At 63.4% G+C, this 57,671-nt stretch carries 42 protein-coding genes and 1 pseudogene (2 of these 43 cut by a window edge); 15 read left to right on the forward strand and 28 right to left on the reverse strand.

The window, feature by feature from the left end; genetic code table 11:
• The 4 genes from ACIOVD_RS05515 to ACIOVD_RS05530 all read right to left on the reverse strand — a co-directional run.
• A protein-coding gene (locus tag ACIOVD_RS05515; RefSeq protein WP_095170698.1) for an HlyD family type I secretion periplasmic adaptor subunit crosses the window boundary here: on the reverse strand, positions 1 to 1,011 show its 5' portion. 240 nt of this gene lie to the left of the window's left edge; the window shows 1,011 of its 1,251 coding nt (coding positions 1–1,011); its start codon is at positions 1,009 to 1,011; the stop codon falls past the left edge of the window.
• Between the two features lie 43 nt (positions 1,012 to 1,054).
• Positions 1,055 to 3,238 (reverse strand): type I secretion system permease/ATPase, encoded by a 2,184-nt coding sequence (locus ACIOVD_RS05520; RefSeq protein WP_320333388.1) that lies wholly within the window; start codon positions 3,236 to 3,238, stop codon positions 1,055 to 1,057.
• The gene (locus ACIOVD_RS05525; RefSeq protein ID WP_401126580.1) at positions 3,235 to 4,653 is read right to left on the reverse strand and encodes a TolC family outer membrane protein; all 1,419 of its coding nucleotides are present in this window, start codon (positions 4,651 to 4,653) and stop codon (positions 3,235 to 3,237) included. The genes ACIOVD_RS05520 and ACIOVD_RS05525 overlap by 4 nt, the downstream gene beginning before the upstream one ends.
• Positions 4,654 to 4,899: 246 nt before the next feature.
• Positions 4,900 to 12,486: a BapA/Bap/LapF family large adhesin gene (locus ACIOVD_RS05530; protein WP_401126531.1), complete on the reverse strand. Its 7,587-nt coding sequence runs from the start codon at positions 12,484 to 12,486 to the stop codon at positions 4,900 to 4,902.
• Between the two features lie 225 nt (positions 12,487 to 12,711).
• On the opposite strand from ACIOVD_RS05530, the gene ACIOVD_RS05535 reads away from it, so the two are divergent.
• The 12 genes and pseudogenes from ACIOVD_RS05535 to ACIOVD_RS05590 all read left to right on the forward strand — a co-directional run bounded on the left by ACIOVD_RS05535 (position 12,712) and on the right by ACIOVD_RS05590 (position 28,954).
• The gene (locus ACIOVD_RS05535) at positions 12,712 to 13,017 is read left to right on the forward strand and encodes a hypothetical protein (RefSeq protein WP_401126533.1); all 306 of its coding nucleotides are present in this window, start codon (positions 12,712 to 12,714) and stop codon (positions 13,015 to 13,017) included.
• A 400-nt stretch (positions 13,018 to 13,417) separates the two neighbouring features.
• A complete protein-coding gene (gene wecB, locus ACIOVD_RS05540; protein ID WP_401126535.1) occupies positions 13,418 to 14,581 on the forward strand; it encodes a non-hydrolyzing UDP-N-acetylglucosamine 2-epimerase in 1,164 nt (387 codons plus the stop codon).
• A gap of 354 nt (positions 14,582 to 14,935) precedes the next feature.
• The gene (locus tag ACIOVD_RS05545; RefSeq protein WP_401126537.1) at positions 14,936 to 17,143 is read left to right on the forward strand and encodes a hypothetical protein; all 2,208 of its coding nucleotides are present in this window, start codon (positions 14,936 to 14,938) and stop codon (positions 17,141 to 17,143) included.
• Positions 17,144 to 17,161: 18 nt separating this feature from the next.
• Positions 17,162 to 18,805 (forward strand): annotated as a pseudogene (locus ACIOVD_RS05550) (glycosyl transferase family protein); the annotation flags it as partial.
• Between the two features lie 53 nt (positions 18,806 to 18,858).
• Positions 18,859 to 21,666 (forward strand): hypothetical protein, encoded by a 2,808-nt coding sequence (locus ACIOVD_RS05555; RefSeq protein ID WP_401126539.1) that lies wholly within the window; start codon positions 18,859 to 18,861, stop codon positions 21,664 to 21,666.
• A gap of 26 nt (positions 21,667 to 21,692) precedes the next feature.
• Positions 21,693 to 22,688, forward strand: a complete 996-nt coding sequence (locus ACIOVD_RS05560) for a twin-arginine translocation pathway signal (RefSeq protein ID WP_401126541.1) — start codon at positions 21,693 to 21,695, stop codon at positions 22,686 to 22,688.
• Between the two features lie 3 nt (positions 22,689 to 22,691).
• A complete protein-coding gene (locus ACIOVD_RS05565; protein ID WP_401126543.1) occupies positions 22,692 to 23,807 on the forward strand; it encodes a hypothetical protein in 1,116 nt (371 codons plus the stop codon).
• A complete protein-coding gene (locus ACIOVD_RS05570; protein WP_401126545.1) occupies positions 23,797 to 25,377 on the forward strand; it encodes an MBOAT family O-acyltransferase in 1,581 nt (526 codons plus the stop codon). Before ACIOVD_RS05565 ends, ACIOVD_RS05570 begins: the two co-directional genes overlap by 11 nt.
• A 25-nt stretch (positions 25,378 to 25,402) precedes the next feature.
• Complete coding sequence (locus ACIOVD_RS05575; protein ID WP_095170881.1) at positions 25,403 to 25,648, forward strand: acyl carrier protein; 246 nt, start codon at positions 25,403 to 25,405, stop codon at positions 25,646 to 25,648.
• Positions 25,649 to 25,683: 35 nt separating this feature from the next.
• Positions 25,684 to 27,156, forward strand: a complete 1,473-nt coding sequence (locus tag ACIOVD_RS05580; RefSeq protein WP_401126547.1) for an AMP-binding protein — start codon at positions 25,684 to 25,686, stop codon at positions 27,154 to 27,156.
• Positions 27,153 to 27,818: an alginate O-acetyltransferase AlgF gene (locus tag ACIOVD_RS05585; protein ID WP_401126549.1), complete on the forward strand. Its 666-nt coding sequence runs from the start codon at positions 27,153 to 27,155 to the stop codon at positions 27,816 to 27,818. The genes ACIOVD_RS05580 and ACIOVD_RS05585 overlap by 4 nt, the downstream gene beginning before the upstream one ends.
• Before the next feature lie 8 nt (positions 27,819 to 27,826).
• A complete protein-coding gene (locus ACIOVD_RS05590) occupies positions 27,827 to 28,954 on the forward strand; it encodes an acyl-CoA dehydrogenase family protein (RefSeq protein ID WP_401126551.1) in 1,128 nt (375 codons plus the stop codon).
• 18 nt (positions 28,955 to 28,972) lie between these two features.
• Here the strand turns inward: ACIOVD_RS05590 and ACIOVD_RS05595 are convergent, their stop codons facing one another.
• The 3 genes from ACIOVD_RS05595 to ACIOVD_RS05605 all read right to left on the reverse strand — a co-directional run bounded on the left by ACIOVD_RS05595 (position 28,973) and on the right by ACIOVD_RS05605 (position 30,654).
• Positions 28,973 to 29,977, reverse strand: a complete 1,005-nt coding sequence (locus ACIOVD_RS05595) for a DUF4434 domain-containing protein (RefSeq protein ID WP_401126553.1) — start codon at positions 29,975 to 29,977, stop codon at positions 28,973 to 28,975.
• Positions 29,978 to 30,049: 72 nt separating this feature from the next.
• Positions 30,050 to 30,358, reverse strand: coding sequence for a type II toxin-antitoxin system RelE/ParE family toxin (locus tag ACIOVD_RS05600; RefSeq protein WP_401126555.1), 309 nt, complete (start codon positions 30,356 to 30,358; stop codon positions 30,050 to 30,052).
• The gene (locus ACIOVD_RS05605) at positions 30,355 to 30,654 is read right to left on the reverse strand and encodes a type II toxin-antitoxin system Phd/YefM family antitoxin (protein ID WP_095170869.1); all 300 of its coding nucleotides are present in this window, start codon (positions 30,652 to 30,654) and stop codon (positions 30,355 to 30,357) included. Before ACIOVD_RS05605 ends, ACIOVD_RS05600 begins: the two co-directional genes overlap by 4 nt.
• A gap of 217 nt (positions 30,655 to 30,871) precedes the next feature.
• Between ACIOVD_RS05605 and ACIOVD_RS05610 the strand changes: the two genes are divergently transcribed.
• A complete protein-coding gene (locus ACIOVD_RS05610; protein WP_095170867.1) occupies positions 30,872 to 31,444 on the forward strand; it encodes a hypothetical protein in 573 nt (190 codons plus the stop codon).
• Between the two features lie 3 nt (positions 31,445 to 31,447).
• Here ACIOVD_RS05610 and ACIOVD_RS05615 read toward each other — a convergent pair whose 3' ends face one another.
• The 14 genes from ACIOVD_RS05615 to ACIOVD_RS05680 form a co-directional block, all read right to left on the reverse strand.
• Entirely contained in the window at positions 31,448 to 31,627 is a 180-nt protein-coding gene (locus ACIOVD_RS05615; protein WP_095170865.1) for a hypothetical protein, read from the reverse strand.
• A gap of 89 nt (positions 31,628 to 31,716) precedes the next feature.
• Positions 31,717 to 32,160, reverse strand: coding sequence for a poly-beta-1,6-N-acetyl-D-glucosamine biosynthesis protein PgaD (gene pgaD, locus ACIOVD_RS05620; protein ID WP_095170863.1), 444 nt, complete (start codon positions 32,158 to 32,160; stop codon positions 31,717 to 31,719).
• Positions 32,157 to 33,515, reverse strand: coding sequence for a poly-beta-1,6-N-acetyl-D-glucosamine synthase (gene pgaC, locus ACIOVD_RS05625; protein WP_095170861.1), 1,359 nt, complete (start codon positions 33,513 to 33,515; stop codon positions 32,157 to 32,159). Before pgaC ends, pgaD begins: the two co-directional genes overlap by 4 nt.
• Position 33,516: 1 nt before the next feature.
• On the reverse strand, positions 33,517 to 35,517 hold the full coding sequence (pgaB, locus tag ACIOVD_RS05630) for a poly-beta-1,6-N-acetyl-D-glucosamine N-deacetylase PgaB (protein ID WP_401126558.1): 2,001 nt from the start codon (positions 35,515 to 35,517) through the stop codon (positions 33,517 to 33,519).
• 12 nt (positions 35,518 to 35,529) lie between these two features.
• Complete coding sequence (gene pgaA, locus ACIOVD_RS05635) at positions 35,530 to 37,998, reverse strand: poly-beta-1,6 N-acetyl-D-glucosamine export porin PgaA (RefSeq protein WP_401126560.1); 2,469 nt, start codon at positions 37,996 to 37,998, stop codon at positions 35,530 to 35,532.
• A gap of 235 nt (positions 37,999 to 38,233) precedes the next feature.
• A complete protein-coding gene (locus tag ACIOVD_RS05640; protein ID WP_401126562.1) occupies positions 38,234 to 39,745 on the reverse strand; it encodes a YdgA family protein in 1,512 nt (503 codons plus the stop codon).
• 198 nt (positions 39,746 to 39,943) lie between these two features.
• Positions 39,944 to 40,579, reverse strand: a complete 636-nt coding sequence (locus tag ACIOVD_RS05645) for an NADH:ubiquinone oxidoreductase subunit N (protein WP_159993054.1) — start codon at positions 40,577 to 40,579, stop codon at positions 39,944 to 39,946.
• A gap of 83 nt (positions 40,580 to 40,662) precedes the next feature.
• Complete coding sequence (locus ACIOVD_RS05650; RefSeq protein ID WP_401126564.1) at positions 40,663 to 42,111, reverse strand: efflux transporter outer membrane subunit; 1,449 nt, start codon at positions 42,109 to 42,111, stop codon at positions 40,663 to 40,665.
• Positions 42,108 to 42,998, reverse strand: coding sequence for an HlyD family secretion protein (locus ACIOVD_RS05655; RefSeq protein WP_095170849.1), 891 nt, complete (start codon positions 42,996 to 42,998; stop codon positions 42,108 to 42,110). Before ACIOVD_RS05655 ends, ACIOVD_RS05650 begins: the two co-directional genes overlap by 4 nt.
• Entirely contained in the window at positions 42,995 to 43,204 is a 210-nt protein-coding gene (locus ACIOVD_RS05660; protein ID WP_095170847.1) for a DUF1656 domain-containing protein, read from the reverse strand. Before ACIOVD_RS05660 ends, ACIOVD_RS05655 begins: the two co-directional genes overlap by 4 nt.
• Complete coding sequence (locus ACIOVD_RS05665; RefSeq protein ID WP_401126567.1) at positions 43,201 to 45,282, reverse strand: FUSC family protein; 2,082 nt, start codon at positions 45,280 to 45,282, stop codon at positions 43,201 to 43,203. Before ACIOVD_RS05665 ends, ACIOVD_RS05660 begins: the two co-directional genes overlap by 4 nt.
• Positions 45,279 to 45,707 (reverse strand): MarR family winged helix-turn-helix transcriptional regulator, encoded by a 429-nt coding sequence (locus tag ACIOVD_RS05670; protein WP_095170843.1) that lies wholly within the window; start codon positions 45,705 to 45,707, stop codon positions 45,279 to 45,281. The genes ACIOVD_RS05665 and ACIOVD_RS05670 overlap by 4 nt, the downstream gene beginning before the upstream one ends.
• A 302-nt stretch (positions 45,708 to 46,009) precedes the next feature.
• Entirely contained in the window at positions 46,010 to 46,255 is a 246-nt protein-coding gene (locus ACIOVD_RS05675) for a DUF2789 domain-containing protein (protein ID WP_095170842.1), read from the reverse strand.
• 23 nt (positions 46,256 to 46,278) lie between these two features.
• On the reverse strand, positions 46,279 to 46,740 hold the full coding sequence (locus ACIOVD_RS05680) for an aminoacyl-tRNA deacylase (protein WP_095170840.1): 462 nt from the start codon (positions 46,738 to 46,740) through the stop codon (positions 46,279 to 46,281).
• A 180-nt stretch (positions 46,741 to 46,920) separates the two neighbouring features.
• Here ACIOVD_RS05680 and ACIOVD_RS05685 point away from each other — a divergent pair, with 180 nt between their 5' ends.
• Together ACIOVD_RS05685 and ACIOVD_RS05690 are read left to right on the forward strand one after the other, a co-directional pair.
• Positions 46,921 to 47,493, forward strand: coding sequence for an NfeD family protein (locus tag ACIOVD_RS05685; protein WP_401126570.1), 573 nt, complete (start codon positions 46,921 to 46,923; stop codon positions 47,491 to 47,493).
• Between the two features lie 2 nt (positions 47,494 to 47,495).
• Positions 47,496 to 48,254 carry a slipin family protein gene (locus ACIOVD_RS05690; protein WP_159993048.1) on the forward strand — a complete coding sequence of 253 codons (759 nt, stop codon included), beginning with the start codon at positions 47,496 to 47,498 and terminating at the stop codon, positions 48,252 to 48,254.
• A 17-nt stretch (positions 48,255 to 48,271) separates the two neighbouring features.
• Here the strand turns inward: ACIOVD_RS05690 and ACIOVD_RS05695 are convergent, their stop codons facing one another.
• The 7 genes from ACIOVD_RS05695 to ACIOVD_RS05725 form a co-directional block, all read right to left on the reverse strand.
• On the reverse strand, positions 48,272 to 49,747 hold the full coding sequence (locus ACIOVD_RS05695; protein WP_401126572.1) for an efflux transporter outer membrane subunit: 1,476 nt from the start codon (positions 49,745 to 49,747) through the stop codon (positions 48,272 to 48,274).
• Positions 49,744 to 50,814, reverse strand: coding sequence for an HlyD family secretion protein (locus tag ACIOVD_RS05700; RefSeq protein WP_320333370.1), 1,071 nt, complete (start codon positions 50,812 to 50,814; stop codon positions 49,744 to 49,746). The genes ACIOVD_RS05695 and ACIOVD_RS05700 overlap by 4 nt, the downstream gene beginning before the upstream one ends.
• Before the next feature lie 25 nt (positions 50,815 to 50,839).
• On the reverse strand, positions 50,840 to 52,378 hold the full coding sequence (locus ACIOVD_RS05705; RefSeq protein ID WP_159993042.1) for an MFS transporter: 1,539 nt from the start codon (positions 52,376 to 52,378) through the stop codon (positions 50,840 to 50,842).
• A 129-nt stretch (positions 52,379 to 52,507) separates the two neighbouring features.
• Complete coding sequence (locus ACIOVD_RS05710; RefSeq protein WP_401126574.1) at positions 52,508 to 53,431, reverse strand: LysR family transcriptional regulator; 924 nt, start codon at positions 53,429 to 53,431, stop codon at positions 52,508 to 52,510.
• Positions 53,432 to 53,486: 55 nt separating this feature from the next.
• A complete protein-coding gene (locus ACIOVD_RS05715) occupies positions 53,487 to 54,137 on the reverse strand; it encodes a TonB family protein (protein ID WP_095170828.1) in 651 nt (216 codons plus the stop codon).
• Positions 54,138 to 54,386: 249 nt separating this feature from the next.
• Positions 54,387 to 55,754: an HlyD family type I secretion periplasmic adaptor subunit gene (locus ACIOVD_RS05720; protein ID WP_095170826.1), complete on the reverse strand. Its 1,368-nt coding sequence runs from the start codon at positions 55,752 to 55,754 to the stop codon at positions 54,387 to 54,389.
• Positions 55,744 to 57,671 carry the 3' portion of a type I secretion system permease/ATPase gene (locus ACIOVD_RS05725; protein ID WP_095170824.1) on the reverse strand. Its footprint extends 229 nt past the window's final position, so 1,928 of the gene's 2,157 nt are visible here — the last part of the coding sequence; its start codon lies off the right edge, out of view; the stop codon is at positions 55,744 to 55,746. Before ACIOVD_RS05725 ends, ACIOVD_RS05720 begins: the two co-directional genes overlap by 11 nt.

A 57,671-nucleotide genomic window follows, 5' to 3' on the forward strand; every position in this document is an offset into this window, starting at 1 on the left:
CATGCTGCCGTAGATGGAGTAGTCATAGGCCGTGATCTTGACCTTGGCGTCCTGGTCGGGATGGATGAAGGCAATGTCCCGCGGGGAAATGCGCGCCTCGATCAACAGCTGATCGTCCATCGGCACGATCTGCATCAAGCGGCCATTGGGTGGAATGATCCCGCCGATGGTGGTGACCTCGATGTCCTTGACGATCCCCCGTACCGGCGAGCGCAACGTCAGGCGCGTGACCGAGTCGGAACGGCCCTTGAGCACCGAGGACAGGGTCTGGACATCGGAGTTGGCCTTGGCCAGTTCTTCGCCGGCCCGTACCATGTATTCGGAGCGCGACTGGGTGAGTTTCAGCTCCAGCTCGGACTTCTGGCGCTTCAGGCGCAAGACCTCGACGTTACTCGCGGCGCCGACCCGGGCCAGGTTCTCGGTGATTTCCAGCTCGCTGCGCACCAGCCCCAGGGAGGCCCGCACCCCCGCCTGCGACTCTTCCAGCCCTTTGCGCCGGGTCTGGTACAGGTCGGTTTCAGCGCTCATCAGCGCCGGGTAGGCCTTGAGTTCCGCCGGGAAAGCCAGCGGGGTGCCGTTCACTTCCGCCTGCAACCGCGCAACGCTGGCCAGGGAGGCGCGGTACTTGGCGGCACTCTCGCCGAAGTTGGATTCGGTCTTGGTCGGGTCGAGCTTGGCGAGGATTTCCCCCTGCTTGACGATATCCCCCTCGGCCACATTCAGTTCGGCGACGATGCCGCCCTCCAGCGACTGGATCACCTGCTCGCGCGAGGTCGGGATCACCTTGCCAGTGCCGGTCGACACTTCATCGATTTCAAACAGGTAGGCCCACACCCCGAACGCCAGCAGCATCAGCGCCACACACCAGACGACGCGCGTCGAGCGCACGACCGTGACGTCATCCAGGCTGTCGTCGGCGCTTGAGTTGTCACCCTGGGTATTCGCCGAGCCTGCCCGTGGCACCCGCGCCAGGTCCGGGTTCGAGCCCGAGGAACGATTGTTGTTTTCCATCTGAGCTATCCTTTTGCGCAGTCAGTGGCTGGGAGCAGCCGGCTCACTGCGCCGGGTTCCGAGGTTTGGAAAGACGGGCAATGGCGTTGTCCTTGGTGTCATCGATGATCACCGCGCCGTTGTCGACGACGATGATCCGATCCACCAGGCTCAACACACTCATGCGGTGCGTGGCGATGATCAGCGTGCGCTGCGCGCCCCACTGGCCCAGGCTCTGGATCAGCTTGCGTTCACTGGCGTCGTCGAGGGCCGCAGTGGGTTCGTCCAGCAGCACAATCTGCGGCTGGCGAATGATCAACCGCGACAGCAGCAGCGCCTGGCGCTGGCCACCGGACAGGCCGAGGCCACCTTCCAGAATCATGTGGTCCATGCCCAGTGCGAACTTGCTGATGAACTCCAGTGCACCGGTCAGCGCCAGCGCTTCGAGCAGGTCCTGGTCGCTGGCGTGTGCCGCTCCCAGCATCAGGTTTTCCCGCAGGGTGCCGTGGAACAGCCGTGAGTTCTGGGTCAGCAGGCCAACATCGCGGCGCACATCGGCCGGGTCGATATGGCTCAGGCCGACGCCATCCAGGGTCAGCGAACCTGAACTGAGGTCGATCATCCCGGCCATGGCCTGCAGCAGCGTCGACTTGCCTGCGCCGTTGCGCCCGAGCACCGCGATGCGCTCACCCGGGGCAATCTTCAAGTGCTTGACCGTGAGGGCCGGCATCGGTGCATCTTCGGCGTACTTGAACTCGGCCTGCTTGAACTCATAGTCGCCGCGCACCAGCGGCAAGTGCACACGCTTGCTGCCTTCGGCCTGGTCGACCGGCATCTGCATGATCCGGTGCAAGCCCTGCAGGGCCACTTTGGCCTGTTGCCAGCGGGTCAGCACCAGGGTGATCTGCGACATCGGCGCCATCATGCGCGAGGCCAGGATCGACGCGGCCACCAGGCTACCGGTGGTCATGTCGCCCGCCATCACCATCGGCGCACCGAACACCACCACCACGGCAAACACGCCGCCCTGCACGCTCTGGGTCCAGGTCACCAGGCCACTGGTGAGCGTGCGCGAACGCAGGCTGGCCTCGGCGGCGGTCGCGTTGTAGTGGTTCCACTGCTGCTGGAAACGCTGTTCGGCCTGCAGCATCTTGATGTCGTCCAGGCCTTGCACGGTCTCCACCAGCATGGCGCTGCGCAGCGAACTCTCGCGCATCGACTGGTTGGCCAGCCTCGCCAGTTTGCGTTGCGACAACAGCCCCGGGATGATCAGGAACAGCACCGCGCCCAGTGGCACGGCCACCAGCGGCCCGGCAATAAACCAGTAGATCACCACGAACATCAGGAAAAACGGCAGGTCGGCCAAGGCGCTGGCAGTGCTGGAGGTGATCAGTTCACGCAGTTGCTCAAGCTCGCGTAACTGGGAAATGAACGAACCGGTGGATTTTGGCCGGGCGCTGTTACGCAGGCGAATCGCATGGCCGAAGACCAGGTCGGAGACGCGCATGTCGGCACGCTTGCCGAGCAAGTCGGTGATGCGCACACGCATTACCCGCAGGACAAAATCGAAAAACAGCGCCAGCATCACTCCGCCGAACAACACGTACAGGGTCGGCATCGACTCGGCGGGAATCACCCGGTCGTACACCTGCATGGAAAACAGCACCCCGGCCAGGCCGAGGATGTTCGCCGCCAGCGATGCCAACATGACATGGCCGTAGGGGCGCATGTCGCGCAGGACGATGTTCCTGAACCAGCTTTTCTCGTAGGGCTTGATGTAGTCGTCGACCCGCGAGTCCCGCGCCGCCTGCACCGGTCGCAGAATCAGCGCCTTGCGCGCCGACACCAGCAGCTCGGCACGGCTGATGCGGCTTTGCAGGCCTTGGTCACCGCTGTAGACAATACCCAGTTCATCGTCGTCGCTGAGGGTCTGCAGCACACCGATTTGCCCATCGTCGAACTGCAGCACCAGGGGCAGGCGCCGCTGGACCAACAGCGCCGGGCTGAAATCCACGACCTTCAGGCTCAGCCCGGCCTGGCGTGCCATCTGCCGCAGCACCTCGTCGACCCCGGTGCCCTTGCTCCACTGGGCGGCAATGCGCACATTCTGCGCCGAGCAATCCAGGCGATTGTGCCGGGCGACCGCGAGGATCGCTTCCAGCCAATCTTCGTAATCGAGCGCGCTGGCCGCCTCCAGGGTCTGCGGTTCGGTGGCGCCCTGGGTATCCAGGTTCACGGCGTCGTTCATGGTCGAATCTCCACACCTTGGATGGTGCCACTGTCCAGATTGAACGCCGTGCGCAAGGCGCTGCTGTTGTACAGGCAATCGATTTCCAGACGGTGCAGATCCGCGGCGGTGTTGGCCCGATCCATGGCAGCCTGGTGGATTTCCTGCTCGGCGTTCAACAGATCGAGCAATGGCCGCGTGCCCAACTCAAGGTATTGCTGGCGATACAAATCGCGGGTTTCAGAAATGCTGCGTTCACGGAAATCCAGGGTGGTCAGGCGCTGTTCGAGGCTGGAGGTCTGATCCCGCGCCTCAAGCAAACCCTGGCGTACCGCCAGGCGCGCAGCGTCGTTGGCCGCCTCGGCCGCCCGCAACGCTTGGGCCGCTGCCGATTTGCGGGCATTGATCGCGCCGCCCTGGTACAGCGGCATCTCGACGTTGAGGAAGATTCCGTAGCGCGTGCGGTCGCGCCCGCCCACGCTGCCATCTTCATCATTGCTGTCCAGGTACTGGGTGGCCGACGGGTCCAGCGACACCGTCGGCATCGCTTCGGCCCGGGCCTGGGCGATCTGCGCCTGGGCATCGACTTGCTGCGCCTGGGCGATCAACAACGAAGGCGTCAGCACCTCGTCGGCATTGATGCCTTGGCAGGACTGGCGCAGCGTGCTCGGTACCTCAGCGGCAACACTGACCGGCGTGCGCGCGCCGAGCAAACTGCCCAGGCTGCTGCGCCAGCGGTTGTACAGCGCGGTGTATTGCAACTGCGTGGCAACGGCAGCCTCGACCCGCGAGCGCGCCTGGATCAGGTCGGAGCGGGTGCTGGCGCCCATGTCGCTGCGCTTTTGCGCCAGGTCGGCAATGGCCGTCAGGCCCTTGACCTGCGCGCGGGAGATGTTGAGCAACGCCTGGTAGCGCTGCAGCTCGATCACCGAAAACGCGGTATCGCGTGCCACCTGGTCGATGGCCAGCAACACCGAAGCCTGCTTGCCATTCACCCGGGCCACGGCACTGTCCACTGCACTGTCTACCTTGCCGAAGTCATACAACATCTGCGAAGCCGACAAGGTGAAGGCCTGGCTTTGGCCGTTGCCGGTCAGGCCGCTGTCGTACCCGGAATTGAACCCGCCACGAATCTGCGGGTAATAACCGGCACGGGCCACGGTGACATTGTCGTGTTGCTGGTACAGCTGGCCGATCGACTCGGCGATCGCGGGATGCCAGGCGACGGCCAGTTGAATGGCGCGCGGCATTTCGAGGTTGTCGGGGACTGCATGACTGGGGGCAGCCGGCTGGCTGGCACCGAACGAATCACCCGGTAAATTCTTGCCCACATCTTTGGGGCTGATGGTGTTGATACTTTCGGGTTCGTAGTCGCGTGTCAGCGCTACGGCCCGCTCTATCGTCAATGGCTGTACGGCGACTGCCAACAACGCCACAAACAGGAACTCGAACCGATCCTTAGGTCTCAAGTAATGCTCCACATCAGCTTGTGATGAAAAAGATAGACGCTTATTTGCCCTGCTGCCGACTCAATTTCAGCGACCTGCACGGCTCACTCGAATTCGTGGTGTAACGCCAGGGCGGCGCAAGAACGCGCCGCCTGGATCGTTACTGTTGATTGATGGAGGATCAAAGGAGAACGCCAGGCCCTGCGGCCCGACGCTCCCCCGCCAGCAACGTGGTTAAACCACGTTGACCCCGCTTTGCACCCAGAGTTGATGGGTTTCATCTTCCTGGCTGGTGTACACCACGTACTCCTGCCCGTTCTCCAGTTGAGTGGATCCCACCGACCAGTTGCCCGTCAGGTGGACGCTGTCTTGCTCGTCGCCCTGGATAAACAATCTATCCGTCTCGGGCGCCGTCACTGCCAGCAGGTCTTCCAGGCTCACGGTCAGGTCGACCGCACTGAAGTCGTTCAGGTCGATGCTCTCGATATCGCTGACTTTACCGACCAGCAAGCTCAAGTTAATCGTCGCATCGCCACCGTCCCAGACCAGGGTGTCGAAGCCGTCCCCGCCATCCACCGCTGCAAACTCGGTGTCATGGATCGCGATATGGTCAGCACCGTCGGCACCTTCGGTGATCGTGGCCGATGACGGTTCCTGCTCGAACGCAGCTGCGGCGAAGCCTGGGGCTTCGGTTGCAGGATTGCCCGGGTTGGCATCGTCCCAGACCAGATCAAGATCCGGCGAGTCAAGGCGTACGTACAGCGTGGCGGTGTCCTCCTGGCCACCTGGAGTGGTGAGTTTGTAGGTGAAGCTGTCCACTTTGCCGACATCAGCCAGCGCCAGACCCGGGGTCGGCGTGTAGCTGTAGTCACCGTCTGCGTGCAACGTCAGCGTGCCGAATTGCCCTTGCACCACCGCTCCGGTTTGACCCGGAATGACGTAGACCCCGTTGATCAACACACTCAGTACCGTCAACGTCGACGGAATACTGTCTGGCACGGAGTGATCGCTGATCAGCAGGACATTGCCCGTTGCGGCGGTCGCAGCCCCCGTGACGAACTCCGTCAGGTGGGTGGTGAGCAGCGTCTGTGCAACCGTCACCGTTCCAAGCGAGACCAAAGCCCCGGTCGTTGACGTCACTCGATACTCACCTGCCTCACTCACAGTGAAGGTATGGGTCGCATCGACAGTGCTCTGTGCCGGCACCACCGGTTTCCACGTTGAACCGTCCCACTTCTGCAGGACAATCGTGGTCGTAGGCAGTACGCCAACTCCGACGAAGCTACGGCTGACTTGCAGTTGTACCGTCGTATCGGCTTCGACCGTGAAAGCCTCACCGGCGACAGTCCTGGAACCGACGGCCAGCGGAGGCGAGTAAATCAGGGCCGTCAACTCGGCGCTATCGACTGGATTGACCAGATCAATCTGCGCAGTACCGATGTCATCGGTGGCAACCAGCGCCACGACACCCGGTGCCGACGGATCGGCAGGACTCCAGGTAACCGTCGAGTCGGTGCTGTCGATGCGCACGTACAGGGTGGCCGAAGCCGTCCCGCCAGCCGCTGTCGCCAGTTGATAGACGAAGGCATCTACCTTGCCGATGTTCGCCGCATCGCCCGATGGCGTGTAGCTGTAATCACCATTGGCAAAGATCGTCAGATCACCGTACAGCCCGTGAACCACGGTACTGCCCACTGGATTGATAACCACACCGTTGACTTCGTCGACCGTCGCATCCGCTGCGGTACCTGGAGAGTCCGGCACGCCTGCAAAGCCGTCATCGATGATGACGTTCCCGCTGACTTCACCGCCCGTGACATCGAAGTCCACCAGGCTGACGTTATCGACACTCAGTGTTGCCGTAACGTTTGCACCTACTGCCACGACCGCAGGGTCCATGGTGAGCGTGAAGCGATACTCGCCTGCCGCCAGGCCTTCGACTTTCGCGCTGTTACTGGAACCGAACAGCCCCAGCAGATCGAGCAAGCCACCGCCTACGCTGCCCTGTTCCACCGTCGTCCAGCCGCCAGCACCATCACTGACCTCAAGCTTGGCCGTGAACCCGCTACCCAACACGGAGACCAGGTCACCCGCACCGAAGGACAGATTCAAGGTACCGGTGCTTTCGTCCGACACGGAGAACGTCTGCGACAGCGTCGGCACACCTAACTGAATACCCAGCACATCGAGCAACGTGAACACGTTCATGTTGTTGAGAGAAGTGTTGGTCGTAACCGGAGTTACGGTCAATTCAGCGGTTGCCAGGTCGTCGAAGGCTTCCAGGTCGGCGTCGGCATCAGCGTCGGCGTCCGCATCCGCATCCGCATCCGCGTCGGCATCGGCATCGGCATCGGCATCGGCATCCGCATCCGCATCCGCATCAGCATCAGCATCAGCATCGGCATCCGCATCAGCATCAGCATCAGCATCAGCATCAGCATCAGCATCAGCATCAGCATCGGCGTCGGCGTCGGCATCAGCGTCGGCATCGGCATCGGCATCGGCATCCGCATCCGCGTCAGCATCGGCATCGGCATCGGCGTCGGCGTCGGCGTCGGCGTCGGCGTCAGCATCGGCATCCGCATCGGCATCCGCATCCGCATCCGCATCCGCATCGGCGTCAGCATCCGCATCGGCATCGGCATCGGCATCGGCATCGGCATCGGCATCCGCGTCGGCATCGGCGTCAGCATCCGCATCGGCATCGGCATCGGCATCGGCATCGGCATCGGCATCGGCGTCGGCGTCGGCATCAGCATCCGCATCCGCATCCGCATCCGCATCCGCATCAGCATCAGCATCAGCATCAGCATCAGCATCAGCATCAGCATCCGCATCGGCGTCGGCATCAGCATCCGCATCCGCGTCAGCATCGGCATCGGCATCGGCATCGGCATCGGCATCGGCATCGGCGTCAGCATCAGCATCCGCATCGGCATCGGCATCCGCGTCGGCATCGGCATCGGCGTCGGCGTCGGCGTCGGCGTCGGCATCAGCATCCGCATCCGCATCCGCATCCGCGTCCGCGTCAGCATCGGCGTCAGCATCGGCATCGGCATCGGCATCCGCATCCGCATCCGCATCAGCGTCGGCATCGGCATCGGCGTCAGCATCCGCATCGGCGTCGGCGTCGGCGTCAGCATCCGCGTCGGCATCCGCATCCGCATCCGCATCCGCATCCGCATCCGCATCAGCATCAGCATCAGCATCAGCATCAGCATCGGCATCGGCATCAGCATCCGCATCCGCATCGGCGTCGGCATCGGCATCGGCATCAGCGTCGGCATCAGCATCGGCGTCGGCGTCCGCGTCGGCATCGGCATCGGCATCGGCATCGGCATCGGCATCGGCATCGGCATCGGCATCAGCGTCGGCGTCGGCGTCGGCATCCGCGTCGGCGTCGGCGTCGGCGTCGGCGTCAGCATCGGCATCCGCATCGGCATCGGCATCGGCATCGGCATCGGCATCGGCATCCGCGTCAGCATCCGCATCCGCATCGGCGTCCGCATCAGCATCAGCATCAGCATCAGCATCAGCATCAGCATCAGCATCGGCATCGGCATCGGCATCGGCATCGGCATCGGCGTCAGCATCGGCGTCGGCGTCGGCGTCGGCATCAGCATCAGCATCAGCATCAGCATCAGCATCAGCATCGGCGTCAGCATCGGCATCGGCATCGGCATCGGCGTCGGCATCAGCATCGGCATCGGCATCGGCATCGGCGTCGGCGTCGGCGTCGGCATCGGCATCGGCATCGGCGTCGGCGTCGGCGTCGGCGTCAGCATCGGCATCCGCATCCGCATCGGCATCGGCATCCGCATCCGCGTCAGCATCGGCATCGGCATCGGCATCGGCGTCAGCATCCGCGTCGGCATCGGCATCGGCATCGGCATCCGCGTCAGCATCGGCGTCGGCATCCGCATCCGCATCCGCATCGGCGTCGGCATCGGCGTCCGCATCAGCATCAGCATCAGCATCCGCATCCGCATCCGCATCCGCGTCGGCATCCGCGTCAGCATCGGCGTCGGCATCCGCATCCGCGTCGGCATCGGCATCGGCATCGGCATCGGCATCAGCATCAGCATCAGCATCAGCATCAGCATCGGCATCCGCGTCGGCATCAGCATCAGCATCAGCATCAGCATCAGCATCCGCGTCCGCGTCCGCGTCAGCATCGGCGTCGGCGTCCGCATCGGCGTCCGCATCGGCGTCGGCATCGGCATCGGCATCGGCATCGGCATCCGCGTCAGCATCGGCGTCGGCGTCGGCATCGGCATCGGCATCCGCATCCGCATCCGCATCCGCGTCAGCATCGGCGTCGGCGTCGGCGTCGGCATCGGCATCGGCATCCGCATCCGCATCGGCGTCGGCATCAGCATCCGCGTCAGCATCGGCATCGGCATCCGCGTCAGCATCGGCGTCGGCGTCGGCATCCGCATCGGCATCCGCGTCGGCATCGGCATCGGCATCCGCATCCGCATCGGCATCCGCATCCGCATCGGCATCGGCGTCAGCATCCGCATCCGCGTCGGCATCGGCATCGGCATCCGCGTCAGCATCGGCGTCGGCATCCGCATCCGCATCGGCGTCGGCGTCGGCGTCGGCATCGGCATCCGCGTCAGCATCCGCATCCGCATCCGCATCGGCATCGGCATCGGCATCGGCATCGGCATCAGCATCAGCGTCGGCATCGGCATCGGCATCGGCATCCGCATCGGCATCAGCATCCGCATCCGCATCCGCATCCGCATCCGCATCAGCGTCGGCATCCGCATCGGCATCGGCATCGGCATCAGCGTCGGCATCCGCATCCGCATCGGCATCGGCATCCGCGTCAGCATCCGCATCCGCATCCGCATCCGCATCGGCATCGGCATCGGCATCGGCATCCGCGTCAGCATCCGCATCCGCGTCGGCATCCGCATCAGCGTCGGCATCGGCATCGGCATCGGCATCCGCGTCAGCATCGGCGTCGGCGTCGGCGTCGGCGTCGGCATCAGCATCCGCATCCGCATCCGCATCGGCGTCGGCGTCGGCGTCGGCATCAGCATCGGCGTCGGCATCGGCGTCCGCATCAGCATCGGCATCGGCATCGGCATCGGCATCGGCATCGGCATCGGCATCAGCGTCAGCATCCGCATCCGCATCCGCGTCAGCATCCGCGTCCGCGTCGGCATCGGCATCGGCATCGGCATCGGCATCGGCATCGGCATCGGCGTCAGCATCAGCATCCGCATCCGCATCCGCATCCGCATCGGCATCGGCATCCGCGTCGGCATCGGCGTCAGCATCCGCGTCGGCGTCGGCGTCGGCGTCGGCGTCGGCGTCAGCATCCGCATCCGCATCCGCGTCAGCATCGGCGTCGGCATCCGCGTCGGCATCGGCATCGGCATCGGCATCCGCGTCAGCATCGGCATCGGCGTCCGCATCCGCATCCGCATCGGCATCGGCATCGGCATCGGCGTCGGCGTCCGCGTCCGCGTCGGCATCGGCATCCGCATCGGCATCGGCATCGGCATCGGCATCGGCATCGGCATCGGCATCGGCGTCAGCATCAGCATCCGCATCCGCATCCGCATCCGCATCCGCATCGGCATCGGCATCCGCGTCGGCATCGGCATCCGCATCCGCATCGGCATCGGCATCCGCATCGGCATCTGCGTCGGCATCGGCATCGGCATCGGCATCGGCATCGGCGTCGGCGTCGGCGTCCGCATCAGCATCAGCATCCGCATCAGCATCCGCATCCGCATCAGCATCCGCATCCGCATCGGCGTCAGCATCGGCATCGGCATCCGCGTCGGCATCGGCGTCCGCATCAGCATCAGCATCAGCATCAGCATCCGCATCCGCGTCCGCGTCAGCATCCGCGTCGGCGTCGGCGTCGGCGTCGGCATCAGCATCGGCGTCGGCATCGGCGTCGGCGTCAGCATCGGCATCGGCGTCCGCATCCGCGTCGGCATCCGCATCGGCATCGGCGTCGGCATCCGCATCCGCATCCGCATCCGCATCAGCGTCCGCATCGGCGTCAGCGTCGGCGTCGGCATCCGCATCCGTCTCATCGATGTCCGGAGCAGTTACTTGGGTCGGGCCTGATTCGTTTTCTGCAGCGTCGGTCAGCGTTACCGCGATGGTTTCGCCGTTGACTTGTGGGGTGGTGAGCACGACTTCGAAGGTGCCGTCGGTGCCAACGGAGCCGGTGCCGATGACGTTGCCATCGGCATCCTTGAGGGTGACCGTGGTTTCTGGCTCGCCTTTACCGGTGACGGTGGTGCCATCGGCGCTCACCACCAGGTCGGTCGGTGGTGCAGGGGCGGTGGAGTCGTCCGCGACGACAGTCGCCGGGGCCGAGACGTTGCCTGCGCCATCAGTGAGTGTTGCGGTCAGGGTTTCGCCGTTGGTTTGTGGCGTAGTCAGCACAACTTCGAAATTGCCATCGGTACCGACTGTTCCGGTACCAATGATGTTGCCATCGGCATCCTTGATGGTGACGCTGGTGTTGGGTTCACCTTTACCGGTGACGGTGGTGCCATCGGCCATGACAGCCAGGTCGGTCGGGGCATCGGGAGCTGTGATGTCCCGCTCTTCGACGACGACGGTGTGGGCGATGACGTCCGCTGGCGCGGACACGTTGCCGGCGGCATCGGTCAGCGTCGTGGTGAGGGTTTCACCGTGGTTTTTCGGGGTGTCGAGCGTAACCACGAAGGTGCCGTCGGCGCCGACTGTACCGGTGCCGATCACGTTGCCGTCGGCATCCTTGATGGTGACGATGGTGTTGGGTTCGCCTTTGCCGCTGACGGTGTTGCCGTCGGTGCTGACCGCAAGATCAGTCGCGGCCGCCGGAGCGCTGGTGTCGCTGGCGTCGACGCTGGCCGGTGGCGAGACGTTGCCCGCCGCATCGGTCAAGGTGGCCGTCAGGGTTTCGCCGTTGGTTTGCGCTGGGGTCAGGGTGACGACGAAGTTGCCATCGGCGCCGACGGTGCCGGTGCCAATCACATTGCCATTGGCATCCTTGATGGTGACCGTGGTGTTGGGTTCACCCTTGCCGCTGACGGTACTGCCATCAGCACTGACGGCCAGATCGCTCGGTGCGGCGGGGGCCGTGGTGTCGCCCGCGGTGATGGTGCCGGGAGCAGAGACGTTACCCGAAGCGTCAGTGAGGCTGACCTCGACTGTTTCACCATTGGTTTGCGGGGTGTCCAGGTTGACCTGGAAGTTGCCATCAGCGCCGACCGTGCCCGTGCCGATAACGCGGCCACTGGCGTCCTTGACTGTCACCGTCGAACCCGGTTCGCCGCGACCACTGAGTACCGCGCCGGTGGTGTCGAAGGCCAGGCCAGTAGGGGCGTCTGGAGGCGTCGAGTCGGCGTCACCGCCACCGCCACCGCTGCCCCCATGTCCACCAAAGAATATTGCTGCGGCACCGCCGACACCCAGCAGGCTCAACCCCCACGCCAGCCAGTCTGGCGTGGTGCTGCCCGCCGCCGTAGCGGCCATCAGGTCTTCAAGGGTGCCGATTTCGCCAAAGGTAAAACCGGAATACGGCGAGGAGTAGCTCCCCAGGAACAGGGTTCCGTCGTTGTCCTCCAGGACCAATTGGTTGGGTTCGCCATCGCTGCCGACCACAAAGAAGTTATGGACCGTGACCGTGCCACCGGACTTCAGGGTGATGACCAGATTCTTGCCCGACTGCTGCATCGACTGGACGCTGCTCGGGCTAATGGGCACTTTTACAATACTGGTTCCGTTCAGGGCGACATTACCGAACGTTTGTTCGGTCGCCGCCCCCGTCGCCTTGTCGACAATTACAATATTCTTCATCGCACACCTGTTTTTTATTTCAGCTAGTCGAATCCCATAACAAAATCGACTCGAACGCGTGCGCAGCTTCTTAAGCAGAGGCTGAGCATTCGTATAAGCGAAAGTTATGTAAAAGTTTTAATCCAGAAGTAGTACTCAACCCACACCGGAGCGCTCACTGGGTGCCAGGTGTTTAACCTGGCCAGCACGTGGGAAGTTGGACTTGCACAGGGGAGTTGCAGCGCCATGCTGCAAGGGCATCAAGCGGAGGAACCAGCGCTTGCGGAGGGGGTTGATCACCGTAGACGCTCCCTGTCTTTTGCCCGTCATCGGGAATCGCATCCTTTCGTAAAACGTATCCAGCACGCCTTTGAAAAGCTGCAAGAAGTAAGCAAAAACCGTCGTGATAGAACTTCCCAGCACACTGAAAACGGTTCGCTTACAAGGATACTAACCAGCAAAAAGTTGGCGTCAAAGAAAAAAGTTCACGCCGTCAATACCCACATTAAAACAACGGCAAAGAAGATTGGGCGCGGATGTTTCGAGAATTAAAAGGAAAAAATACTGGGTGATAATTTCATTATCATAAAATATTACTGAAGGAGATTTTCAATACCTTCGAAGAGCAAAATCATGCACAAAGCATTAAGCATTTAGACTTGTTACATTTGGAAATATATTTGTCGAGCGGTTCCAGGCCAGCACAGGACATACACTCGACCGCGCTGGCCGATCAGACCTCGAACCGACTCACCGTGCCCGCCCAAAAAAACCTTTCATGCTGCCTGCGGAACAAAAACCGTCCGGCGACCACCAACATAAGAAGGGCTGCGCAGCTCACGGAAGTAGCAGTCAAGCGCAGCAACAGGCGTCGTTTGCTTCGACCCTGACCATGGCGTACCCCAAGGGACGGCATGCCGGGGGTCATTCCCTGTATGGAGATAGAGAAAACATGAGAGTCCTGTCGTTGTTCGGCACCCGCCCCGAAGGCATCAAGATGGCCCCATTGGTCCATAGCCTGGCCGGTACCGAAGGCATCGAGAGCATTGTCTGCACCACCGGCCAACACCGGCACATGCTCGATCAGGTGCTGCAGTTATTTGATATCAAGACCCACCACGACCTGGACGTGATGCTCCCAGGACAAACCCTCAATGGCCTGTTCGCGCGCTTGATGACCCGGGTCGATGCCCTGCTCGAAGAGGTCAAGCCCGACTGTGTGCTGGTGCACGGCGATACCTCCACGGCAACCGCCTGCAGCCTGGCCGCGTTCCACCGGCGCATCCCGATCGGGCATGTCGAGGCTGGCTTGCGCACCGGCGACCTGACCCAGCCGTTTCCCGAGGAAATGAACCGGCGCGTGGTCGACGTCATGGGCAAATGGCTGTTCGCACCGACCGTGACCTCGCGCGACAACCTGCTCAAGGAAAACCTCGAAGGCCGTATCTATGTCACCGGCAACACGGTGATCGATGCCCTGGAGCTGACGCTGCGCAAACTCGACCACAACCCGGACATGGAGGCCAGCCTGGCCGCGCGTTATGCCTGGGTCGACCCGGCACAACGCCTGGTGTTGGTGACCGGTCACCGCCGCGAGAATTTCGGCGCTGGTTTCATCCAGATCTGCTCGGCCCTGGCGGAGCTGGCCAAGCGTGAGGATGTGCAGATCGTCTACCCGGTGCACTTGAACCCACAGGTGCGCGACGTCGTGATGTCGACCCTTTCCGGCCTGCCCAACATCCACCTTATCGAGCCGCTGGATTACCTGGATTTCGTCTGGTTCATGCGCCGTGCCTACCTGATCCTCACCGATTCGGGCGGTGTTCAGGAAGAGGCCCCGCACCTCGGCAAACCGGTGCTGGTGATGCGCGACACCACCGAGCGCCCGGAAGCGGTGAGTGCCGGAACGGTGACACTGGTCGGGACTCGCAAGGAGCGCATTGTCAGCGCCGTGCAGACCTTCCTCGACGACGCCGAGCACTATCAACGGGTGGCTCACAGCGTCAATCCCTACGGTGACGGACACGCCACAACACGGATCATTTCGGCACTCACCGGCCGCCAATTCAGTGAGTTTGATCCACCCATCCCGGCAATCCGCCCGACCATCGGCTAAACTGAATAGTCAAAATTACGGCGCGCCAAACCAAAGGCGCGCAAAATAATAAAAATTACACCAAAATATTGACACAATACGTTACGGCACGCCACAGTGTGGTTGCCAATGCGGGGATGGATCCAAAGCTGCCACAGGGACAACCAATGGCCATTTGCCCCTCCTGCACTGCCAGTTATTGTTCGAGCTCATGCCGGCCCGTTTGTCAGGTCTGTATTCCAGCTTGCGTCCAAGCTGAGCACCGTCACTGAGCCCGTGTAATTCGCTTGCCCGGCACTCACGCCACCTACCGAGGACGTGAATGCGCAGGGCAGTCGTGAACTTTCACCTTTCAGATGCGGCCGATAACCACGCATGAATACTCCTACGAATCGCCAGCTGTGCCTCACCCTCCTCAAGCAGGTCGTACTCGTCGCACCTTTCGCCGCGCCGCTGTTCGCCATGGCATCGCCCGGCAGCGATGCGTTGCGCACACTGGCCCAGGACGACTGGGTGCAGCGCAGCGTTTCGCTGGCCGACATGGGCATCACCAACCCGGTGGTGCTGCAGGAAAGCGACAACCACCAGTCGTTCTACCTGCCAGTGCCCAAAGGCGTTGCGCTGGATGCGGCCTCGATCAACATCCAGGGCAACTTCATCAAGGGCGAAGAAGCTCCCGCGGCCCTGCGCCTGTCGGTCGACGGTCGCCCGTTGCATACCCAGAGCGTGACCGAACGCGCAGGGGACCTGGCTAGGCTGCTGCCAGTCGAAGCCCGGCGTCATGAGTCCGGTTTTGTCGATTTCACCATCGACTGGAGCTCGCCCAGCGGCCAACGCCTGTGCGAGCCCACCCGCCAGAGCAGCAATGTGCTGACCCTGTCACCCGACACTGCGCTGACCTATCGCTATTCGATGCGTGGCCTGAATACCCTGGCCGATGCCTGGAGCACGCTGCCGGGCAAACCGGTGATCCTGATCGCCGCCGGCAAGCTGGAGCAAGCCAGTTTCGACAGCACCTGGCGCCTGGGCGTGGCCCTGGAACGCAACGCCAAGCGGGCCCAGGTCAAAGCCTTCCCGGCCGTGGGCGACGTGGTCGCTATCGACCAACTGAACATTCCCGGCGCCTTGAGCACGGTCGCGCCGTTCTCTGCGCTGACGGGCAAAGACCGCCACACCCTGGCCAACGCCGCCGAACTCGGCGCCTTGCTGGTGCTCGACGCACCCGCGACCCGGGCTGACCTGGCAATCGCCGACGCCGCGCTGGTCGGCCAGATCAACACCGCGCTGGATGCCCTGCGCGATCAATTGCAAAACGATGAAGACGCGGTCAAGGCCCTGGGAGAATGGCGTAGCCGGCATGCCAGCGCCGCCCAGAAAGTCCCCGGCAGCCAGCAGATTCAACTGACCAGCCTCGGCCATCAAGCCGTGATCAGCGTGGCCGCCGACGCCGGGGCCAAGGCCGCCGGAGTGTTCGACTCACATTGGCGCAACGTGCTCGTCTCCTCCGAGGCAACCATTCACCAAGCCGGTGAAACCGGGGACAACAGCGACCGTGAACTGCGTGTCGGCACACTCGGTGGCTCGACCACCGCGTTTGATGTGGTGACCCGTGGCGAGTGGAACGCCGTATTCCCGCTGAGCGCGGTGGCCGTCCAGGGCCGGATGCCCGGCGAGCTGATTCTGGATGTGGCCGCCGCACCAGGGGCGTCGATCACCCTGCCGGTGGCTTCGGTGCTGTGGAACGGGGTCCTGCTCAGTGCCAAGCAACTGAAGGCCGACGGCAAACCCGAGCGCCTGACCGCCCGTGTCCCGGGCTATGCCCTGGGGGTGACCAACAACCTGCAGGTGCGCTTCCAGCGCCAGCCGGTCTCGCCAAACTGCGCCGAAATTCCCCAGGGGTATCCGGTCAACGTGTTGCCGAGCAGCTACCTGCGTTCCTCCGATGCCGAGCCGGACGGCACCTTCGTCGGCCTGCTGCCATTGCTGGCAGGCAATGCCCAGGTAATCGTGCCGAAGACCGCCCTGGATACCCCGGCGGCCAACCTGCGCCAGATCATTCGCCTGGCCAGCGCCGCATCGATATCACCGGTCAATGCCGAACTGACCCTGGCCGACAGCAGCCAGCCGTTCAAGCCAAGCAAGCCATTCCTGTCACTGGATGTGCCGCTGGAAGGGGCCAAGCCGCTGATCGATGTCAAAGACCTGCAGCGTTTGCGTGCCGGCGGTGACGACAAGCGCCTGCTTGACCTGACCGGTCCGCAACCGCTGAGCGCGGCGTCGGTGGTCGACTCGAACAGCCAGCACGGGGTGGTCTGGTATGCCTTGGGCGACCAGGTGCTGACCCCGGGGGCACCGTTCGTGTTCAACCAGGGCAACGCCGTAGTGCTGGGTGTGGACGGTCCGCTGACGTGGGTCGATACCTCCGAGCCTGGGCTGGTCCAGTCGATGGGCCTTGGCGAATCGCCGTTCCATGAGTGGCGCAAGTACCTGGCGTGGGCCCTGCCGCTGTTTGCTGCGGCCCTGCTCGGTTTGCTGGTACTGGGTGTTCTGGCGCGTCGCCACAAAAAGAAACAAGGCTTGTAACGACCACGGGAACAGCTCATGTCCTCGCTCTACCTGCCGTATCTGCTTGCGGACTACTACCACATCCTGGAGATCGTGACGGTCATCGTGGGCGTGCTGATCATGCTCTCCAGCCTCGATGACCTGTTCATCGATGGCTGGTACTGGGTTCGCCAGGCGTACCGTTCGCTGATGGTCAAGCGCCGCTACAAGGCGCTGACGGCCGAACAACTGCGCTCCAAGCGCGAGCAACCGCTGGCGATCATGATCCCGGCCTGGCTCGAGTACGACGTGATCGCGCCGATGCTCGAGAACATGGTCGGGTCGCTGGAGTACAAGAATTACTCCATCTTCGTCGGCACCTACTGCAACGACGCACGCACCATTGAAGAAGTGGAACGCATGCGTCGGCGCTACAAGCAGTTGATCCGCGTCGAAGTCCCCCACGATGGCCCGACCTGCAAGGCCGACTGCCTGAACTGGATCATCCAGGCGATCTTCGCCCAGGACCTGCGCCAGCCCGAGCCGTTTGCCGGGGTCGTCCTGCATGACAGCGAAGACGTGCTGCACCACCTGGAGTTGCACTACTTCAACTACCTGCTGCCGCGCATCGACTTCATCCAGCTGCCAGTCACGTCCCTGGAACGGGATTGGTATGAACTGGTGGCCGGTACCTACATGGATGAATTCGCCGAGTGGCACACCAAGGACCTGGTGGTGCGTGAAAGCATGTCGAAAATGGTCCCGTCAGCAGGCGTCGGCACCTGTTTCTCGCGCAAGGCCCTGCTCGAACTCTCGGCGGAGACCAACAACCAGCCGTTCAACACCGCCACCCTCACCGAGGACTACGACATCGGTGCGCGCCTGGCACGGCGCGGCATGAAGCAGATCTTCGGTAAATTCCCGGTCGACTACATCGCCAGACGCGCCAAGTGGTTCGGCCACGGTAAAGCGAAGATGGTCGCGATTCATATGCCGCTCGGCGTACGTGAATACTTCCCCGATACCTTCCGCACCGCCTATCGGCAGAAGGCCCGCTGGACCCTGGGGATCGGCCTGCAGGGCTGGAGCCAGGTTGGCTGGGAAGGTTCGCTGGCGACCAAGTACCTGCTATATCGCGACCGCAAAGGCCTGGTGACTTCCTTCGTGGCGATTGTTGCCTACATCCTGCTCGCCCAGCACCTGCTGTTCATGGTGATGACCTCGATGGACTGGTGGACGACCTACTACCCATCGGTGTTCAGCCCCCACAGCGGGCTGATGCAGTTGATGTGGGCCAACGGCATCCTGTTGAGCCTGCGAGTACTCCAGCGCGGCTACTTCGTCGGTCGCCTGTATGGCTGGGAACACGCGCTGTTGTCGGCACCGCGGATGATCATCGGCAACTTCATCAATGCCATGGCCGCCGCGCGGGCCTGGCGCTTGTACCTGGGCCATCTGTTCCTCGGCAAGCAGTTGGTCTGGGACAAGACCATGCATGACTTCCCGTCCTCCGACCAACTGGTCCAGCAACGCCTGCGCCTGGGGGATCTGTTGATGTCCTGGCGGGCGATCGACCAGGAGTCCCTGAACAAGGCACTGCAAGCCCAGGCCGCCGAACACAAGCCCCTGGGGCAGATCCTGCTCGAGCACGGCTACCTCGACCAGGCCACCCTGAGCGAAGCGATCTCCTTCCAGAACGACACGGGCCAGCCAGTTGCTGCCGGTCCCACTGAACAACGCTCCTCAGAGACGCCATGATCCCTACTTCGCGTTTACTTCTGCTCACCGCGGCCTTGCTCTGCAGCTCGACGCTCCTGCCGCTGCCGGTGTCGGCCGCCGCCTATGAGGCGCCCCTGGAGGGCGAAGCCTGGCAACAGGCGGACCTGGCGTACAAGAGTTACCAGGCCGGCCGTTACCGCGATGCGCTGGAGCAGGTGAATGCCGCGCTGAAACTGCGGCCCGATGTGGTGCGCCTGAACCTGTTGCAGGTCTATACCCTGCAAAAGCTCGGACGCATCACTCAGGCACGCCAGGCCGCGCAGGCGGCGATCAAACGCGGCGTTGACGATCCGGCGTTGCGCGCCACCGTGAAAAACCTGCAACCCAAGACAGCCGCCGCCACCGGCCGCGGACCGTCGGCGGCCTATCAGCGTGGCTTCCCGCTGGCAACCAAAGGGTATGCCGCCTACAACGCCGGCGACATGCCCGCCGCCGCCCGGGATGGCGAGCAAGCCTTTCGCGCCGACCCCAGCCAGGGCACGTGGGCCCTGCTCTGGCTCGACGCGCTGGAGGCCCAGGAGAAATGGTCTGAGGCGGTGAGCGCCGCCGACCAGGTGATTGCCCTGAACCCGCCGAACAAAAGCGACATCGAGGCCCGCCGCACCATGTTGCAGCGGCGCATGGCCGTACGGCCGACCCAACTGGCCTACCAGGCACTGATCACCAACCAGCCTGCCGAAGCGGCCAGGCTGGCCCGCGAGGCCGTGAACCTCGCGCCGGACCTCACCAGCCAGCGCCTGTTGCTGGTCACCGCGCTGCTCCAGGATAAACAGCCCGCCGCCGCCGAGCAGGCGGCCACTGAGGCCCTGGAACAGAACGACGAAAACACCGTGATGCTGGTGATGCGTGCCTACCTGCGCCAGCTCCAGGGCAAGAAAGACTCAGCCCGTGGCGACTTCGACGAGGCCATGGCCCAGGACTGGCTGGACGACGATCAACGCCGCAACGTGCGCCTGATCGCAATCGACGGCGCGCTGGCTTCCGGTGACACGGCCCGCGCCGAACAACTGCTCGGGCCGATGGACGCCAGCGACGAGGCCGCCCTCAAGCGCCGGGAAATCCTCGCCGAGGACAACAAGCCAGCGGCCAAGCTGACCACCACGCTCTACCCCGCGCCTGCCCAGTCGTGCCATGACACACCCTATGGCACCCAGTGCGAATTGTTGCCCTCCGACCAGGTCACCGGTCCGGCTGGCCCTGCCACCGAAGCCTACGCCGCCTATGGCCGGCAGGACTATCAGGAAGCAATCAAGCAATCGCGCCTGGCCGTGGAACAAGCACCAGACAACCCCGACTATCAGCGCCTGTTGACCACGTCCCTGGCCTCGGGCAACGCGGCCCAGGCCGCCGAGGCCGAGCAGCGCCTGACCCGCGCCCTCGCCGCTTCGCCAAACGACGCCGACCTGTTCATGCAGCGCGGCTACGTGCGCCAGCGCAATCGCCAGCCGGACCTCGCGCTCCAGGACTTCAGCGCCGCACGGGCCACCGGCAAGGCGCCGCCGACGGTGATCCTCAACGAGGCCTATGCCCAGTCGGCCATGGGCGACAACCCGGGAGCCGTGAAGAAACTCAAGAAAGCCATCGACATGGCCGACGCCAACCAACTCGAACTGGATGACCAACAGCGCTACAACACCCGTGGCGCCATTGCCGGACTGGATCGTGAATGGGGCGCGACCGTGTCGCTCGGCTATCGCGGGGCACAACCCACCACCAACAGCAGCGGTGCCGGCTTGAGTACCGCAGGTGATTCGCTGTTCAGCACCTCCGAGCTGTACTGGCGACCCACCCAGTTCAATGACCAGAACGGTATTCTCGAGGTCTACGGGCGGCTGACCAACACCCTGTATGACGAAGGCAGCGAGTTCGAGTCCAGCCAGTTCGTCGACCCCTGCAGTGGCAGGACTACCCTCGACAACCGCGACAGCAATGACCGCACCAACGGTTCAAGTACCACCTCCGGCTTCCCGAGCACCATCGGCTCACTGGGGGTGCGCTACATGCTGGCCGATACCGGTTTCACCTTTGGCCTGGAGCGCCGGTTTTTCCTCGGCTCGGCGACCCGGGAAGGCACCGTCTACCCGTCCAAGCGCGGCGACCAATGCGCGATCCAGAACGCGATCCAGGAAGCCAACGCCACCAACAGTCCGGCAATCAACGGCATGCTCACCCGCTATCAACTGGACAGCGATGCTGGCGGCTGGCTCTCGTACATCACCTACGGGTTCTACAAAGGCACTGAGCTGCGCACCAATGAATCCAACTGGTTCACCATGGATGGCTACGCACAGCTGGGGTATTCCTGGGAAGACAACGACGCGACCTTCACCGCCTATGACGTGGACAACCAGGGCAGCCGTACCCGGCAACTGGCCAAGACCGATGGCCAGCTCAAGCGCCAGCAAGTGTTCGCCAGCAGTGAGCTGCGGGTCGGTCGCAGCCTGCGCTTCGACCAACTGGGGCCCAACGTGGTGGTGTTCCCGCACATCGTCGGGGCCGTGGACTGGATCTGGCAGAAAGACCAGGCCACCGGCCTGGACTTCGGTAAAAACGATCAAATCGACCTGAGCAACGTCAGCCAGGACTGGTCACTGACCAATGACGCCACCTCGTGGTCCATGGGGGTCGGCCCCGGCGTCGCGGTTCGCTACTGGTTCCGCGAAGACCACTACAACGCTCCACGCTCCTCCCTGAGCTGGTCCATGCAGTACCGCTACCCAATTGGCGGTGGTGCTACGGAACGGGCCAAAGGGCTGTTCATGAACCTGATTTTTTCCTATTGAGCCCCCTAGTCATAAGGACCTTTGCCATGTCACTTGCACGCCTGGTCACCCAACCACTCAAACGCCTGGGCGCCCCCCTGCTCGGCATGACGCTGGCTCTGTCGATGGCCGGCGCGCACGCCGAAGACTCCGCGCTGGTGATTCGCGGCAGCGATGGCTGGCTGTTTCCGGGCTGGGGCAGCCTGACCGTGGTCGACAACAAGGCCATCGACGCCAACACCGCGCTGATCAATGACGCGCGCCAGGCCCTGGCCGCCCGTGGCGTGAAACTGCAGGTCCTGCTGCTGCCGGACAAGACCCTGTTCTATCAAGACAAGCTACCGGCCGACAAAGCCCTGAGCCCGCAAGTCAAACAGCGCTACCAGACGATTCTCGGCAAGCTCAAGCAGGCCGGTATCTCGACGTTCGACGACGCCGCCGTACTGAGCCAACTGAAGAACTCGGGCAAGGACGTGTTCTACCGCACCGACCAGCACTGGACCCAGCCCGCCGCCGACGCCACCGCCGTGGCCACTGCCGAGCAGATCAAGCGCGACGTGCCGAACCTCAAGGGCAATCCCGGCACCGGCATGGCCCTGGGCAGCGAGTTCAAGGAGCGTCGCTATGGCGACCTCGCCGAGCGCTTCCTGACCGAAGAGCAACGCAAGGCCACCGGCCGCGAAACCTTTGTCGTGCGCCGCCAGGACACCACCGGCGGCCTGCTGGATGCCGCACCGGCACCGGTGCATGTCACCGGGCACAGCATGGTGCAGCCATACTTCGGCTTCCCGCAGAAACTGTCGAATGCCCTCGACCGCCCGGTGTCGGTGAACTGGAAGCCGGGCAACATCGGCCACTGGACCATGCTCCTGGAATACCTGGAATCAGCCGACTTCAAGAAAAACCCGCCGCAGGTGCTGGTGTGGCAAATGTTCGAGCCGAGCTACGCCTACGGTCCGCAAGCGTCGGGCATGTGGGACAACGCCTCGATCATGAGCGACAGCGCCTGGCGCCAACGCCTGCATGGCGCACTGGGACGCTGATCAATGGCAAACGAGCAAAAGCCAGTCTCGCACCGCATGAGCGCCGCCGCGATCATCGGCCTGCTGCTGGTCGGGCAGGCGGTGGGCATCTGGATGCTCCTGCACGCCAAGCTCGAGCCAGGGCAACTCAAGCCCTCGGCCTGGGTTGACGGTTCGGCCGGACAGGTGCTCGGACACGTGATGAAACTGCCGCTGCAGGACGAGGCGGACACCATCAGCTCGGCGGTGCGTTATCGCTTCCTCGGTGACCTCGGCGCGCAGGTGGTCCAGGGTTGCCCGAACTGGCTGTTCTATCGCGACGGCCTGCGCGCGCAACCCGGGGTGCACGACGCCTATGAAGCCCGGGTGCGCCTGATGCAGCACTGGGTCGGCGACCTGCGTGCACACGGCCTGCAAGTGCTGGTGGTGACGGTGCCAGACAAGTCGCGGGTGCAGACCGAAGGCCTTTGCGGCCTGCAACAGAGCACCCAACTGCAGGCCCGCCTGCAGGGTTGGCAAGCCCGCCTGGCGCGTGCCGGCGTACCCCACAGCGACCTTTTTCCCGCACTGGCCCAGGGCAACGAGCCGCGCTTTTTCCACACCGATGTACACATGACGGCAGTCGGCGCTCAAGCAGCCGCCGAAGTGGTCGGGACGCAGGCCGTGGAGCTGCTGGGGAGCAAGGGCAGCCAGGCGTTCAACGTTTCGCCCCCAGGCCCCGCCGTGCCGCGCATGGGCGACCTGATCAGCCTGGCCGGCCTGGAGCAGGCCAGCCAGGCCTGGCGCCCCGCCCTCGACATGGCGCAGCCGGTGAGTATCGAACCGCTGCGCAGTGGCGGCCTGCTGGATGACACGCCTCCCGTGGAAGTGCTGCTGGCCGGCAGCTCCAACGGCCGGCGCAGTGAGTTTGCCGAACGCCTGGGGATCACCCTGGGCCGCCAGGTGTGGAACCAGAGCATGGACGGTGGCCAGTTCTCCGGCGCGTTGCTCGCCGCCCTGGCCAAACGTGACAAATGGCCTACCAGCCTCAAGCTGGTCATTTGGGAGTTTTCCGAGATGGCCCTATCCCTGCCGCTGACGGCCGACGAACGCGCCGTGCTGGCCACATTGCCTAAGCAACAGGACGACCATGCTCTTTAACTCCTATCTCTTCCTCTTCCTGTTTCTACCGGTCACCCTGGCGGCCCACTACCTGTTCAGCGCCATCAGCCCGCGGATGGCCGCCGTATGGCTGTGCATCACCTCGCTGGTGTTCTACGGCTGGTGGAACCCGCAGTTCGTGATGCTGCTGATCGGCTCGATCGCCTTCAACTATGCGATCAGCCAGGTCATCCTCAGCACCGCCCACCGACCACGCCTGCAACTGGCCGTGGCCACGGTCGGGGTGGCGGCGGACATCGCCCTGCTGATCCACTACAAGTACTTCGTCACCTTGATGAACTTCGCCCACGACTGGGGGTTTGGCAGCGGTCGGCTGGACGACATCATCCTGCCGCTGGGCATCTCGTTTTTCACCTTCACCCAGATCGGCTTCCTGCTCGATTGCCGCGCCGGCATCGTCAAGGAACGCAGCCTGCTCAGCTACGTGCTGTTCGTCACCTTCTTCCCGCACCTGATCGCCGGGCCGATCCTGCATCACAAGGAAATGATGCCGCAGTTCGCCAAGCGCGAAACCTACCGTTTCAACGCCGAGAACCTCAGCGTCGGCGGCATGCTGTTCGTCATCGGCCTGGCCAAGAAAGTGCTGTTGGCCGACCCGATCGCACCCTACGCCGATGCCGGTTTCGCCCAACCGGGCGAGTTGCAGTTCTGGGCCGCCTGGGGCACGGGCCTGGCCTATGCACTGCAGCTGTACTTCGACTTTTCCGGCTACTCGGACATGGCCCTGGGGTTGGCGAAGATGTTCGGCATCCGCTTCCCGCTGAACTTCAACTCGCCGTACAAGGCCAGCAGCATCATCGAGTTCTGGGCGCGCTGGCACATGACCCTGACCCGCTACCTGACCGCCTACCTCTATTACCCGGTGGCCATGGCGGTGTCGCGCTACCGCACCAAGCGCAACCTGCCGGTGGGCACCCAGGGCGTGTCGAGCCTGGGCGGGTTTGCCGCCACCATCATCCTGCCAACCGCCTTCACCATGGGCCTGGCCGGCATCTGGCACGGCGCCGGGTTGCAGTACCTGATCTTCGGCCTGATGCACGCCGCCTACCTGTCGATCAACCACGCCTGGCGCATCTTCGTGGTGGGCCGCACACCGGTCGCCGCGCGCAAGGACAACCGCCTCAAGGAAGCCGGCTACGTCCTGCTGACCTTCGCCGTGGTGATCATCGCCCAGGCGTTCTTCCGGGCCGAGGACACCCAGGATGCGCTGCGGCTGGTGGAGGGCATGCTGGGCTTGCGCGGGTTCGACAGCCTGCCGAACGTGGTTTACCCGGCGCAGATCGCCTGGGGCGACGCCTGGCGGATGTTCATGGGCCGCCACCTTGCTATCTTCCATATCATCGCCCTGCTGTGCGTGGTCTGGTTCCTGCCCAACTCGCACCAGATCATGGGCACCTTCTCACCGGCACTGGCCAAGGCGCAGCCGAACGGACCGGCCTTCCTGCGCTGGGCCCCGACGTTCAAATGGCTGGTGATCCTGGCGGCGTTGCTGTTCCTGTGCCTGATGAACCTGCACAAGGAAGCGCGCTTCCTGTACTTCCAATTCTGATCAATGACTAGCGGAGCATGACCTCGTGAGCACACCCAATGCAGCACTCGTAACCCAACTCGGCGAGATCGTCGCCAACGTGATCCAGTCCACCGTTGAACCGGACGATCTGCTGATCGAATCCGGCCTGGTCGACTCGCTGACGGCCGTGGATATCGTGCTGGCGGTGCAAAAGGCCTTTGGCTGCAAGGTTCCACCAACCGAAATCGAAGAACACCTGGAGTCGGTCAACGCTCTGGCCGCCTTTGTCGAGGAAAACCAGAAAGCCTGACGGCCCACGCCGTCCCTCACTACTCAGGGGGCTGTATGTATTTTGACTTTGATCGATGTGATTTCGCCGAACAGGATCAGGCCGCCACGCAGCCCGCGCTGAGCGACGCCCAGCGCCAGATCAGCTGGGCCGGGTTGCTGGCGGCTACCGATGCCTGGCAGCACCGCGCGCGGGCGGCTGGCGTGCTGCCGGGCCACGCGCTGGTGATCAGCGGACACAAGGAGATCGAGTTTGTGGTGGCCATGCTCGGCTGCCTGCGCCTGGGCATCACCTACGTGCCCGTCGACAGCATCAACCCACCTGAGCGCCTGAAGCTGATCACCGAACGGGTCGCCGCCGCCCAGTGCTACAACGCCACCCTCAATCGTTTTGAAGCAGGTGCCGCAGTCTGCGCGCCGCTGGCGGAGCCGGGCATCGCCTACATCATGTTCACCTCGGGCAGTACCGGTGAACCCAAGGGCGTACAGATCGGTCGCGACAGCGTCGCGCTGTTCGCCAGCTGGATCCGCGACTGCCTGGCATTGGGGCCGCGTCCGGCGTTCATGAACCAGATGCTGTTCAGCTTCGACTTCTCACTGTTCGACCTGTGTGGCGCGCTGGCCCTGGGTGGCGCCTGCGTACTCTGCCCACGGGAGACCATCGCCGCGCCCGACGCCTTCGTGCGCTACCTGGCCGATACCGGGGTGCAGGTCTGGGCGTCGACGCCGGCCTTCGTCCGCCAGCAGTTCCTCAATGACGATTTCAACCAGGCCCACCTGCCACAGCTGGGGGTATTCGTGTTCGGCGCCGAGTCGCTGTCGCCGGCCATGGCCGAGCAGCTCTGGGCGCGCTTTCCCGACGCGCGCATCATCAATTCCTATGGCCCGACCGAAGCGACCTGCTCGACCACCTGGGTCGAAATCAAGCGCCCCCTCGACGGCGCGCGCAATCCGCTGTCGATCGGCCGGGCCAAGCCCTATGCCGAGGTATTCCTCGACGACGGGGAGATCTGCATCGCCGGCGACCACGTCATGCGTGGCTACCTCGGGCGGCCTGACCTGACCGCCAAGAGCCTGTTCCTGCACAACGGCAAGCGCGCCTATCGCACCGGCGACATTGGCGAAATCGACGAGCAGGGCCTGGTGTACTTCCATGGCCGGCGCGACGACCAGATCAAGCTCAACGGCTACCGCATCGAGCTGGGTGAGATCGATGCCGCGCTGGCCAGCCTGCCTGGCGTCCACGCGGCCACCACGATTGCCCTGCGCCGTCCCGATGGCAGCCTGGTGCGCATGATCGGCTTCGTCTCCTCCCCCGAAACCCTGGAGCCCGGGGTGATCGGCCCCTTGCCGGAGCAGTTGCACGACTGGAAACAAACCCTCGGCGAACGCCTGCCGCACTACATGGTGCCCTCGGAACTGGTGGCCTGCGGACTGTTCCCCACCAACGTGTCCGACAAGGTCGACCGCAAGCGCCTGGAGTCCCAATACCGGGAAACGCGCATGAAACCCACCAAGGAGCAACCATGAACCCGCGTGCCTTTACCCTTCGCGCCACCCTGCTGCTGGGCACTTGCCTGGCAGGCCCGGCCATGGCCGAAGGCGTCCTGGCCCAGCTGTACGCCCCTCGCCCTCCGGCGGGCTCAGCCTTTGTCCGGGTGGTCAACCCGAGCGCCGAAAGCCTCAAGGTGCAAATCAGCAACGGCACCGTGCAAGCGATCGGTCCAAGCCAACTGGCCAGCAGCTATGCAATCGTCAAGGGCAACGAAGCCTTCAGCGTGACCCTCGACGGCAAGCCCGCAGGCCAACTGCAAGTGGCGCCGGACAGCTTCAACACTCTGGTACCGCAGGATGGCAAGTTGCAGGTGCTGGACGACAGTGCCGGCAGCGAGGACGCCCTGAAAGCCGAATTGCGCTTTTATAACCTGGCGAGCGATTGCCCCAAAGGCAGCCTGGCAGTGGCTGACGGCGGCCCGGTATTGTTTGCCGACGTAGCCCCACTCAGCACTGCTGCGCGTGCCATCAACCCGGTGAGCGCGTCACTGAGTGCCGGCTGTGGCAAGGCCACGGCCGAGAAACTGGCGTTGCCGCAACTCAAGCCCGGTGATCACTACAGCCTGTTCCTCACCGGCAGCGCTGCGGCGCCCGTGCTACGCGGGCAACTGAGCAGCACCGACCTCTACGCGAAATAGGCCTCCCCATGCGCAAGATATTCCGCGAAGACCACCTGCTGTTTCGCGAGCAGGTGCAACGCTTCATCGCCGAGCGCATCGTGCCGCGCTACGACCAATGGGAAACCGCTGGGGTGACCCCGCGCGAACTGTGGCGAGAGGCCGGCGAGCAAGGCCTGCTCAATTCAGCGCTGCCGGCACCCTATGGCGCCGACGGTGATTTCGGCCACGCCGTGGTGGTCATCGAAGAGCTGGCGCGGGCCAATTGCCTGGGCATCGGCTTCTCGATTCACTCGGACATGGTCTCGCCTTATCTCTGGAACCTCGGCACCCAGGCGCAGAAAGACCGCTGGCTGCCGGCAATGGCCAGCGGCGAGGTCATCGGCGCGATTGCCATGACCGAGCCCGGTGCCGGCAGCGACGTCAAGGCGATCCGCACCCGTGCGGTACGCGATGGCGAGGACTTCGTGCTCAGCGGGCAGAAGACCTTCATCACCAATGGGGTCAACGCTGGCCTGGTGATCGTATTGGCCTGCACCGACCCCGAACTGGGCGCTCGCGGCCTGTCGTTGTTCTGTGTCGAAGAAGGCTTGCCCGGCTTCAGCAAGGGCCCGGCCATGCGCAAGATCGGCCAGCACGCCCAGGACACCTGCGAGCTGTTCTTCGATGAAGTGCGGGTGCCGGTGGATTGCCTGCTCGGCGAATTGAATGCCGGATTTGAATACATGAGTCACGAGCTGTCCCGTGAACGCCTGGCCATCGCCCTGCGGGCCGCAGCGTCGACCGAGGGCATGCTCGAACAGACCAAGGAGTACACCCGGGGTCGCAAGGTGTTCGGCAAGCGCGTCATCGACTACCAGAACAACCGCTTTGTCCTGGCCGATGCCAAGGCTCGCCTGACCATGCTCCGGGTATTCCTCGACGACTGCGCGCTGCAACTGATGGAGGGCAAGCTGGACCCGGTGGTCGCGGCCATGGCCAAGCTCAATGCCACCGAGATGCAGGGGCAGATTCTCGACGAGTTGCTGCAGTTGTATGGCGGTTATGGCTACAGCGCCGAGTACGGCATTGGCCGCGCCTGGGCCGATGCGCGGGCGCTGCGGATCTTCGGTGGCACCAGTGAAATCATGCGCGAGATCATCGGGCGCTCACTCTGAGCCCTGCTGGCGCCAACCTCAGGAGCGCGCCTTGAGCCACTGCTGGCGCAAGCGTTGCGCCTGGGGGTCGGTACCGGTCGCCCAGGGATCGACGGCAAACGCGATGATGCGTTCCGCGCCCGTGGTCTGGGCCCACTCCAACTGACGCTGGACCCGCGGGTAGTCTGCCGAAACTGCCTTGAAGTCAGTGCCGTCGTTACGCGCTGACGGCAGTTGCTCGAACAGTTCGACAATCACCTCGAACTTCACCCCACGCTGACGCAGGTACTGCAGCAGCGGTTCGATCGCCTGGAGGTTGTTCCAGCCCGCCACCCCCACGCCGTCCTGCACCATGGGCCGCAGCTGGGTGCGGGCCAGCAGCGATTGCCACAGTTGCACCAGGCTGCCGTCGGTCTGCAGGGTGCTGTAGTAGGTGGAGATGGCCGGGACACCATGACCGGCGTTCTGCGACACCCCCGACAAGGCCGTCAGCCATTTGCCCAGGCGCTCCTGTCGGGCGGGTTCGGTCCAGTGGTACTGCTCGATTTCGTACGGGATGTACCAACCGGCAAACTGCTCATGCGCGGACCACGGCGCCTCGCGCATGTAGCGACTCGCCGCCTGCAAAGACCCACTGAAGAACGCGGCCTGGGTCGGCTCGTCAGTGGCCGACAGCGCCTGCCACCAACCATTGTCGTAAGGCAGGCCGATACGCACTTTCATCCCATGCTCGCCGGCGGTGTCCAGCAGGTCCTGCATCACCGGGTCTGGGAGCATCCAGTCCGGCTCGTCCCCGCCGAGCAACCCCACCCACTGCAGCACCAGCTCATCACAGCCCAATTCAGCCATGGCCGCCATACGCGTCGCCCACTGATCGCGGCTGAGTTCGGCGTGGCTTTTCCAGATCTGCAGGAAAGTGGCGTCCATCTGCGGCTTGCGCGAGCAGCCGCCTAGCGGACCGAGCAAGGCCAGCACCGGTGCACAAGCCGCCAGTCGCAAGAGCTGCCGCCGACCTTGGCATGGCGGGTTCAATGGATTGGGCATTGAGGTCTCACTGACTGGGGCTGTGGGAGCATCTGCATGCAGGGGACTTCATCATAGCGACTTGCGTGTGCGCTAAAGGTTCTGGTCGTCGATTGCGAACTGACGCCCGAGGTCCCGCGCGCTGTGTAAAACACGCTCTATCAGGATGCCTTGCCCGCTCACGCTATAAAAGATCAGGTAGCGTCCATGGGTAAGCATGCGCAGACCTTTGGCGCAGTCTTCACGCGCAACGCCCAGATCCGGCTGCTCAATCAGTAATAGACTGCGCTGGCGCAGCTCATCAACAAAGGTTCGAGCGCGGGTGCGATTGTCTCGAGCGATATAGCGGGCAATGTGTTGTAGATCGTCGCGCACCATGGCGCTGAACGACAACTGCCTCACGGACGGCCTGGTTCAGCCGTGACCTGCTCAACGATCGCGTCGAGCTCGGCGAACATCGTGTCCGCGTCTATTGCCGGCCGAGGGTCAGTCCGGCTGGCCGCTATCGCTTCGCGTATTTGCGCGGCATGCAAGCGCTCCAGCAACGCCTGATAAGCCGCATGGGGTAAAAGATAAGCTGCGGGGCGGTTATGATTGAGTATTGCCACAGCCTCAGACCCCGCCAGCTCGATTACAGTACTCGGGCTGCGCTTGAGTTCGGTGATGCTGACTGAGCGGCTAGCGAGTAGTTGCTCCATGAGCAAACTCCAAGGTACTAAAAAAGGTACCTGATAGTGCTCGATTTAGCGCGAGCGGGTCAACGCACATCTGACCGGCTGCGTGCCACACAGAGGGGCCGGATCCAGTTTCGCCCGCAACCCAGGAGGCGAAAATGTTTAAACCCCCTCTCAACCAACAAGGATTGGCCCGTCGCCAATTGAGTGATTTTTGCACGGACGGTTTTTCGCAGTACTCATGGCCCTGGCCCTGCTGGCCGGCTGTTCGACCACGCCGCCGCGGGACCAGGGCAACATTTGCAGCATCTACCGCCAGTACCCCGACTGGTATGAAGACACGCTGAAAATGGAGCAAGCCTGGGGACTGCCGCCTCATGTGGCGATGGCGATCATCAAGCAGGAAAGCAGCTTCGTGGAGGACGCCCTGCCCCCTCGCGACTATTTCCTGTGGGTGATTCCCTGGGGTCGGGTCAGCTCGGCCTATGGCTATGCCCAGGCGCAGGATCCGGTGTGGGGCGAGTACAAGAGCGCAACCGGCAATGGCGGCTCGCGGGACAATTTTGACGACGCGGTGATGTTCGTCGGTTGGTACGCCGCCGGCACTCAGCGCCAGCTAGGGATTTCCAAGTGGGATACCTACAGCCAGTACCTGGCCTACCATGAGGGGCGTGGCGGGTTCAGCCGCCAGAGTTACCGGCAAAAACCCTGGCTGATGCAGGTGGCGCGCAAGGTTGAGCAACAGGCGAAAAACTACGGCTGGCAACTCAAGCAATGCCGGGCCGAACTGGAGAGCAATCGCAGCTGGTGGTAGGGGTCAAGCCTGGGGGTCGGGATCATCGCCAGCGTCCGGCGCGCAGGATGGCTCGTCGTCATCCTCCTCATCGTCGTCATCCAGCAGAGAGTCCTTGCGGGCTTCAGTAATTGCCCGGCGCATTTCTTCGCCCTTGACCGGGCAATTGAGCAATTGGGCAATGCGGTCGATACGTTGTGTCACAGCTGGCCTCCAACTCGCCAGGATTTGCCTCGATAGTGCGCGCTTTCACCGATCGACGCCAATCCCTGTACGTTCAGTTGCCCGGGTATCTATTGGTAATTGCACTGATCGAGCCGTAAATAACCCGTGACCACCTGGCTGATATCACCGGCCTCGTCATTGTGGATCACCATGACCCCGGGCCGACGCAGCTGCATCAGGAGCTCGTTGCTCAGGCGAAAGCTTGCCTGCAAGCCATGGTCACCTACCACCGGTGCCGCTTTTCGGCGACGCGCGAAGCCTTTGCTCCTGCGCTGCTGGTAACGGGCCCAGGCAATCAGCAGCACGGCATTGAGCAGGGCGACCCAGACGTAGAGTTGCAACGTACCGAGGGCGTCGAGCACCGAGACTTCAATGCGCGGTCCAGTGTGTGTATTGAGCAACGGCCACAGGCCGCGCACCAACAGGTAGCTCAGGCCGACCCAGGCCAGCAGCGTGAAAAAAGCGTCGAGCACGACCAGGAAAGGCCGTTGCCGGGTTCTGATGATTTTCATTGTTCGAGCACCTCGTCATCGTCGTCGTTCAGCGGTTTGATCCCACGATCCGGGCTGACCCAGCGCGCGCGCTTCTGGTGTTGACCAAACAGCACCTTGGGGAAGCTCACCAGGGTCGTCAGCAGGCTGATGAACCAGAACACCAGGGGATACCAGACCACCCAGAACATGGTTTTCCACAGGCCCCGCTCGTAACGCCGGTCGATCAGAATGCTGACCGCGAACTGCAGCAGGCAGACCATCGCCAGCACCAACCCGGTGAAGGCCGGTGGCAACAAGTGATGCACGGCAATGGCTTCGGGCATTTCGACGAATTTGCCGACGGCCCAGAAAATCACCGAGAGCAGGAAGGTGAAGGCCCAGCCGGTGGACAGGCAGTACTCGAACAGCAAGGGCCAGAGATAACGATGGCGGTATTGCCAGATGCCGCGGATGTTCTTGAACAGCACCTCGGCACCGCCCTGCGCCCAGCGCAGCCGCTGCTTCCACAAACCTGCGAGAGTTTCCGGCATGAGGATCCAGCACAAGGCGCGCGGTTCGTAGAAGATGCTCCAGTGATCCAGTTGCAGCTTCCAACTGATGTCGATGTCTTCGGTGATCATGTCCGGGCTCCAGTAGCCAACCCGATCCAGCGCCGAACGACGGAATGCGACAATCACCCCTGACACCGTGAAGATCCGTCCGAACACCCGCTGCGTGCGCTTGATCAAGCCGATGATCGACGAAAATTCACCCACCTGGACCCGTCCCACCAGGGTCGAGCGAGTGCGAATCCGCGGGTTGCCGGTCACTGCACCGAGCCGGGCGTTGTCCAGCATCGGCGCCACCAGGTAAGCCGCAGTGTCCGGTGCGAGCAACGCATCACCGTCAATGCACACCAGGTACTCGCTGCGCGCAGCGATGGCTCCCATGCGCAGGGCCACCGCCTTGCCCTGGTTCTGCGCCAGATGCAGTACGCGCAATCGCGGGTCCTGCAGCGCCAGGGCATCGAGGACGGCAGCGGTGTTGTCGCTGGAGCCGTCATTGATGGCGATCACTTCGATGTTCGGGTAGTGCTGGCCTAATGCGGCATGAATGGTATCGGCCGCATTGTCACCCTCGTTGTAGCAAGGGATCAGGATCGAAATCAGCGGTTCACCGGTCAGCGGCGGTGGCAACGTGTCTTTGCCCCAGGGCCAGTGACGTTCCCAGTGCAGCCAGAAATACAGGCCGCCGGCGATCCACAGTCCGGACATGAACAGCGGATAGAAAAACACGAAGTCCATCAAAAATTGCCCGGTAACCAGGAAAATCACGCCCAGGGGAATCCCCAGCACGATCGCCAGTACCAACACGGCTAGCAGTCTGTCCAGCATGTCAGCGATTCCACTTGTTGGAGAGCGCAGGGCGCACGGTTTTCAGGTCCGGCTGGTTCTCGAGGAAGTTGTCGGGGTAGTAGCCAAAACTCGTGGCACCCTCGCGCTTGAGACGCGCCATCCAATCCGCCAGTTGTTGACCGCTCAGCGGCGCGGACGCATCGCTGCGGTTCCAGTCGCGGGCCTGCAGTTCGAACACCGTGCGCTGCAAGGCGCCGGGGCGGGACTTGACCGTGGCCACCAGGGACTCCAGCCAGGCACCGGACTGCTCATGGGTCTTGCCCTCCATCAGCGGCATGGCCATGGGGGCAGTCCAGTCGTAGGCGCCGAGGAAATCATCGAGGTTCTGCGCGAACCAGGCTTCGCTCGGCGGATTGAGCATCGGCTCGGCGAACAGGTTGCGCGCTGTGCGCACCTGCGGCCCGCGGATGGCGCGGACCCTGGCGGTGAGTTCGTGGGTGAAGTCGATCAGGTAGCGACTCTTGAAACGCGTCCAACGCTGCATCGTGGCCGGATCGCCACGCAGTTGGGCGATCGATCCCGGCAAGCCGTTGGCGGCATAGACCTGCAAGGCTTGTGGACTGGCGTCTTCGAAATCCGAGAGCAAGGCGTCATCGTGGTAGAGAATGCCGTCGACCGAGGTCAGGCGCGCCACGTCCTCATAGAGCTCGCCGATGATCCGTCGCACGTTGGGATCGAACGGCGACAGGCGTTGGTACTGGCCAGGATCAACCGAGGCCTGGCCGCTGTCGGGATCCCAGCGGGTCACCCGAGGCAAGGCGGGATCGAGGGCAAAGCTGAGCACCGGCATCCAGGCAAAGACTTTGACGTTGGCCCGGGTGCGCAACTGCCAGGCGACGCGATCGAAGAGGTCGGCGCGCACCGGCAGATGGCGGTTGGGGAAGTACAGCGAGTGCACCAGCCCATCGCCCTTGGGATCGGCGAACGCTTGCAGGAACACCGTGTCCGCGCCCATGTCGGCCATGCGCTGGATCAGCTTGCCAAGGTTGCTGTCCTGCTGCGCCGGGTCAGGGTCGTAGACGTTATCCAGATCGACATGCACCACGCGCATCGGCGCCTTCGATTGCACGCCGACGATGCTGTTGGCGAAATGCTCGCCGTCCGGGTCCGAGGCCACCAGATAACGCGGGCTGCTCATCAGGTCAGCCAGGCTGTCGAGACCGTCGTCGAGGGTCAACGCCATCTGGTAGCCCTGCTCGTCCACCACCTGTAGCGCGCTACCGTCGGCGGCGCCGTACGGCCAGACCCAGACCCGTGGCGCGTAGCCGGTGACAGCGCGAATTTTCGCCGAGATAGCAACCACGTCACTGCGCAAACGAGCCTGGAACTCGGCCTCTGTCTCGTAACGCTGAGTCAGCGCGTCGTAGCGACGGGTCGCCGCCGCTGGCTGCAGGTTTCCTTGCGGGTTGGCCAGCACGCCCTTGTGACTGGCATCGGTGTGGGCGGCAATTTCCACCAGGCCGGAACGCGAGACTTCGCGAATCTGCTCCCAGGTCAGGAAGTCCGAGCGCTGGCGTGGAGTACCGGCAAAATCCACCGGTTGATTGAGCGGTGTGTCGATCCAACTGCCGACCGGAGCCAGCAAGGCAGGCCAGCGATAAGCACGCAGCACCGGCATGACCCGGGTATAGAAGCTCGAATAGCCGTCATCGAAACTCAGCAGGATCGCCTTGGCCGGCAGCTCGGGGCCACCCTTGCGGGCCGCCATGATCTGGTCGACGGTCACCGCCTGGTAGTGATTTTCCCGCAGCCAGGCCAATTGCTCGATCAAGCGTTCGGTGCGCACAGCGACCACCGCCTGGTCGGGATCGCGGTCCTCGACATCGTGATAGGCAATGCCCAGCACATGGTTTTTCGGCCAGGGCTGTTCACTGGCTGCCAGCGGTCGTTGTGAGGGCGGCACAAATGCTGGGGCCTGCTGGGCGCAGGCGGTGAGCAACAGGACCCCCTGCAGCAGGATGCAACGTGTGATTGCAAGCATGGGCAAACTCTTCTAGAAGCGGTAGGTGAGGTCGATGATCAGGCGCAGATCGCTCTCGCGATCGCCGTCATAGGGCCGGTTGAGCCAGCTCAACGCGGCACCCGCCTCGAATACGTCGTTCCAGCTGACGCGCTGGCCGTAACTGAGCAGACCGATGGCCCCCGTGCCGTAATCACGCTGGCTGTAGGTACCGGCACCGGCCTGGAACTGCTGGCTCCAGGCGGTTTCGTAACGGTGATAGAGCACGTGATTGGCGCTTAGCGTCGGCAGCACGCTGAGGTCGGACTTCGGATTGAAATACGGCACATCGGCGTTCTTCGAGTTGTGGCTGCTGCCCACTTCCAGACCCGCATCGACTTGCAGGCCTGGCGTGCTGTACACGCCCTCGCGCCCCGTCAACAACGCCTCTAACCGGCGATTGCCATCACTGAAGCGCGACGGGCTGAGCGCCAGCTGCCACTCACGACTTTCATTGCCACGCCAGCGCAGGAAAGCACTGCCGCCATTGGCCGTGATGTCACTGTTCAGGGCCCGTAGCGGCGTATTGGCCGACAGGTAGTCGAGGCTAGCGCCGTACTGCCAGTGATCGTCGATGTCACGAGCCGCCGCCAGGCGTGCACCGGTCTTGTTGCCATAGCCGTACGAGTGATTGGAGATTTCCGCTTCCAGGGTCATGTCGCGCGTCCGCCGCTCCACACCCACGCGCTGCCAGCGATGGTGACCGGTGCCTTCCTGGAAGTCGCCGGTGGCGTAGCCGGCACCACCGAACAGTCGCCAGTCCTCATCGATCGGTGGGCTATAGAGCACTGTTTCAATGCCCAGGTCGCGGCTGCCGTTGACCGCGCCGGCACCGCTGTCCGCGCCGCCGTAACTCTTGCCGCCATAGGCCGAGACCCGCAGTTCAGCCATGTCATGAACTTCACGCAGACGCTGCAGACGCTGGACCTGGCGGTTGTCCGGGTAGCGCGCCACCACGTCGTCGGTCAACGCATCCAGTTGCCGCCACTCCTGCAAGTCCAGTGCGGTATAGCCCTGCCCGACTTCCAGGCCAACGTCGCGTGGCGCCATGCTTTCGGTTTCCTTGAGCTGGGATTCCGCACGACGCGGCCAGTCACGGGCGCGGTACAGGTCTGCCTGGGCCAGGCGCAAGCCGATATTCCCCGGACCCTGTTCGACCAAGGCCGCCAGGCGCTGCTCGGCCCCGGGCAAATCCGCCCCATAGGTGCCGGCCTGGGCCGCCAGTTGCTGCGCATCCATCCACTCATCATTGGGGTTGCCCACCGGCAAGCCCTTGAGCTCGACGCGTGGACTCTGGCTCTGGGCCAGGCTGTCGGCGAGCTCGCGCGCTTGTTCCGGTTGATCGTTTTCCAACAGGGCGTAGTACAGCGCCGTGCTGTCTTCCAGGCGATCACCCTGGTCGGCATCGGGTGCCGCCAGAACCTGGCCGTACATATCGACGGCCACTTCCGGTTGACGCTGATCCAGATAGGAGGCGGCCACCCAGCGCAGCGCATAGGTGGGAATGGGTACACCTTCGCCAATCAGTTGTTGGTAGTCATGGATAACCTCGGCGGTACGCGCACGCGCCTTGAGCGCACCCAAGCGGTCGATACGCCAGCGCCGCACGTCATCGTGTGCCTGGGCGTCGGCGCTCCAGGTTCGGATGAGCTGGTCGTAGTCGGCCAGGGCACGGTCGGCAATAACGTAGCGCTCCTTCTCGCTGCGCGTGGCCAGCTCCGCCAGGCGCACCCGCTCGGCCGCCACATCGCCCTCGATACGCCGCAACAGTGTCGGCTCGATCAACCCCGGGCGCTGACGCGCCAGGCGTAGCGCCGGTTCCGGTAAACGCGCACGCTGCAGGGCGAACACATATTCGCGGGCGACTTCAGGCGTGCTCCCGGCACGAACGAATGCCTGGTCGTACTCGAACAAGGCGTCGTAGGTCGCCCCTGCGCGGGTAAGGGCATAGGCCAGTGCCAACCGGCGATGCGGATCCCCGGGCTTGGCGGCCACCAATGCTTTGGCGCGGTTGACCGCGTCACCCGGTTGACCGGCATCGGCCTGAACCAGCGCCAGCCCCAGCTGCACGTCGGCGTTATCGGGGTCGCGCTCCAGCGCCCTGCGATACAGCGCGGCGGCCTCATCCCAGCGCTGTAGATTGCGGTAGGCACGCGCGGTGGCGGTCAGCGCCTGGAGGGGCAGTTGCCGCTGGCGGGCCTGGGTTTCATAAACCTTGACGACTTCGCTGTCGAGGCCCGCCCAACCGGCGATCTGCAGATGATCGCTGAGCTGGCCTGTGGATAACTGATTGCCGGGAACCTGGCGCAGCACGCTCAATACCGGCCCGTAGTTGCCCGCACGGGCCTGGCGCACCAGGTCATCGTATGCCGTGTCGGCAACCGCCAGGGTCGGCCAGAGCAACTGGCTGCACAGCGCTACGCGAACAATCGGGCGCAGGTGGGGATGGAGGGTACGCAACATTCGCAGGTTTCCTGTACGAGGAAAGCTGGAGCGATGGGTTTTCCCCCTGATGGCAACACCATCAGGCGGCCAGTGCCTGATGACACGGCCAAGCTATCCTGCGATGCAGTCTTCCATGGCGAGGGTAGGCAAAAGACGAATCCGCATATTTCTTCAGAATCGTCCTACAAAACAAAACGCCCGACCGTGCGTAAGCACAGGCCGGGCGTTTGGGTGAGGCGGTGGTGCCAGTGGCTTACTGGACTTCGCCCGGGGTCCCGAGCTTGCTCATGACGAAAGCGACAAACTCCTCGACGGTCATTTTCTGGCCGTTGAACTCCACCTGGTTGTTGGCGTAGTGCAGCTTGGACACGACGTTGTTGCCTTCCAGCGTCGCCAGTTGGGTGCCGACCGCCATGCTGCTGAACATATCACTGGTGGCCAGGGCTTCTTCGGCAATGGCCTTGGCGTCTGTCTGGCCTTCGACCAGGGCCTGCACACTCACAAGGTCAGTGATCATCGGCTTGGAGACCTGCAGGTTGAAGTCCAGCAGGGCAATCAGCTCGCGCACCATTTGATCGGTCGGCTGGTCCATCGACTTCGGCTTGGTCAGGTCGAGCACCAGGCTGGCCTTGCTTTCACCGTTGGCGGTGGTGAACGAGAGGTTCTCCAGGGCGATTTGCGGCTGGGCGGCCAGCAGTTTTTCCAGGTCAGCCTTGGCCTGGGCCTCCTCGGCTTCGCTCAGTTGCAACTCCGGCACGGGTTGCCCTGCTGCAGCGGCTGCGGCGGCGGCCTCCTCGTACGGCTGCAGTTTGGATTGATAGATCTGCACCAGCGACAGCGTCGACGGGATGTCGAGATTCTTCATGCTCCAGGCCATTTTGGCCGAGCCGAGCGCTTTGTCGTTGAGGGTGATTTCGGCAATCTTGTAATCGGCACGGCCCGCCGCGTTGCTCCCCGATTCGCTGGTGGCGGTCTTCATTTCCAGTTTCTTCAGGTGCAGCACCGCCTGTTTGTCACCGAACGTGGTTTTGCTGCTGCTGACCTCGACGGTGTTATCGCCCAGGTAATAGCCGAAGCTGCTTTTAGTCAGGTTGCTGGCCAGGGTCAGGCCGTTGAGTTCGACTTTGACCGGCGACTGGTCCTCGGCGACGCTGGTCAGCGTCAGGCTGTCCATGTAACCGTTGGCCTTGACCTTCTGCGCCTCGGCGCTGGCCGAGACCTCAAGGTTGAGCCCGGAAAACTTCAGCGTCGACTGGTCGTCGAGCACGGTGTCGACAGGCAACAACTCAAGGGTGCCGTTGGTGGCGCGGTCATAGCCAAGGTTGATCACACCCTTGAGCGGCGACACGTCCTTGGTGGCGGCGAACCATTTGGCGGTCAGCGGGGTTTTTTCCAGGGAGTAGTGACTGGTGGCCATGACCGGCAGCCATTTCAGCGATACCAGCCGCGAGAACGGCAGCGGGCCGTGTTCGATATGGTCGGTGAACAGCAGCTCTACGCCATCGGCGTGTTCGCCAAACATCTCACCCTGGCCCTTGAGGCGGTAACGGGCGGTGCTGCTGAACAGCTGGCGATCCAGCGACACCAATTCCAGGGTCGCGGTGCCGTTGGAGCCGACCATGGCCGCTTGCAACTGCTGGTTGGCGTCGGCGATGGACGTCTGCAACACCCCTTCCAGCTTGGTGCCGGTGTACCACGCGCCGCCGGCACTGATTGCACCAATGGCCACTACGATTCCAAGAAGCACACCTGCTGATTTATTCATGAAATACCTGTTCATTGTCCGTTGTTGAAAGGGTCGTCTTCCCTGAACCCATGACAGGCCGTGGCGCGACTTCGTTCAAATTGCGCAGCAGATTAGCATTAGCGGTCTATGGCAACCCAATGAATAAGGGTTAAAGAGTGTCCAGTGACCACGACCAGTCGCGGCCACACCCCAACCGTTGCAGGAGCGGCTTGTGCCTCAGGAATACTCCGTTTCCATCTCGTCGAGCTGATGATCAAAGCTTTTCAGGCGCGCGGTCCAGGTGTACACCAGCACCTCGAAGTCACGATTGATCACCGTGCCGTCCGGTGAATCGAAGCGTGGGTCGCAGACATCCAGCTGGTAGCGTTCGCGGGCCATGGCGGTGGCGACGTCAGCGAGTTCCCGGGCGTTGTTCAGCCAGTGCCAGCCTTCGCCGGTCACTTGCTGGTCGAGGGCCCGGCATTGCACCTTGAGCGCTTCGAGGCTTTTTTCCAGCGGGGTGCCGGTCAGTTCGCCCATGACTTCCTGGAAGGTGCGACCCGGCTGCCAGTAGCTGCCCCAGAAATACCGGTCGAACACCGTTTCGACCCGGCGCAGCGCCACCTTGGTGTCCCAGATCTGCACCAGGGTCTTGCCTTGTTCGAGTTGTTTTTTCTTGATCCGCTGGCCTTGCAGCGAGGCCCAGGCGACCACCGCGATCGACAGTACGCCGATCATCGCGCTGGCACTGTCGAGAAAGAGTAGGGCCTTGTCGAGCTGGTGAGCCAGCATGACGCCATAAAAATAGGTAGCAGACAGCAGCACCAGTGCGGCGATCGCGCACCAGAAGCCGGGAGCATAAGGGTTTTTCATTATTGGAATCCCCATGACCTGTGCGAGCCTTGATTGGCGGATTCGCCCGCGCGGATCCGACATCTCAAAGCATAGCAACGGCCTCAGGGTTTCGTTGGTTTTGCCGCTTGCGTTCGTCCGCTTTCCCAGCCGCCGCCCAGGGCCAGGAACAGATCGATCTGGCTCATGGCAACCTGGGTGTTGGCCATGGACACTTGCGCCCGTACGTCGGTGTAGGTGCGGGTGGCCTGCAGGTCGGCGAGGAACGATGCCCGACCGGCCTGGAAGAAGCGGTGCGTCTGGTCTGCCGCCACTTGCGCCGACTGCTCGGCGTCGGCCAGCGCATCGCGGCGCTGCAACAGCGCAGCGTATTGAGTGAGGCCGGTCTGGGTTTCGCGAATGGCGTTGAGCACCACCCCGTCGAAGTGTGCCAGTGCGCCCTGGCTCACCGCCTCGGCCTCATGCACCCGCGCGCGGGCGCCGTTGGTCGGCACGCTCCAGGTCAGCAACGGGCCGAAGCCCCAGCGATTGGTCTGGGACTCGCCCAGGTGATCGAGGATGCCGACGGTGCCCACAGTCGCCCCGATGCTGATGTCCGGGTACAACTGACCGGTGGCCACGCCAATTTCCGCAGTCGCCGCCGCCAGCCGGCGCTCGGCCTGGCGCACGTCCGGCCGCCGTTTGAGCAGCGTGGCACCGTCGCCCACCGGCAACAGTTGGGCGATCCTGGGCAGTTCGTGGCAACTGGCAGTGCCGGCCGGTAACTGGTCGACCGGCTTGGCCAACAGCATCGACAGGCGGAACAACCCGGCCTGGCGCGCCGCTTCATAGCGCGGCATTTCCGCGCGCAGGGACTTGAATTGGGTCAACGAACGAGTGACCTGGGTTTCGTCGCCGCGCCCGGCATCGCGCAGGCGCTGGATCAACTGGGTGCTCTGCCGTTGCAGGTCGAGAGAATGCTCGGCGATCTCGCGCTCTTCGTTGGCCGCGCACACCTGGGTGTAGGCACGCACCACATCGGCGACCACGGTGATGCGTGCGGTATCGGCCGCCGCCTGGGTGGCATCGGCATTGGCCTTGGCCGCTTCGATACCGCGCTGCAAGGTGCCGAACAGATCGAACTGATAGGACGTGGTCAAGGCCACGTCGCCGACGTTGGCCACCGGGACTTTTTCCGGCAGCAAGAAAGCTTCCCCGGATTCCTGCAAGCGTTGGGCGCCAAGCTTGACCCCACCACTCCAGCCACCGGCCGATTCGGCCTGCTCGACTTGCGTGCGAGCGCGAGACAGGTTGGCCGCCGCCACCCGCAAATCGGTGTTGGAGGCCATGGCCTGTTGCACCAATTGATCCAGGCGCGGGTCCTGGTACAGGCGCCACCAATCCGCCGGCACTGGTGCCGAGACCACGTTGTGCGCGTCGATTGGCAGATCGCCCTGCAAGTCCGCACGCTGCACCGCCGCGTCCTTGGGCACCTGGTAATCCGGGCCGACCACCTGGCAGGCCGACAGCAGCAGGCCCAAGCCCACCGTGACTAATCCGCCAGCGGTCTTCATTGGGCTGGCTCCTGGGCGGGCTGGTCGGCAATGATCGACACAGTGGCAGTGCGCCCGGCGATCATGCGGAAGTCCTGCGGCACCTCGTCAAAGGCAATGCGCACGGGAATGCGCTGGGCCAGCCGCACCCAACTGAACGCCGGGTTGACGTTGGGCAGCAGGTTGGCGCCGCTGCTGCGGTCGCGGTCTTCGATCCCGGCGACGATGCTTTCGACGTGCCCACGCAGGCGCGCGTTGTCACCGATCACCCGGATATCGACGCGCTGGCCAACATGAATGCCACCCAGCTTGGTCTCTTCAAAATAACCGTCGATGTGGAACGAGTTGCTGTCGACCACCGACAACACCGGGCGCCCGGCAGTCACGAACTCCTGCACCCGAGGCGCGCGGTCGTTGACGTAGCCGTCGACAGGGCTGCGGATCACCGAGCGGTCGAGGTTGAGCTGGGCGCTGTCCACCGCGACCTGGGCTTCCATCAGCGCCACCTCGGCACGGGCCACGCGCGACTGGCTTTCTTCCAGTTGTTCACCCGGCACCAGGTTGCCCAGGCCGCGGTTGCGCTTGGCTTCGCGCTGGGCCTGGGCCAGGGTTTCCTGACGGTCGGCAACAGCCGCCTTGGCCTGGCGCAGCGCCAGCTTGAAGCGGTCCGGGTCAATGGCGAACAACACCTGGCCACGCTTGACTGGCTGGTTGTCGCGCACCTCCACTTGCTGGATCAACCCGGAAACGTCCGGGGCGATCTGCACGATGTCGGCGCGAATGTGTCCGTCACGGGTCCACGGGGCGAACATGTAGTACGCCACCATGCGCCACACCACGAACACGGCCAGCGTCACGATCAGCAGGGTCAACACCACACGGCCAAGGGTCAAAAAAGGTTTTTTCATGTCATCAGGTATCGACTGATTGAGTCCACGGCGCCGAGCAGCAAGGCGTACAGACCCACGTTGAACAACGCCCGGTGCCAGACCAGGCGATAAAAGTGCAAGCGCGTCAGCACCCCGTGCACCAGCAGGTACAACACATAGGTAATGCCCATCAGCACCAGCAGGGTGGGCAGGAACACCCCGCTGACGTCCAGGTCACCGATCATAGAGGCGCTCCATCAATGCCATGGGGTAGCGGTTCTTCCAGCTCGCCCGTGCCGAGGAATTCCACGCCCGGCAACAGCGCCAGGCGCAGGCCACTGAGGGCATGCAACAGGTTCAGGCGGGTGTCATCGTCGCCTTGCAGGCCCTGGCCATTGAGCGCACGCCGGGCGCGGTCCATGGTCATCTGTAACGAGGCCGGGGCCGGCAGGCGTTCGCCGGCCTTCAGGCACGCCTTGAAGTATTCGCCGACCTCGGCCACCACCTGGCGCAACAGCTCATTGGGCACCCCCAGCACCCGTGGCGCGTAGGCCAGGATGTCCAGCAGGTTGAGCCCGACCCGCACTTCGCGCAGGGCGATGCCGGTGTCCTGGCCCGTCATGGCCAGGCGTGGCAGGTGCTGCATCAAGCGGTCAAGCATTTGCACCCCCAGTTTGCGGCTTTCGGCCAGGTTGGCCGGTTCCGTCATGCCGACGATGTCGTGCCAACTGAAGCGGGTCAGGCGCTTGGCCGCCAACTCCGAACCGAATGGCCGCGCCACCAGGGTCCAGACAAATGCAAACAACAAGCCGATGGGACCGGCCAGGTTGGAGTTGACGAAGCTCAGGAAGTCCGCGTCGTAGACGCCTTGCAGGCTGATGAACGACGAGGTGTTGACGATGGTCAGCAGCATGCCCAGGTAAAACGCCGGCTGCACCGTCAGGGTACCGACGACGATGTAGGGCACGGCGAACGCCAGCACCAGCATCGGGAAGTCATGCAGGTTGGGCAGGATCAGGAACAGGTAGAGGCTGGCGAATACCACTGACAATGCGGTCCAGAAGAAGAACCGGTAGATCTGTGGCGCCGGGTCGTCCATCGCCGCAAAGAAACTGCACGCCACCGCCGCCAGGATCACCGCGCTGCCGCCGTCGGGCCAGCCCAGCGCAATCCACAGCAGCGAGGCGACAATGATCGCCAGCACGGTGGAGGTCGCCGAGTACAGCATCAATCCCCGGTCGAGAAAGGGCGTCAGGCGCCCGAGACGCCAGTGCCGGTACACCGCCCGCCAGTTGTCCTGGTTATCGGTGTGAATCGCGTATTGCAGGCTGCGCAGGTCCTGCCACAGGTCGATCCACTCGCCCAGGCGGTACAGCGCGTTGGAAAACAGCAGTTGCTTGCGATCATCCAGGGCTTGCGCGCTGGGTTGCAGGGCCTGGAGTTGCGCGCGCAGGGCCTCCCAGCGCGCGACCGAGGCATCGCTGTACTCGAGCCATTGCAGGGATGAACTGAGGATCGGCGCAAACTTGTCGACCAACTCCGGGGTACGTCGCTGCAAGGCGTAGAGCGCATCGTCCAGGGCATCGATCACCGGCAGCAGGTGGATCATCCGCCCGCGCAGTTCCTTGATGTTGCGCACGGTTTGCGGCCGGGCACCTTCGTGGGGCAGTTGGCCGATCATCAGCTCCAGGGAGTTGAAGGTGGCAACCATCGAAGCCTGCAGCGCGCTGATTTCCCCAGGCTCGACCTCACGACTGAGGAAGCGCTGGCTATAGGTCACGGCGCTACCGAACCACTTGCTCACCGCGTCATCGAACACCGGGGCCAGGCGCCGGGGCCAGAACAGACTGCCCACCACCGCCGCGCAGACAATCCCGAGAAAGATCTCCTCAGTGCGCGCCTCTGCCACATCCCACACCGCCAACGGGTTATCCACCACCGGCAGGGCGATCAGCGGCAAGGTGTAACCGGCAAGCATCAGCGCGTAGCTGTTGGCGGTGCGCAGGTGCATGGAGAGGAACAACAGGGTGCCGGTCCACAACGCAATCACCACCACCAGCACATAGGGGCTCTGCACGAACATCGGCACGAACAGCAAGGCCGCCGCCGCACCGGTAAAGGTGCCGATGGCGCGGTACAGGGCCTTGGAACTGGTAGGCCCGACGAACGGGCTGGAAACGATGTAGACCGTGGCCATCGCCCAGTACGGCCGTGGCATCTGCATGAGCATGGCGATGTACAGCGCAATCATCGACGCCGAGAAAGTCCGTACCCCGTAGAACCAGTCGCGAGCCGGCGGCATCCCAGAAAAAAATCCGCTCAAGATGGGCTCACCGCTGCCTGCTCGGCGGTCTCGAACGCGCGAATCACCCGCAGCGCCGCTTCCAGGTCCGCCGCATCGATCCCTTCAAGCACCTCGCGGCGCAGGCGCACCAATTCCACCTCCACCGCTTGCACCAGCTCGCGACCGGAGTCGGTCAGGCTCAGGCATTTGGCGCGCCGGTCGTGGGTATCTTCGGTGCGGCAGACATACCCGGCATGGCATAACTGGTCGAGCAGGCGCACCAGCGAAGGACTCTCCATCCCCGCGGCCTGGGCCACGGTCACCTGGCGCACACCCTCACCCAGGCGCCCGATCATCAATAACGGGACAGCACAGGCTTCGGAGATACCAAAGTTGACCAGCGTGGTCTGGCAGATTTTGCGCCAATGCCGCGCGGCCACCACCATGGCACTGCTGATGTTCATTTGAAGGGCGTCGAGGGTCTGGGGCACAGGAGAATTCGCACACTGTTAGTTTGCTAACTATCAATATCGCACTGGAAGGGAAATCCAGTCAAGTTTTGAAACAATTTGCTGATCGGCAGCCAATTCACTCGTCCGCGTTCACCTTCACCCTCGCATTCGCCTGTAGCAGCTGCCGAGCTCCGCGAGGCTGCGCCCGAGGACAACGTCCTCGCTCGGTTCATGAGTAGATAAACTCTAGTCGACTTCTGGGACTGCTTCGCAGTCGAACGCAGCCTCGCGGATCTCGGCAGCTGCTACGGGGGTTATACCCCGCGGCCTTTGCGCAACAGCACGTTCAACTGGTCGACCACTTCTGCCCAGTCGGCGTCCTCGCGGATTTCTTCGCGCAGGAACTGCGCCTGGCTTTTAGTCCAGAAAAACGCGTCGGCCAGGTGCAGTTCCGGTTTGAGCGGCGAATGGGTGGCGATGAATTTATCGATGCTCTCGGCGTCATGCTCCAGGCCAAGTTGCTTGAACAGGTTGGGCAGGCTGTGGGTCGGTGCTTCCATGGGGACTCTCCTGGTGAAGGGGGTTAATGGCTCAGTTCGCAGATTTGTGCATGGGGCACCATTTTCAGGTACTGCACCATGCTCATGTGCAGCAGGTTGTTGTGGTTGCCGGCTTCAACGTAGATCTCTTTCTGACGAGTCAACAAGGGGTCGATGACCATGTCCAGGCCATAGGATTCGCCCAGGGCCGGCACAGCGCCGCGTTCACAGTCATTGAACAGGTGGGCCAGGGTGCTTTCGCGGGTGACCTGCCATTCGCCACTGCCGCGCACTTTGCTCAGGTCCAGGTGCCGGCTGGCCGGCAATACCGCCATCAAATAGTGCCCGTGATGGTCGTCGAGGATCACTGACTTGGCCACGCGCTCGGCCGGAATACCCGAGACGCGGGCGGTTTCCAGGCTGCTGGCCGAATGTGGGTGAGCCACCACGTCAAATTCACAGTGCGCCTCTTCCAGGCTGCGCTGTACGGTTCTTGCCATACGCATGATGCACCTCGGTGTCCGCAGCCCAGGCTGGCGGACCATGGTTAAACCTTCTGTTGTCACTTCAAAGTCTAGGCCGGCTGTTCAGCGGCGAAGGAAAATCTGCCCACTGGAGCAGTCGACCTGCACTGATCAAATTTCGTTCAACCCCAGGCTCAACTAGACTGTAGACAGGGCCTGCGTATGGCTCGCAGACGGACGACTCTCCCGGAGGGTCAAGTGAACATCGGTAGCTGGTGTGCGGTTGTGGTGTCGTCGGGTGTGAGCGCTTCAGTGTTCGCGGCGGACACGGTCATGCTGCTGGTGACCAACCCGTTCGCCGTCTGGCTGATGATGTTCGGGATCGCCTTTCTGGTGGCCGAAGCGTTGCTGCCCAATTACGGCGTGATCGGCCTGGGCGGCATCCTGATGTTCGTGGTCGGCGCGGTGATGTTGGCCAACAACGACGTGCCGACGCCACTGATCATCGGCCTGGCACTGATCAGCGCCCTGCTGTTGCTGGCCTTGCTGATCCACGCCCTGAAAACCCGTCCGCGGCACACGGTCAGCGGCGATACCGAACTATTTGGCAGCATCACCCAGGTGCTGGCCCTGCAGCCCGGCAGCGTCTACCACGGCTGGGTCCATCTGCAGGGCGAGCGCTGGCAGGTGCGCAGTACGACGCCGCTGCAACCGGGGCAATGGGTCCAGGTGGTGGCGCGCAAGGGGCTGATGCTGGAAGTGGCCGCGACTGACGCGGCGCCGCAGGGAGAATGACCATGGGCCTGCAACTGGGTTTTGCCGCGCTGCTGGTGCTGCTGATTGCATTGGCGGGGTCGACTTTTCGTATCCTGCGTGAGTACGAACGCGGGGTCGTGTTCCAGCTCGGACGCTTCTGGCAAGTCAAGGGGCCGGGGCTGATCCTGCTGATTCCGGTAGTCCAGCAGATGGTCCGCGTGGACCTGCGCACCGTGGTGCTCGATGTGCCCGCGCAAGATGTGATCACCCGTGACAACGTCTCGGTGAAGGTCAACGCGGTCCTGTACTTTCGTGTACTCGACCCACAGAAAGCCATCATTCAAGTCGAAGACTTCCTCATGGCCACCAGCCAACTGGCCCAGACCACCCTGCGCGCGGTGCTCGGCAAACATGAACTGGACGAGTTGCTGGCCGAGCGCGAGCGCCTGAACGTCGACATCCAGCAGGTGCTGGACGCGCAAACCGATGCCTGGGGCATCAAAGTGGCCAATGTCGAGATCAAGCACGTCGACCTCAACGAATCGATGATCCGCGCCATCGCCAAGCAGGCCGAAGCCGAGCGGGAACGCCGGGCCAAGGTGATCCACGCCGAAGGTGAACTGCAAGCCTCGGAAAAACTCATGCAGGCCGCCGAAATGCTCGGCCGGCAGCCGGGCGCCATGCAATTGCGCTACATGCAGACCCTGAGTTCGATTGCCGGGGACAAGAGTTCGACCATTGTCTTCCCGCTACCGATCGAGTTGCTCAAGGGCATGGCGGACTTGTCCTCCAGGGGCTGAGGGCAACCGGCTTTGGCTCAGCCATGCCCCTGGCCGGCAGCCTCGACCTGCGCCAGCGGATACACCGACTGCCAGCCGCCGCCCAGCGCCTTGTACAGCCCGACCATGGCCAGTGACACGCTGGTCGCGCTGTCCACCAGTTGTTCCTGGGTCGCCAGCAGCTCGCCCTGCACGGTCAAGACGTTGACGAAGTCCACCACCCCTTCGACGTACTGCTGTTGGGCGGTGCGCAGGGCGATCTGGTTTTGCCGTACCGCTTCGGCGAGGCTGTCGCGGCGCAGTTGGCTGGCGTTGTAGCGGGTCAACTGGTCGTCGATTTCATGCCAGGCGCGCAACACGGTTTGCTGGTAGGCCAGCGCCGCTTCCTGCTGTTGTGCCTCGCGCAACTCAAGCATGCCGCGCAGGCGACCGCCATCGAACAGCGGCACGCTGAATTGCGGCCCGATGCCAAACTGGCGTGAGCCCCAGGAGCCGAAATCGCTCAATTGCATGGCCTGGGAGCCGAAGTTGCCGGACAGGGTGATACGAGGGTAAAAATCGCCCTTGGCCACGCCGATGCTGGCCGTGGCAGCGTGCAGGCGGGCCTCGGCCTGGCGGATATCGGGGCGACGCTCGGCGAGTTGCGAGGGCAAGCCGATCGCCACCTGACGCGGGGTCTGCGGCACCGGGCCGTCTTGCGCCAACTCGGCCTGTAGGGCTTGCGGCCGCTCGCCCAGCAACAGGCTCAAGGCGTTGATCAGTTGCGCCTGGCGCTGCTGCAACGCCGGCAGGCGCGCTTCGATGGCGGCCACCTGGGCAGCCGCTTCAGCGACGTCCAGGTCAGTGGCCACGCCGTCGGCCAGGCGCAGTTGCGACAACTTCAAGCTATGCCGGGCGACCTCGAGGTTTTGCTCGGTGACCGCACGGGTGCTCTGCACGCCACGCAACTGGATGTAGTCCTGGGCAATTTGCGCCAACACCGAGAGCAGCACGCCACGGCGATCGTTTTGCGCCACTTCCAGGGTGGCGTCGGCGGCTTCGGTCTGGCGCCGCACGCGGCCCCAGAAGTCCAGCTCCCAGGAGGCGGAGAAACCCGCCTCCCACAAACTGAACGCTGAGTTGCCATTGTGCCCGGACGGGTCGTTCAGCCCTTCGCCGCTGTTGCGTTTACGGGCGTAACCGCCCGTGGCAGCGGTGCTGGGGTACTGCTCGGCCGTGACCACCTGGCGCACCGCCAGGCTTTGTTGCAGGCGACTGCTGGCCAGTTGCAGGTCAAGGTTGTCGGTCAACGCGCGACGGCTGAGGGCGGACAGTTGCGGGTCAGCAAACACCTCCCACCAGCGCTCATCCATTTGCGTGCTCACCGCCTCGCTGGCCGCCGCCTTTTGCGCTTTCGACCACTGCTCGACCTGGGGTGCCTGCGGCCGGACAAAGTCCGGACCCAGGGTGCAGGCGCTCAATGACAGCAGGCCCAGGGCGAGCAACAGGAGTTTGTGGGGAATGCCATGGCTCATCGCTGCGTCACCTCGCGCACGCTGCTCTGCGAGCTTGTGGTGTCAATGCTGGCTTCCACCGACATGCCGACACGCAACCGCTGGGCCAAAGGCTGGCCCGGGTCGAGGATGATTTTCACCGGAATACGCTGCACCACCTTGGTGAAGTTACCGGTGGCGTTGTCCGGCTTGACGGCGGCAAAGGTCACCCCGGTCGCCGGCGCAATGCTCTCGACCCGCCCGGTCAGGGCTTCGCCGCCCAGGCTGTCGACGTGCACCACGACGTCCTGCCCCGGCTCTACATCGGTCAGTTGGGTTTCCTGGAAGTTGCCCAGCACATAGGCCTGCGCCAGCGGCACCACGGCGAGGATCTTGCTGCCCGGGGTGACGTAAGCGCCAACCCGCACTGCGCGCTCGCCGACCATGCCGTCCACGGGGGCGACGATGCGCGTATAGGACAACTGGAAGCTGGCCATTTCCAGGTCCGCCTGCGCCCGCTTGAGCCCGCCTTCGGCGGCGTCGCGCTGGGCCGTGAGGATCTCCACTTGCTTGCGTTCCGCCGCCAGCACCGCCGTGGCATTGGCCAACCGAGCGCCCGCCTGGTCGATCCGGGTGCGCGCCTGCTGGGCGTTCTGCACGGTGCCGGCGCCGACACCCGCCAAGTGGTTGTAGCGATTCAGTTCATGCTCGGCGAAGGCCTGCTCCGCCTTGGCGGCCACCACCGTGGCCTGGGCCTGGGCGATCACTGACGCCTGGCGCTCAAGGGTCGCCCGGGCGTTTTGCAGTTGCGCCCTGGCCACCAGCGTATCGGCATCGGCGGCTTGGGCGGCGGCGCGAAAGTCGCGGTCATCGATCAGCGCGAGCAATTGCCCGGCCTGGACCCGCTGGTTGTCTTCGACCAGCACCTCCTTGATGAATCCGGCCACGCGTGGCGCCACCAGGGTGAAGTCGGCACTGACAAACGCGTCATTGGTGCTCTGCTGCGGCTTCTTGCCGAATACCCCGGGGGCCAGCAGGTAGACCAATACGCCCACCGCCAACACCGCGGTGGTGGCGCCGGTGAGTTTTTGCTTGCTAGAGATCGTCATAAAAACCTTCTGTTTCAGTCAACATTCAAGTGGGTGCGCGCGGCGGATACATCCGCGTCGGCAGCCAGAAAATCAGCAGGATCAGCGCCAGCGCGATCCCGGCCATGCACAGGTACAAGTCCGCAGAAGTCAGCACCACGGCTTGCTGGTGCAGGCGCCGCGCCAGGCTGGCGCTATCGCCACCGACCAGGGGTGAGTTGCCAAGGCGGTCCACCAGCATCGTCGAGTGAAAATGCAGGCGCACCGTGGTCAGGGTTTCCAGCAAGCCGGTGGCGAGCACCGCCGAGAGGCCTTTGACGGTGTTGAACCAGGCCGAGGCGAAGGGGCCTTCCATCGGGCTGATACTGCCGGTCGCGAGCATCAGCAACGGCAGCACCGACATCGGCTGGCCGAAGATCTGCAGCAATTGCAGCAGGTAGAAATCGTCGCGGATCCACACCGAGGTCAGCTGCGAACCACCGATGCAGGACAGCGCCAGCATGCCTAGGCCGATGCCCAGTACCCAGCGACAGTCGACCCAGCGCTGGTTGCACAGCGCCGCGACCAAGGGCAGCGCGATCAGTTGCGGGGCGGCCATCAACAGCATCACCGGGGCGGTCTGGATCGGCCGGTAACCCTGGACCTGCGCCAGGTAACTGGAGGGGATGATGATCACCGCCAGCAGCACCACCAACACCCCGGCCAGGGTCAGCAAGGAAAAGCTCAGGTTGCGGATGCCGAGCATCTGCAACTTGAAAAACGGCACCGGCTGCGACCATTCGTTGAACAGGAACAGCACCAGCAACACCACGCCCGCACCCAACAGCCAGCAGATCAAGCTCGACTCGAACCAGTCCAGGCGATTGCCTTGCAGGATGCCGATCACCAGCATGCAGATGGCCGGAAACCCCAGCAGCAGGCCACGCCAGTTGAACTGCCTGAAGCGCTCCAGGCGCAGCGGGTCCTGCGGCAAACCGTAGGCCACCGCCGCCATCGCCAGCAGGCTCGGCACGATGATCTGCCAGAAGGTCCAGTGCCAACTCACATACTCAGTCCACAGGCCCGCCAACGGCGTGCCCAGGCCAGGGCCGAAGGTGGCCGTCAGGGCATAACCGGCCAGGCCGTAGAGTTTGATGTTGGCCGGCAGGAACCGCAGGGCGACGGTCATCAACATCGGCGGCAACGCGCCACCGGCCAGGCCTTGCACGGTGCGTAGCAGCAGCAGGCTTTCATAGGTGGGCGCGAACGGGATCAGTAACCCCAACAGGGTGAACAGGCCAATTGCACACAAGGTGAAACGACGCAGGGAAAAGGTCACCGAGCACCAGGGGGCGAACGCCATCGCGGCCACGGAGGTCGCGGCGTAGCAGGCGACGAGCCAGGTGCCCTCGTCGTAACCGATCGCCATGGCTCCGCGGATATCGGCCAGGGCGACCTTGGTCACCATTTCATTCAGGCCCGAGACCAGCACGGCCAGCAACACGCCAACCAGGCCGATGATGATGCGCGGCCCGAACGTCGGCGGCGCCACCACCTTGGGGGTGCTGGCCGCCTCGATCGGGGCAGGGACAGCGAGGGAAGTCATGGCAGGAACAGCTCCAGATATCAGAAATACCGGAGCAGTTTAGAAAGACCGACAGCTGACGAAAACTGACTTATTGACAGCTTATAAGTGCGTCGGACGCAGCAATGCCATGACCCCTATCACACACTCCTACCCGGGCGGCTGGGCTGCCTGCCAGGTCTCTGCGCAACTGGTCTTGACCATTTCGCGCAACCAGCGATGGGCCGGGTCCTTGTCGTAGCGCGGGTGCCAGGCCTGGGTCAGCATCAGCGTCGGCAGCGCGATCGGCAGGGTAAACGAGCGCAGGCGCAAGCCCAGGCGGGCGACACTGAGCAACGCTTCCTTGGGTACCGGCAGGATCAGGTCGGAATCGGGCAGCACGAACATCGCCGCGTGGAAGCTCGGTGCGATCAAGGCCACCCGCCGCTCCAGCCCCAGGGCATTGAGCGCGGTATCGATCGGCCCGCGGGCGATACCGCGCCGAGACATGCTGATGTGGGAAAAACTGGCGTAGCGCTCGGCGCTGATCTCACCCTCCAGCAGCGGATGACCTTCGCGCACCAGCCCGACAAAGTGCGTGGTGAACAGGTTCTGCGCTTTCACTTCCGGGGTGCGCGGGCGGGTGTTGCTGATCATCAGGTCGATCCGCCCCTCGCGCAGCGCCTCATCGTCGCCATCGCCTTCAGGCACAAAGCGCAACTCGCAGTGGGGTGCCTGGCGATTCAGCGTATCGATCAAACGCCCACCGTAGACCCCGACGAAAAAGTCGTTGGCGCGCACGCTGAACCGCCGACGCAGGGTGCTGAGGTCCACCTCATCGGCCGAGCGGAACAGCAGTGCCGCCTGCTCGACCAGGTCCCGCACCTGGGCCCGCAACTCCAGGGCCTTGGGTGTCGGCACCAGGCCACGCCCCGCACGCACCAGGATCGGGTCGCCGAGCGCTTCGCGAACCCGGGTCAGGGTCCGGCTCATGGCCGCCGGGCTCAGGTTCATCCGTCGCGCGGCTCCCACCACGCTGCCTTCGTCGAGCAAGGCATCGAGGGCGACCAACAGGTTCATGTCCGGTAGCTGCATGCTAAGCACTCATGGCTGATCAGAATTGACTCAGACGCAATGCTAGCAGCCTTTGCTACCCGGGTATGCCAAAGACCTTTTGCAGCTCTTTGGGCAGCACACTGCTGTACATCCTTGCCGGCTGCGCCTCACAGCGACGAACGATGTCGGGCAAGGCATCGATCAACTGGTGATTGAGCGTCATGCCCTTTTGCGAATCGGGCTGGCTGGCGAAGACCGGGAGCAGCAGCGCCGCGCTGGTCTTGGCGAACGTCGGCGCGCTGCTCAAGGGCTGCTTGGGGTAGCTCTTGCGAAACAGCGCCAACTCCTCGTTCAGCGCGCTGCACGGCTGGAACAGCATGTTGTGCACGACTTCCTGCGCATTGAGGAACTGATTCGGCGCAGACGCGGGCGAGAAGATCATGGTGTTCTGCGCGTCGATCACCGCTGGCGCGTCCGCCGTGACCTCCCAGGGCTCGAACCGCCAATGCTCGGCCGCCGCTTTCGCCGCCACAGCAAACGCTTCATGGGTGGCACTGAGGACTTTAACGTCGGTGACGGAACCATCGTTATGAATGTTCAGGCTGATCCGCGCATCCCCCACCACATCGACCAGCTCCGCCGGATACCAGGGTTTGGGCATATAGGCCGTGTCTGTAGACGGAGGGAATGCCGCCAGCGCGTTGAACGAGCACAGCAGGGCTGCACCGAGCAGAAGTAGACGCATGGAAAGTCCTTTTAGAGGCGCCGAAACAGGGGCGACGATTGTCGCGCACCTCCCCGACAAAGGACAACCGTTCTCATCTTCATCCACGGTGATGGGGTGGGCGATCGAAAATCATTGTAGGAGCGAGCTTGCTCGCGATGGACACAAGGACGGCGTGGTGCACCAGGCTTAACGCGTCATCGTTGACGCCCATCGCGAGCAAGCCGCAAGCGGGCGCTCGCTCCTACAGGTCAAGCGCAAGCCTGGCGATCAACGCTCGTGCAACGCCTCCGCCCGGGCCTTGATGATCGGCTTGAGCAGGTAGCTGAGGATGGATTTCTTGCCGGTGATGATGTCCACCGAGGCCACCATGCCGGGGATGATCAGCAAGGGCTTTTCATCGGTGCCCAGGTGGCTGCGATCGGTGCGCAGGGTGATCATGTAGTAGGTGTTTTTCTTGTCTTCGTCAGTGATGGTGTCGGCACCGATCTGCTCCAGCTTGGCCTTGAGGCCACCGTAGATGGTGTAGTCATAGGCAGTGAACTTGACGATGGCTTCCTGGCCCGGATGCAGGAACGCGATGTCTTGCGGGCGAATCTTCGCCTCCACCAGCAGGGTGTCGTCCAGTGGGACGATTTCCACCATGTCGCTGCCGGGCTGAATCACCCCACCGATGGTGTTGACCAGCAGTTGCTTGACGATACCCCGCACCGGCGAGGTCACCAGGGTGCGGCTGACACGGTCTTCCAACGCCTTGCCGGTTGCCTGGGCCTTGTTCAGGTCGGTGCGTGCTTCGTTGAGCTGGGTGAGCGCCTCACTGCGGAATTTACCGCGGGTTTCATCGATCTTGCGTTGTACTTCCTTGATCGCCGACTCGGCACGGGGGATCGCCAGGGTGGTGGCATCCAGTTGGCCGCGGGTTTCGACTTCCGCCCGCTTGAGTCGCAACACTTCCACCGGAGACACCGCGCCCTGCGCCACCAGCGGCTCGGACATGTTGATTTCCTGGCGCTGCAAGCCCAGGGCCTGGCGGTACTGCGCTTGTTTGGAGCTGAATTCGCGCAGCTCTTGCTGACGCTGGATCAGTTGTTCCTGCAACCCGCCAATTTCATCGTGCAGTTGCTGGCGACGGCTGATGTACAAGGATTCTTCGCTGGCGGCCTGCACTGGCACGGCTTTCATCACGTCATCCGGGAAGGCCAGCGGGCGGTCATCGACCTCGGCGCTCAAGCGCTCCACACGCAGCAGCATGGACAGGCGGTCGGCTTCGGTTTCGCCGACGTTGGACACAAACCGCGTGTCATCCAGGCGAATCAGTGGCGCGCCGGCCTCGACGATCTGCCCTTCGCGAACGAACAATTCGGCAACGATCCCGCCCTCGAGGTTCTGGATTTTCTGCAGCTTGGACGAGGGAATCGCCTTGCCGTCGCCACGGGTGACCTCATCGATCACCGCAAAATTGGCCCAGACCAGCATGAACACGAAGAAGCCGATGATGCCCCAGATGGTCAATCGCACCACACGCGGGGCGTCTTCGATCAGCGCCTTCTTGACCTCTGGCAGCGGTTGCCCATCGAGTGAGTCGGAGCCTTTGAAATAACGACGGATCGAGTCGCGCATACCGGACTTAAGCAACACTGATCTGCCCCTTCTTCAACGCTTCCATGACCACGGCTTTTGGACCATCGGCGAGAATTTGCCCACGATCGATGACCAGCAACCGGTCGACCAGTGACAACAGTGAGGCCCGGTGCGTGACCAGCAACACGGTCTTGTTCTCGATAACGGCTTGCAGGCGTTGTTTCAAGCGTTCTTCACCGGTGTTGTCCATGGCGCTGGTCGGTTCGTCGAGCAGCATGATCGGCGGATTGAGCAGCAGCGCACGGGCCATGGCCACGTTCTGCCGCTGGCCGCCGGAAAGGTTTTGCCCACGCTCGCCGACTTGCAGCTCGTAACCCTGGGGGTGCAGGCGGGCAAATTCGTGCACGCCCGCCAGCTCGGCAGCCTGCAGGACCATTTCGTCTTCCACGTAGCGGGCACCGGAGACCAGGTTATCGCGCAGGGTCCCGGCCAGCAGCTGGATGTCCTGCGGCACGTAGCCAATGTTGTGGCGCAGCTCGCTGACGTCGATCTGGCGGATGTCCACACCGTCGACCAGCAAGGCACCGTCATCCGGCTGGTACAGGCCGACCAGCAGCTTGGCCAGGGAGCTTTTGCCCGAGCCGCTGCGGCCGATGATGCCGATCTTCTCGCCCGGCTTGATCACCAGGTTGATGTTTTTCAACGCCGGGTTCTGTTGCCCCGGGTAGGTGAAGTTCAACTGGCGGCATTCGATAGCGCCTTGCACCACCCGGCGGCTCAGCGGGCGCTCTTCGAAGTTGCGCTCTTGGGGCAGCTCCATCATGTGGTCGACCGAACCCATGGTGACCTTCGCCTGTTGATAGCGGGTCAGCAGGCCGGACAGCGAGGCCAGCGGGCTAAGTGCCCGGCCACTGAGCATGTAGCACGCGATCAGGCCGCCCATGCTCAGGTTGCCGGCGATGATCTGGTACACACCGAAGGCGATCATGATCACCCCGGCCAGTTGCTGGATCAGCAAGGTGATGTTGATCGACAACCCGGAGAGCATTTTTACCCGCAGTTCTAGCCGGCTGAGGGTGCCGATGGTCTGCTCCCACTGATACTGGCGCTCGCTCTCGGCGTTGTTGACCTTGACTGCGTCCAGGCCGGCGAGGGTTTCGATCAGGCTCGACTGGCGCTCTGCGCCCAGGGCCATGGTGCGTTCCATGGTCGCCTGCAACGGCTTCTGCAAGACATAGCCGATCAACAGGGCGATCGGGAAGGCCAGCATCGGAATCCACACCAGATGCCCACCCAGCAGGGCGATCACCAGGAAAATCAGGAGGGTGAAGGGCAGGTCGATCAGGCTGGTGAGTGTCAACGAGGCGAGGAAGTCGCGCAGGCTCTGGAACTCATGGATGTTCTGCGCAAAGCTGCCGACCCGGGCGGGTCGGTATTTCATCGACATGCCGACGATCCGCTCGAACAGTGTGGCGGAGATGATCAGGTCGGTTTTCTTGCCAGCCAGGTCCAGGCACAGGCTGCGCAAACTCTTGAGGATCAGGTCGAACATATAGGCGCCGGTAATACCAACCACCAGCACCCACAGGGTCGCTTCGGCCTGGTTGGGCACCACGCGGTCGTAGACGTTCATCACGAACAGCGGCGCGGCCATGGCGATGATGTTGATCAGGAAACTGGCGGCGATGGCGTCGGCGTACAGCCAGCGCGAACGCTTGAGGGTGTCGCGGAACCAGGAACGCGCACGCGGGATCAGGGTGCCATGGTTCACATCGAATTTATGCTGGGGCTGGGCGAAGAATGCCTGCCCGGTGTAATCGTCCGCGAGCATCTCGCGGCTGACCAGGACTTCGCCACCGTCGCTTTCGCTGAGCAGCAAGCGTGCCTGGTCGTCGCCCTGCCAGCCCAGGAGGACCGCACTGCGATCGTCCTTGAGCAGCAACAGCGCCGGCATGGCAATGGCGGGGATCTTGT

The sequence above is a fragment of the Pseudomonas sp. NPDC087626 genome (genome assembly GCF_044743405.1).
Taxonomy (GTDB): domain Bacteria; phylum Pseudomonadota; class Gammaproteobacteria; order Pseudomonadales; family Pseudomonadaceae; genus Aquipseudomonas.

Coding starts and splice junctions, on each gene's coding strand:
- ACIOVD_RS05520 (WP_320333388.1), bottom strand. CDS start 3,238: ATGAACGACGCCGTGAACCTGGATACCCAGGGCGCCACCGAACCGCAG.
- ACIOVD_RS05530 (WP_401126531.1), bottom strand. CDS start 12,486: ATGAAGAATATTGTAATTGTCGACAAGGCGACGGGGGCGGCGACCGAA.
- ACIOVD_RS05535 (WP_401126533.1), top strand. CDS start 12,712: ATGCTGCAAGGGCATCAAGCGGAGGAACCAGCGCTTGCGGAGGGGGTT.
- wecB (WP_401126535.1), top strand. CDS start 13,418: ATGAGAGTCCTGTCGTTGTTCGGCACCCGCCCCGAAGGCATCAAGATG.
- ACIOVD_RS05545 (WP_401126537.1), top strand. CDS start 14,936: ATGAATACTCCTACGAATCGCCAGCTGTGCCTCACCCTCCTCAAGCAG.
- ACIOVD_RS05555 (WP_401126539.1), top strand. CDS start 18,859: ATGATCCCTACTTCGCGTTTACTTCTGCTCACCGCGGCCTTGCTCTGC.
- ACIOVD_RS05560 (WP_401126541.1), top strand. CDS start 21,693: ATGTCACTTGCACGCCTGGTCACCCAACCACTCAAACGCCTGGGCGCC.
- ACIOVD_RS05565 (WP_401126543.1), top strand. CDS start 22,692: ATGGCAAACGAGCAAAAGCCAGTCTCGCACCGCATGAGCGCCGCCGCG.
- ACIOVD_RS05570 (WP_401126545.1), top strand. CDS start 23,797: ATGCTCTTTAACTCCTATCTCTTCCTCTTCCTGTTTCTACCGGTCACC.
- ACIOVD_RS05580 (WP_401126547.1), top strand. CDS start 25,684: ATGTATTTTGACTTTGATCGATGTGATTTCGCCGAACAGGATCAGGCC.
- ACIOVD_RS05585 (WP_401126549.1), top strand. CDS start 27,153: ATGAACCCGCGTGCCTTTACCCTTCGCGCCACCCTGCTGCTGGGCACT.
- ACIOVD_RS05590 (WP_401126551.1), top strand. CDS start 27,827: ATGCGCAAGATATTCCGCGAAGACCACCTGCTGTTTCGCGAGCAGGTG.
- ACIOVD_RS05595 (WP_401126553.1), bottom strand. CDS start 29,977: ATGCCCAATCCATTGAACCCGCCATGCCAAGGTCGGCGGCAGCTCTTG.
- ACIOVD_RS05605 (WP_095170869.1), bottom strand. CDS start 30,654: ATGGAGCAACTACTCGCTAGCCGCTCAGTCAGCATCACCGAACTCAAG.
- ACIOVD_RS05610 (WP_095170867.1), top strand. CDS start 30,872: ATGGCCCTGGCCCTGCTGGCCGGCTGTTCGACCACGCCGCCGCGGGAC.
- pgaD (WP_095170863.1), bottom strand. CDS start 32,160: ATGAAAATCATCAGAACCCGGCAACGGCCTTTCCTGGTCGTGCTCGAC.
- pgaC (WP_095170861.1), bottom strand. CDS start 33,515: ATGCTGGACAGACTGCTAGCCGTGTTGGTACTGGCGATCGTGCTGGGG.
- pgaB (WP_401126558.1), bottom strand. CDS start 35,517: ATGCTTGCAATCACACGTTGCATCCTGCTGCAGGGGGTCCTGTTGCTC.
- pgaA (WP_401126560.1), bottom strand. CDS start 37,998: ATGTTGCGTACCCTCCATCCCCACCTGCGCCCGATTGTTCGCGTAGCG.
- ACIOVD_RS05640 (WP_401126562.1), bottom strand. CDS start 39,745: ATGAATAAATCAGCAGGTGTGCTTCTTGGAATCGTAGTGGCCATTGGT.
- ACIOVD_RS05645 (WP_159993054.1), bottom strand. CDS start 40,579: ATGAAAAACCCTTATGCTCCCGGCTTCTGGTGCGCGATCGCCGCACTG.
- ACIOVD_RS05650 (WP_401126564.1), bottom strand. CDS start 42,111: ATGAAGACCGCTGGCGGATTAGTCACGGTGGGCTTGGGCCTGCTGCTG.
- ACIOVD_RS05655 (WP_095170849.1), bottom strand. CDS start 42,998: ATGAAAAAACCTTTTTTGACCCTTGGCCGTGTGGTGTTGACCCTGCTG.
- ACIOVD_RS05660 (WP_095170847.1), bottom strand. CDS start 43,204: ATGATCGGTGACCTGGACGTCAGCGGGGTGTTCCTGCCCACCCTGCTG.
- ACIOVD_RS05670 (WP_095170843.1), bottom strand. CDS start 45,707: ATGAACATCAGCAGTGCCATGGTGGTGGCCGCGCGGCATTGGCGCAAA.
- ACIOVD_RS05675 (WP_095170842.1), bottom strand. CDS start 46,255: ATGGAAGCACCGACCCACAGCCTGCCCAACCTGTTCAAGCAACTTGGC.
- ACIOVD_RS05680 (WP_095170840.1), bottom strand. CDS start 46,740: ATGCGTATGGCAAGAACCGTACAGCGCAGCCTGGAAGAGGCGCACTGT.
- ACIOVD_RS05685 (WP_401126570.1), top strand. CDS start 46,921: ATGGCTCGCAGACGGACGACTCTCCCGGAGGGTCAAGTGAACATCGGT.
- ACIOVD_RS05690 (WP_159993048.1), top strand. CDS start 47,496: ATGGGCCTGCAACTGGGTTTTGCCGCGCTGCTGGTGCTGCTGATTGCA.
- ACIOVD_RS05695 (WP_401126572.1), bottom strand. CDS start 49,747: ATGAGCCATGGCATTCCCCACAAACTCCTGTTGCTCGCCCTGGGCCTG.
- ACIOVD_RS05700 (WP_320333370.1), bottom strand. CDS start 50,814: ATGACGATCTCTAGCAAGCAAAAACTCACCGGCGCCACCACCGCGGTG.
- ACIOVD_RS05705 (WP_159993042.1), bottom strand. CDS start 52,378: ATGACTTCCCTCGCTGTCCCTGCCCCGATCGAGGCGGCCAGCACCCCC.
- ACIOVD_RS05710 (WP_401126574.1), bottom strand. CDS start 53,431: ATGCAGCTACCGGACATGAACCTGTTGGTCGCCCTCGATGCCTTGCTC.
- ACIOVD_RS05715 (WP_095170828.1), bottom strand. CDS start 54,137: ATGCGTCTACTTCTGCTCGGTGCAGCCCTGCTGTGCTCGTTCAACGCG.